This window comes from Streptomyces sp. LARHCF249 (assembly GCF_052871255.1).
On sequence record NZ_JBIXJQ010000001.1, the window covers coordinates 594,883 to 650,550 of the forward strand.

The window sequence follows — 55,668 nt, forward strand, 5'->3', positions numbered from 1 at the left end:
ACGGTACGGGCAGCTCGGCCCAGGCCTGGTCGTCGAAGCCGGGGGCTTGGAACCCGCCGGTGAGGTCGTGGAGTCCGGCGGCGAGCCGGAAGCGCCAGGGCCCGTCGAGGTCGAGGCTCGGGGCGTTGGAGCGGAGGGCCGCCCGGGGTGCGAGCCGGCCGCTGCCGGGGGCCCGGTCGTCGACGTACGCGGTGTGGGGGGTGCTGGTCATGGGCTGGCCGTTCTCCTACGGGGTGTCGTGCCGCACGGGGTCACGCCGAACGCGGCAGCTCGTCCGGGCCGACGCCGTGGGCGAAGGGCCGGCCCTGTGCGTAGCGTTCCACCTCGTCGATCGCCCAGTGCGCCATACGGGTCAGCTCGTTGCCGAGGGAGCCCGCGATGTGCGGGGTGAGGAGCACGTTGGGCAGGGTGTAGAGGGGCGAGCCCGCCGGGGGCTCTTCGGGGTCGGTGACGTCGATGACGGCGTGGATGCGGCCGGTCCGCAGTTCGGCGACGAGGGCGTCGGTGTCGACGAGGGAGCCGCGCGCGGTGTTGACGAGGGTGGCCCCGTCGGCGAGCCGTGCCAGCAGGTCCGCGTCGAACATGTGGCGGGTCTCGGGGAGTTCGGGTGCGTGGATGGAGACCACGTCGCTGCGCTGGACGAGTTCGTCCAGCGGGAGCGGGGACACGCCGAGGGCCGCGGCCTCGGCGGGGTCCACGTACGGGTCGTACAGCAGCACGTCGAGGTCGAAGGGGCGCAGCAGCTCGATGACGCGGCGGCCGATGCGGGAGGCTCCGACGATGCCCACGGTGCGCCGGTAGTTGCCGTGTCCGGTGAACCAGGGCAGGAGTTCGTACGCGGCCTGCTCGCGGCGGTAGCGGCGGGCGCTCTCCAGGACCCGCTTGTTCGCGAACAGGATGGCGGCGAGGGTGAACTCGGCGACGGGCCGGGCGTTGGCGTCGGCGGCGGAGGAGACGGTGATGCCCCGCTCCCAGACGGCCGGGGTGATGTGGTGCTTGACGGATCCGGCGGCGTGGACGACGGCCTTGAGCGCGGGCAGCCGGCGCAGCGCGTCCGCGTCGAGGAGCGGGGAGCCCCAGTGGGTGAACAGGACCTCGGTGCGGGCGAGCAGCTGGGGGTCGGCGGCCCGGTAGTCGGTGACGAGCAGCGCGGTGTCGGTGTCGGCGATGCGGGGCAGCCGCTCGAGCGCGGCCGCTTCGAGGAGGGTGCGGTGGATGGTGGCGCCCATGGCCAGCAGGGTGCGCGGGGGTCCGGCCGCGGCCGGGTGCCCCTGTTCGCGGAGGGGTGCGGTGGTGGTCACGGTCACTTCACCGCGCCCGCGGTCAGGCCCGAGCGCCAGAAGCGCTGGAGGCAGAGGAAGGCCACGGCGAGCGGCAGGACGGAGACCAGGGAGCCGGTGATGAGCAGGGCGTACTGCTCGGGGTACTGGGTCAGGGTGGCGTTCCAGTTGAACAGGCCGAGGCCCACCGGGTAGAGCTCGTGGTCGTTGAGCATGACCAGCGGGAGGAAGAAGCTGTTCCAGCTGCCGGTGAAGGAGAAGAGGAAGACGGTGACGAAGGCGGGCGCGAGCATCGGCAGGGCGACGGAGCCGAAGATGCGCAGTTCGCCGGCGCCGTCCATGCGGGCGGCCTCCAGTGTCTCGCCGGGGACGTAGCCCTCGGAGAAGATCCGGGAGAGGTAGACGCCGAAGGGGCTGACGAGGCCGGGGATCAGGATGGCCCAGTAGCTGTTGACGATGCCCGCCTTGGAGGCGAGCAGGTACATGGGCAGGGAGATGACGGTGGCGGGGACGAGCAGGCCGAGGAGGATGAAGCCGTACAGCTTCTCCTTGCCGCGGAAGTCGTACGTGTCGAAGGCGTAGCCGGCAGCGAGGCTCAGCAGGGTCGAGGCGAGCGACCCGAGGACCGAGTAGACGAAGCTGTTGAGCAGCCAGCGTCCGAAGATGCCGTCGTGGTACGTGAAGAGGTCGCCGAGGTTGGCGAACAGGTTGAAGTCGCCGAGGGTGAAGCCGGGCTTGCCGAAGAGGTCCGCGTTGTTCTTGGTCGCGGCGAACAGCAGCCAGGTGAGCGGCATCAGGGTGTAGAGGGCGGTCAGGGCGAGGAGGCCGTTGACCGCGGCTTTCGAGGCGAGGATCCGGCCGCCGGCGCGCGGGCGGCGGGGCGGGTGCGGGTGGCGGCGGCGCGGGGTGCCGTCGGGCGCGGGGTGCGTGGTCTTGTCCGCGGTGAGGGTGCTCATGCTTCCTTCCACCGGTTTCCGAGCCTGGTGACGGCAAAGGACAGCAGGGCGCCGAGCAGGGCCAGGATGAGCGAGGCCGCGGCGGCGATGCCGTAGTCGTGCTTGGAGAAGGCGGCCTGGTAGATGAACATCGTCGGCGACCACTCGGGTGACAGGCCGGTGGCGTCGTAGCGGAAGGTCTCCGGCTCGGTGAACAGCTGGATGGCGCCGATGCAGGTGAAGAGGGTGGTGAGGACCACCGAGGAGCGGATCATGGGGAGTTTGACGGACAGGGCGGTGCGGATGGCGCCGGAGCCGTCGACGGTCGCGGCCTCCAGCGTTTCGCGGGGGATCGCCTGCAGGGCCGCGTAGAAGATCACCATGTTGTAGCCGATCCACTGCCAGGCGGTGGCGTTGGCCATCGAGAAGAGGATGGCGTCGTCGCCGAAGAAGTCCACTCGGGCGCCGGCCCGGTCGAGGAACTGGTGGATGGGGCTGAGGCCCGGGGTGTAGAGGAACACCCAGATGATCGCGGCGATCAGGCCGGGCACCGCGTGCGGCAGGAACGCGGCGAGCTGGAAGAACCGCTTGGCGCGGGCCAGGGACGAGTCGATGAGCAGGGCGAGGGCCAGGGCTCCGCCGATCATGACGGGGATGTAGACGGCGCAGTACGCCGCGATGTGCAGGAAGCCCTTCTGCAGGGCGGGGGCGGTCAGCGCCCGGACGTAGTTGTCGACACCGCTGAAGAGGGTCCGCGTGCCGCCGAAGCCGAGGCCGGAGGACTGCTCGCGGAAGAGGCTCAGGTAGGCCGCGTACCCGATGGGCACGACCATGACGGCGAGGAAGAGCAGGACGAACGGTCCGATGAGCAGGGCGGCGGCGGTGCGTTGACCGCGCCGGCTGCGGCCTGAGCGCCGCGTGCTGCTGGGGGCGAGTGGTGCTGCCACCGGGGCACCTCCGGGGCCGGGGAAGGACGGGCGGGGGACGGGGGGTGCGAAGAGGGGCCGGGGCCCGGCGGCGCGGTGGGCGCACCGGACCCGGCAGCCCCCTTACCTGGCGAGCTTCAGACCGCGGTCGTTGATCAGTTTCTCGGCCGTGGCCTGCGCCGTGTCGAAGGCGGAGGCGAAGTCGCCGTCCTGGGCCTTGGCCAGGGCGGCGACGAGCTCGACCGAGGTCGCGTTGTGGACCGGGCTCCAGACCCAGCCGGTGGCGATGTTCGGGACCTGCGCGGAGGCGGTGGCGTAGATGTCCTGGCCGCCGTAGAACGTGGTGTCGAAGGAGGCCTTCGCCGTCTCGCGGAGCGTCTCGTCGGCTGGCATGGCGCTGGAGGTGCCCAGGCTCAGCCGGGCCTTGACGGCCTCGGGGCTCGTGGTGGCCCACTTGATGAACTCGGCGGCGGCCTCGGCCTTCTTGCTGTCCTTGATGACGGCGAACGAGGAGCCGCCCACCATGCCGATCTTGCCGTCACCCCAGCCGGGGAGGGCGACGGAGGCCCACTTGCCCTCCTGTTTGGCCTGCTCGGTCTTCAGGCTGCCCGCGCTCCAGGAGGCGCCGAGGCGGGTGTACACCTTGTTCTCGGAGGCCGCCTTGGTCGACTCGGGGCTCCACGCCTTGTGGTTGAAGACCAGGTCGTTCTTGACCAGGTCGCCCCAGTAGGCGGCGACCTTCTTGGTGGCGGCGTCGTTGATGTTCACCTTCCAGGCGTCGCCCTCGGTTCCGTACCACTTGGCACCGGCCTGTTGGGCCAGGCCCGCCCAGGTCGCCGACTCGTCGCCCCAGAAAGAGGTGATGCGCGCCCCGGGGTCGGCCTTCTTGATCTCTTCGGCGGCCGTTCTGAACTCCGCCCAGGTCTTGGGGACGGCGATCTTGTGCTGCTCGAAGAGGTCCTTGCGGTAGTAGAGCATCTGCGGCGCCACGTCGAAGGGCGCGGCCCACTGCTTGCCGCCGAGGGTGACGAGGGCCTGGACCTGCTCGGGCTGCTTCTTGACGGTGGGTCCGAGGAGCTTGGAGGAGTCGGCGAGCAGCCCCTGGGTGACGAGGTCGGGGACGGCCTGGTACTCGATGTTCATGACGTCCGGGCCGTTGCCCGCCTTGACGGCCGCGGCGAGCTTGTCGTAGCCGCCGGCCAGGCCGGCGGGCACCTCGGCGAACTTGACCTTGATGGTGTCGTGGCTCGCGTTGAAGGCCTCGGCCGTCTGCTTCGTGCCCGGCATCCAGGACCAGTACGTGATCTCCACCGGCTGGGCGGCGGTCCCGCCGCCCGCGGCCTTGTCGGAACCGTCGCCGTTGCCATCGCCGCAGGCGGTGGCCAGAAGTCCCAGGGCGGCGAGGGAGGCGGTGGCGGCGGCGATGCGGAACGAACGTGAAGTGCGCGACATGGCACGGCTCCTACGGGGGCCTCGTACGGACGGGGTGGGGTGAACGGGCACCATCGTTTGTCCGAAACCGATCGCCGTCAAGGGTGAACGCACATAACAATCGAATAGACGGGCGTCTTCCGTGCGTTATCGATCGAGATGCTCAATACGTTCACACGGAGGTGCCAGGGGCGGCTTCCAGCCAGTCATTGAGCTGCACCTGACAATTCAAGGTCCCTGTGCCACTCTCCGTGACGCACTCCCGCGAGGCCTCCGGGCCCTCGCATCACCCCCACAAGGACGTGGCAAGGAGGAGCGACATGAGGCACATCCCCACGCTCACAGGACTCGCCGCACTGGCGATCGCGGCAACCGTCGTCGGCACCTCGGCGGCGACCGCGGCGGGGCCCGCGGTCGACCAGAAGGTGGACGGGGTCATCGTGGTCGCCGGCAGCACCTGCACCTGGACCAACGCGAGCACCAGCGCCGTCCCGCCGAGCGCCCTCACCGTCGACCGCACCACGATCAACAAGCCCGGCGGCAACCTCACGTGCAACGGCAGCATCACCGCCACCCTCAACAACAACCCCGCCTTCACCTTCGACGACGCCGGCGCGGTGGCGAAGACGGACGCCATCGACATCACGGGCCAGCAGAGCTTCATCTCCTGCCGGTACAAGGCGACGAATCTCGTGTGGGACCGGAGCGGGACCACCCGCAAGTACACGAACCGGCCGTTCACGGCCACCAAGACCTCGGGCAGCTTCCTCTGTCCGGGCTCGGTCTCCACCGCGGCCGGGGACGCCTCCATGCTGTTCCACTGAGCACCGGCCCGCGCCGGCCCGGCCCCGTCCGCGCACGCGCCGGAGGGGGCCGGGCCCGCAGCCCGCGATGAACTGCCCTCAGCTCCCCTGCCGAGACCGGTCGTTGGCGATTGCACGGGCGCATTCCGAAGATCTAGATTCACGCCCCACGAGCATGTCACGCAGGACGATCATCAAGGGAATGGCCGCCGCGCCGTTCGTCACCGCGGCCGGCGCCGCCCTCGTCCCCGCCACGGCCGAGGCGGCCACCATCACCCCCGGCCAGTTCACCCTCGCCGAGCGGACCTCCAACGCGTCCGGTCCGTTCGCGGACCACCTCGCGGGCCTGGCACAGAGACTGCCCCGCGCGCAGATATCCGACGTACTGGCCGTCGCCAACCGCGAGGCGACCCGCCTCTCCTCGGCCCCCGCGGGCATCGGCGGCTTCTCGCACGGCTTCACCTGGAACACGGGCGACCAGGACGCGGTCGAGTGGATCCCGCAGGGCGTCACCACCAGCGCGGACGCGCTCGGCGCCGGTCTGTGGCCCGCGGGCGGCAAGCGAGTGGTCCTGGTCTCCTGGTACTTCGAGACCGACCCCGACAACAACGGCGTCGAGGACTTCGACCTCGACAAGGGCATCCGCGTCAGCTTCGTCGACCACACCTCGGCCTCCGCCCCCGTCTACCGGCACGTTCTGCTGGTGGAGCCGGTCCGCGGGGCCGGCGGCACCTTCACCTACGAACCGGTCCGCAAGCACGCCGGCGGCATCATGTGGTACGGCAACCGGCTGTACGTCGTGGACACGTACAAGGGCCTGCGGGTCTTCGACATGGACAGCATCTTCGAGGTCAGCACCGGCCTCCCGGACGCCTGCGGGCGGCAGGCCGACGGCAGTTACCACGCCTACGACTACCGTTTCGTCCTTCCGCAGTGCGGCGCCTACGACAACACCGGCACGCTGCTGCGCTTCTCGGCGATCGGCCTCGACCGCGCCTCCAGCCCGGACAGCCTCACCGTGAGCGAGTACGCGACCAGCCTCACCAGCCCCGTGGTGGACTACTCGGGGACCGGCTGGAACGGCAACGGCACGAAGGTGGACCTCCCCAAGGTCGTCCGCTGGCCGCTCGACTACACGACCCGCAAGCTCGCCTCCACCACGGCCACTGAGGCCGTCACGGTCAAGCAGGGCAAGATCCAGGGCGTGGTCTCGCGCCAGAGCAAGCACTACTTGTCGCAGAGCAACGGCCCGTCCTCCAACGGCTACCTGAAGACGGTCGCTTCGGGCACCGACGTTCCCTCCACCGTCGTCCGCCTGGGTGTCGGCAGCGAGGACCTCAGCTTCCACAGCGGCACGACCACCGACTGGGCCTACCGCGAGTCCGTGATCTGGAACCTGAGCGAGTACGCGGGCCGGCGCGATGTCTACGCGGTGTTCGCCGACGGCTCCTGAGACGGCTGCCGCGGGGCCCGGACGGCGGGGAGCGCCCCCTGCGCCGGCGGGCCCTACCGCCGCCGTCCGGTCGGCCCCCTGCCGCCCTTCCCCGTCTCGGGGGCGATCAGCGCCGTCATTCCGGGGTCCAGCTCCGCGCCGTCCACGAGTACGGCCTCGACCGTCCGGGTGGCCGGGTCGATGTCCGCCTCCATTCCCTCCCCCACATAGCGCGGGTAACCGGAGGCGCCCGTCTTGCCGGTCGCCTCGACGACCGCCGATCGCAGGGGGTGGTCCGCCTGGGGCGCGCCGCTCCGGTTCTTGACGTGCTCGGGTACCAACAGGATCTCGAAGCGCTGCGGCTCGGTGCTCATGTCCCGACGCTAGCGCCGGGCACCCCCGAGCGCACGGTCAGCGCCCGGCCCGCGGCAGGGCGCTACGCGGGACGGTAGCCGCGGGCCCGCACCAGGCGCCGGACGAGTCCGGTGAAGGCGCGGGCAGCCGCGCTCTCGTACGCGCTCTGCCGGCGCAGCAGCGTGACCGTGCGGGGCGGGAGGGCGGGCTCGAGCGGGACGGGCCGCAGGTGCGGATGGTCGTGGGTCACGGCGTCGGGCAGGACGGTGGCCAGCGGCGTGCGCCGGACGATCTCGATCAGGGCCTGGACGGAGTTCGCCTCGACGGCGACGTGCGGCCGCACCCCGTGGGCGGCGAGGTAGGCGTCGATGTGACCGCGCGTGGCGAAGTCCCCGCTGAGCAGGGCCAGTCGGCGCTCCGCCAGGTCGCGTACGGGGAGTGCCTCACCGCCGGGCGGGTCGCTCGCGCCGGCGGCCGTGACCAGGCCGAGGGTCTCCGTGAACAGCGGGGCCGCGGCGATGCCCGGCAGGTGCGGCCCGTGGAAGGCGAGGCCGAGGTCGTGCTCGTCGGCGAGCAGACCGGACTCGATGCGGTCCTGGGGCATCTCACGGACCTCGAGGGTGATGCCGGGGTGGGCCGTGTGGAGCTCCGCGGTGAGCGGGCCGACGAGGTACGCGGTGAAGGTGGGGGTCAGCGCGAGGCGCAGGTGTCCGCGCGAGAGGTCGGCCAGGTCCGTGACGGCCCGCTCGGCGGCCGCCAGGTCCCGTAGCGCGCCGCGCGCGTAGTGCGCGTAGGTGGCGCCGGCGTCGGTCAGCCGTACGGCGCGGCCGGTGCGGTCCAACAGCTGCACTCCCACGGTCCGTTCGAGTTGCCTGATCTGCTGGGACAGGGTGGGCTGGGAGATCCGCAGCTCCTCGGCGGCGCGGGTGAAGCTGCCGTGTTCGGCGACGGCGATCAGGTAGCGCAGGTGACGCAGTTCCAGGCCCATGCCAGGAACTGTAGATGGCATCGATAGGTGGGATGGATATTGCGTCTTGGACACAATAGATGCAGGTCATGCATGGTGGAACACGTCAAGCCCCACGGGGCGCATCCCACCTGAGGGAGTGACCATGCACGACCTTTCCGATGGCGTCGCACGCTTCCAGCACGAGGTGTTTCCGGGCAAGGCGCGCCTCTTCGCGGACCTGGCCGAGGCGCACCGGCCGGCCACCTTGTTCATCGGCTGCTCGGACGCCCGCGTGGTGCCGGAGCTCATCACCCAGAGCGAGCCGGGCGAGCTGTTCGTCATCCGCACGGCCGGAAATCTGGTCCCGGCCTACGCGCCCGGCCCGGACGGGGTGACGGCGAGCATCGAGTACGCCGTGGCCGTCCTCGGTGTCACCGGCGTCGTGGTGTGCGGGCACTCCGCCTGCGGGGCGATGACCGCCCTGGCCGAGGGCACCGACCTGAGTGGCGCCGCCTCGGTCGCGGGCTGGCTGCGGCACGCGGACGCCTCGCTCGCCAGGACGGCGGGCACCGGGCCCGGCCGCGTGGCCGCGCTGGTCCGCGAGAACGTACGCGCCCAGCTGGCGAACCTGGCCACCCATCCCTCGGTCGCCCGCGCCACGGCCGCCGGGAGGCTCACCCTGCGGGGCTGGGTCTACGACATCCCCACCGGCGGGATCGCCGAGGTGACCGGCTCCACGGCCGCCGCGGCCGTCTGAGCCCCTCCACCCCCCTGCCCCCCTCCCCTCCACCCGTTTCCGGAAGGACACCCCCATGCCGCACGCCCAGTTCGACCCCACCGCCCGCCAGGCCCTCGCCGTCGCCGCCGTCGAGGCGAAGACCCGCAAGGACCTCTCCTGGCAGCAGCTCGCGGACTCCACCGGTCTGTCGGTCGCGTTCGTCACCGCGGCCCTGCTCGGCCAGCACCCGCTGCCCGAGGCCGCGGCGCGGTCGGTCGCCGGGCTGCTGGACCTGGACGAGGAGGCGGTCCTGCTCCTGCAGACCATCCCGACCCGCGGATCGGTCCCCGGCAGCGTCCCGACCGACCCGACGGTCTACCGGTTCCACGAGATGCTCCAGGTGTACGGAACCACCCTGAAGGCCCTGGTCCACGAGCAGTTCGGGGACGGCATCATCAGCGCGATCAACTTCAGGCTGGACGTCCGCAAGGTCGCCGATCCCGAGGGCGGGGAGCGCGCCGTCATCACCCTGGACGGCAAGTACCTGCCGACGAAGCCCTTCTGACGGGGCTCCTCACGTCAGAGAGCCTCTCGCCGGTCGGGCGAGAGGCTCTGTGACGTGAGGACCGGTGCCCGTCCCGGCGGCCTTGCGGCCGCCGCACGCCTGCGGCAGTGCCGGATCAGCGGATCCGGGTGGAACAAGCCGGGGCCCCTTGGGCACTCGCGCGGGCGTCGGAGGCCCCGGCTCGCATGGGGGACGGCGTCAGCTGCCGGCCGAAAGGTTGCCCGACAGGATCGGGATGTTGCTGAGGATGTGCGAGAGCGGCTCGTCACCCTTGGCCTGGGTGGAGTTCTCGGTGCACTGCTGGTTCATCGGGTTGGACAGGACGTTGATGTCCTGGACGCCGACGTTGACGAAGGCAAGGATCGACTGGGCGTTGACCTTCGCCGGCAGGCCGATGCAGGGCTTGTTCAGGGTGCCCTGGACCAGGCCGAGCTGCGGGCTCAGGTCGCCGTGGGTCTTCTGGTTGCCGTAGATCTGGTGGGCGCCGTTGCCGTTGACGGTGTTGATCCCGTTGTCGTTGCCGATGGCCATGGCCGGGGCCGCGGCAGCGGCGCCCGCGCCGACCGCAGCGGCGGTGACAGCGGCGGCGGTCATAATCTTCTTGATCATTATTGGTCCTTCTCTTGCACGAGTGCACGGTGGTGAGCGCCTTGATCAACGTTCGGCCTCACCGCAGGTTGCGCGAGTTCACCCGATCAGCCCCCTGAAGGGGCCGGAGAGGCAGGTTTGAGCAGGGTGGCCGCACGGTATGTCACGGAATTGACAAGCGCGTTGGAGCGGTACGCGGACCGGCCCGCCATCGGTGTCGGGCCCGCCGTCATGTCGTACGCGGACGTCCTGGCGGACACCTGTCGGCTGGCCGGGGTGCTCGTGGAGGCGGGGGTCGGGCGCGGATCGGGGCTGGCCTGTGTGGCGGGCCACAACCGGCCCGAGGTCCTGCTGGTGCGGCTGGCCGCGCACGTGCTCGGGGCACGGCTGACCCAGGTCATCGCCGGACCGGCGCTGTACGGGCTGGAGTTCATCCTGCGCGACTGCCGGCCCGACCTGGTGCTGCACGACACCCCCGTGCCCGACACGGGCACGCCCCGGCTGGGACTGGAGGAGGTGCTGCGTGCCGCCGCCGGCCGAGACCCGGCGCCGATGGAGGTACGCGCGCGGGAGGAGGACGTGGCCCGGGTGACGTACACGGGCGGCACGACGGGACTGCCCAAGGGGGTGGCCTCCACCTTCGGGGCGATGGCCGCGCGCAACACCGTACGGGCGGCGGACTGGGCGGATCCCGTCTACCTGTCGGTCACCTCGCTGGCGCAGCGCTCCGGGGGGCGGTCCCTGGAGCAGCTGCGGGCCGGGGGGCGGGTGGAGGTCCTCGACCCGTTCACGCCCGGGGAGTTCGCCGCCGCCTGCCGGCGGCTGGGGCGGGTGTCGACGTACCTGACGACCTCGATGGTGTACCGGCTGCTCGACGATCCCGTGACCGCCGCGGGTGTACCCGGGCTGGAGGCGGTGTCGTACGGGGATTCGCCCGTCCTCCCCGCCCGGCTGCGGGAGGCGGTGACCCGATGGGGCGGACGGTGGCAGCAGGGCTACGGCATGAACGAGGCCGCGGTGATCTGCCGCCTCACGCCCGCGGACCACGCCGCGGCGGTGGCCGGCCGGCCGGAACTGCTGGCGTCCGTCGGGCGGCCCGTGGCCGGGGTGGAGGTCGAGGTCCGCGACGAGGACGGCACCTCGGTGCGCGCCGGAAGCACGGGGGAGGTCTGGATGCGGTCGGGGGCGATGATGGCCGGGTACTGGGGCCGGCCCGATCTGACGGCGTCGGCGCTGCGCGACGGCTGGCTGCGGACCGGGGACCTCGGGCACTTCGGCGAGGACGGCTACCTGTACCTCGACGACCGCGTCAAGGACGTGGTGATGGTGGACGGGGACAACGTCTACTGCGTGCCGGTGGAGGCCGCGCTCGCCCGGCATCCCGCCGTGGCCGAGGCGGTGGTGGTAGGCCGGCACAGCGACCTCACCGGCGAGGAGGTGTGCGCCTTCCTGGTACCGGCGCCGGGGTGCGCGCCCGGCGACACGATCGCGGGCGAGGCCTGTGACCTGGTGGAACGGGAGCTGTCCCCGGCGCACCGGCCGACCACGGTCTTCTGGGAGCGCGCGATCCCGCTGACCGCGCGGGGCAAGCCGGACAAGCGCCGGCTGCGGGACCTCGCGGCGGGCGGTTCCTAGGACGCGGCGGCGCAGGTCCGGAACCGGAGGCTGCGCGGGCTGCTCACGGGCCCCGCTCGTCCGCGGCTACGCGGCGGGCACCACCGAGGCGCGTATCGCCGCGGCCCACTCCGCGAGGAGCATGGCGTGCCGGACGCGCTCGGCGTCGGACAGGCGGCCTTCGGCGCGGGCGAAGAGGCCGCGGATGTCGGCGTTGATCTCGGCGAGGGGACGTTCGGGGGCCGGGTTGTCAGGGGTCGGGCTCACATGATCAAGAGTAGGCGGTGCCACTGACAACGGTGACCGCCGTCCGGGATGCGGACGGCGGACGTCCGAGATCAGGACCCGGCGTCCGCCGCCTTCCCCGGCTCCGGGTCCGGGGCCTCGCCCACCGGGTGGACGACGACGGGATAGTTCGGCGCGCCCTCGGGCATCGGACAGGCGTAGGCGCGCGCGGCGATCTCGGCGGCCCGGGCGAAATCGGGGACGTCGACGATCCAGTACCCGGCGATGACCGCGCTGGATTCCCCGTACGGCACGTCGGACACGTGCGGTGTGCCGTCCGCCCCGGCGGTCACCAGGCGGGCCTGGCGGGGTTCGGCGAGGCCCTGGCCGTCGACCCACTCGCCCGACGCGGCCAGCTCGTCGTTGAGTGCTCCCATGTGGTCGAACATCGCCTTGAGGTCGGCTGCCGACCAGGCCGGGCTGTCACCGCTCGCCTTGCCCGCCATGGCTTCGTAGTCGGCCTGCTTGCCCAGGACCATCAGCATGTACTTCATGGGGTGGCACTCCTTCCGCCCGCCGGCAGCGGTCACTCCCATTCCGACACATCGGCGGGGGCGGCGCGACCTGGTCACCGCCGCCCGCCGCCCGCTCCACCGGCGTGGGCGGCGGGCGGCGGGCGGCGGGCGGCGGCGTGACCGAACCGTCGCCGCCCCGATGCCTGACCGGCCTCGTCGGCGCGGCGCGTGCTTGTTAGGTTCCTGCCTCAGCTGACCTGGAGGAGAACCGATTCCCATGCCCGCATCCGCCGAACGCCGCAGGGCCCTCACCGCCGCGGCCGCGGCCGCCGTGCTGCTGGCGAGCCTCACCGGCCTCACCGGGTGCGGGGACGAGGACGGCGGGACCCCGGCGGCCGCGTCCCTCTCCGGGTCCGCCCCCGCTTCGGCGTCGGCGGACGCGTCGGCCACGGCGGGCACCACCTCCGCCTCTCCCTCCGGCTCACCCTCCGTCTCCGTCTCCTCATCGGTCCCGGCGTCCCCGTCCGCACAGCCGGTCCCGGCCCCTGCCACGACGCGGGCCACGCCGCCGCCGGCGGCCCCGACCCGGCTGCGGGCCGCGGTCGACACCCGGGGCGGCGGGCTCGCCCTCGTACGCGGCGGCGCCGCACAGGAGTTCACCGTCACCCTGCGGAACGGGAACTCCGCCGAGTACCGGCATCTGCTGGTCGCCTTCCAGATGGAGGCTCTCGTGGGCGAACCGGGTGACCAGCCGGGCACCGGACCGGGCTTCGTCCTGGAACGCTTCGACGCGGCCTCGGGCACCTGGCGCGCGGCGGCGCTGCGCGTCGCCAACGACCGCATGCCCGAGTCGATGTTCACCGGCGGAGGTGCGCTCGCCCGCGAGGGCGTGCGCGTGGAGCGCTACCGGCTGCGGGCGACCGCCGGCGGGCCGACGGGCAGCAGTCCCCTGATGGTGTCCTTCATCGACACGGACGCCGACCGCGAGGCCGCGGCCCAGGTGCTTCTGGCGCACGCCACCCGCTGACGGGCTCGCCCAGGAAGAGCGCCGCGGTGCGCCAAGCGGCCGTGACCGCCCGGCGGGCCTGCTCCGTCGCCTCGGGGACCCGGTCGGGGAGGTGGAGCGGCGAGCCGATGTGCACGTGCAGGCCGGGCCTGCGCAGGGGTGCGGTCAGGGCTCCGGCGAGCTGCTTGGCCCGGCTGCCCGAGCACAGCCGGCGCGCGCCGGCCTGGCCCACGGGTACGACCGGGGCGCCCGTGGCGGCGGCGAGCCGGGCCAGGCCGCTGCGGAACGGACCCGGTGCGGACTCCCCCGCGTCGCGGCGGCCGGGCAGCCCGCCTTCCCCGTAGAGCAGCACGCTGCGGCCCGCGGCGAGGGCGACGGCCGCGGCGTCGAGGGAGTCGGCTGCGCGGTGTGTGCCGCGGTGGACGGCGATGTGCCCTTCGCGCCGCAGCGCGGCCCCGAGCAGCGGCACCCGCCACAGGCCGCCGGTGGCCAGGATGACCGGCTCGATCCCGTACCGGCGGAGCGCGGCGACCACGACCGCGGGATCGGCGAGGGAGGTGTGGTTGGCGACGAGGATGCTGCCCCCGGCGGGCCGCGCCCCGGGGTCGGCGGTGACCGTCAGCGTTCCGAAGGCGGGTACGACGGCGGCGGCGAATCGGCTGAGCATGGACGGCCCCGTTCGGATGGCGCGGTGGTGGTGGTGTTCGGTTCCATCGTCGGCGGCTCCGCCGGCACGGTCATGAGTAGCCGTACTCACCGGGCGTGGGCGGCGCGACCCCTATGCGAAGTCGAGTTCTTGCGTTTTCCGAGTGTCCGAACCGGAGGCGTACCCCTCGTCAACACGGCGGGGAATATGACCAAACGGTCACAGCTTGGGCCTGCGGGAACGCAGCGGCCACCCCGGACATCTAGCCAACCGGCGCGGCTCCATGGAGGGCCGCGCCGGACGTGTTGGCACGACCGGCGGGAGCCGGGTACGAGGGGCAAGGCGGGGCTGGGATGAAGGCGACAACCGTGGCGGGCGATACCCCCGACAATCCGGAGGCCGAGCAGACGAAGGCCCCGACACCGGGCCCCGGCCCGGCCATACCGGCCCCGACCCCGCCGCCCGCCGAGCCCGAGGCCCAGTCGGAAGCCGAGCCGGAGCCGGAGCCTGAGGCTGAACCGGAGCCTGAGGCCGAGCCCACGGCGAAGGCGGAGGCCGCGCCTCTGGCCGGGGGCAAGGCCGAAGCAGAGGCGGCGCCCCAGGCCGAGGTCGAGGCGGAGGCGGAGGCGGAGCCTGCGTCTCGGGCCGAGGCCGGCGTGGAGGCAGAGGTCGAGGCCGAGCCCGAAGCCGAGGTCGGACCTGAGGCAGGGGCCGAGCCCGAGGTGGCCAAGGGCGAGCCCGAGGCGGCCGGGGGCGAGCCTGAGTTCGCGACGGAGAGCAAGCCCCAGGCCGAGTCCCCAGCACGGGCGTCGGCCGAGCCGGAAGCCGAAGCCGCGGTCGAGCCTGACGTCCGAGCCGAGGCCGGAGCGGACGCGAAGGCCGCCCCTGAAGCCGAAGCCGAAGCCGAAGCCGGGGCCGAAGCCGGGGCCGAGACCGAGGCAAGCCCCGACGCCGGGGCCGAAGTACCGGCCGACGCCCCGGTAGCCGACGGGGCCGCGGTCGAGCCTGACGGCGAAGTCGAGGCTGCGACCAAGGCCGAGACCGAGACCGGGGCACCGGCCGACGCCACCGTGCCCGCCGGCGCCGAGGTCGGAGGTGCGGGGTCGGGGGACGCCGATACCGATGCGGTCGAGGCCGAGGAGCCGGCGGGAGCCGGTGAGCCTCGGCGGGTGCCCTCCTGGGCGCGGGCGGCCGAGAGCGACTCCGAGCGGACGAGCAAGTTCGTCGCGCTCAAGCCCCTGGACACCCCGGCACCGGCAGCCGAGCCCCGGCCCGGCCCGGCCCGATCCCCCGCACCCGCGGTCACCCCACCCCCCGCGGCGGCGGCCCCGGCTCCGCTCGAGCTGCTCGCCGAGCTGACCAACCCCGCTCCCCCGCCGCAGACCCCGCGCCGCAGGACCCTGCGCCGCGTCACGATCTGGACCCCGGTCCTGCTGCTCCTCGCCGGCGGGTTCGCCGGCGTCCAGCTGCTGCGCCCGCTGCCCGCCCCGAAGCTCGTCGCGGCCGAGACCGGCCACACCGTCGACGGGCAGTTCTCCATCCCCTGGCCCGCCAAGGGCCAGGGCGCCGTCCGCATCGCCGGCTCCGGCGACATCGGCACCTTCGGCGAGCAGAAGCCCGTCCCGATCGCCAGCGTCGCCAAGGTGATGACCGCCTACGTCATCCTCAAGAACCACCCGCTGAAGAAGACCGACCCCGGCCCCGCGATCAAGGTCGACGCGAAGGCCGTGGCGGACGGCACCGCCGAGGACGAGTCCCGCATCGCGGGGCTCACCGCCGGGACCGAGTTCAGCCAGCAGGACATGCTCAAGATGCTGATGATCCCCTCGGCCAACAACGTCGCCCGCCTGCTGGCCCGCTGGGACACGGGCAGCGACTCCGAGGCCGCGTTCGTCGAGAAGATGAACGCCGCCGCCAGGGAACTCGGCATGACGAACACGACGTACACCGACCCCAGCGGCCTGGACGCGGGCACCGTCAGCACCGCCGCCGACCAGCTGAAGCTCGCCCAGGCCGTCATGAAGGACGAGGCGTTCCGCGCGATCGTCGCCCTGCCCAGCGCCACGATCAAGGGGCTGCCCGAGCCGCTCCTCAACAACAACGACCTGCTCACCACCGCCCAGGGCCTGAGCATCAGGGGCATCAAGACCGGCTCCAGCACGCCCGCCGGCGGCACCCTGATGTGGGCGGCGTACAAGTCGGTCGGCGACGAGACCCCGCTGATCCTCGGCACGCTGATGGACCAGCGCGTGGACGGCCCGGACCCGGACGCGAGGAACAGCCTGAAGCTGGTGAAGGCGAACAGCAAGAAGATCATCGAGGCGGTACGGGCGGCACTCGCGTCGGCCCCGGTCGTCCGCAAGGGCGACACCGTCGGGTACGTCGACGACGGGCTCGGCGGCCGTACGCCGCTGGTGGCCGCCAAGGACCTCAACGTGATCGGCGTCCCGGGCCAGCAGTTGAGGCTCACCCTCGCGGCCGGCGCCCCGAAGCTGCCGCACACCGCCAAGGCCGGCACCGAGGTCGCCGTACTGACGGCGGGCGAGGGCGAGGGGGCCAAGAGCGTGCCGGTGGCGGTCGGCGGCGAGCTCGCCGAGCCCTCCTTCGGGACCAGGCTCACCCGCCTCGGCTGAGCCGCAGCCGGATACCGGAACGGCCGCGGCCCGGGGGATGCCCCGGGCCGCGGCCGTCCGCCGTGGTTCCGCCGTGCTCAGGCGCCCGGCGGCACCCGGGACGGGCGCCCCGAGCCGCGCGTCAGGGAGTAGCCGAGGATGCCCGCGAGGGCGCCCAGCACCCCGCCGGCCGCGGTCCAGATCCAGCGGTCCGACCACCAGCCGCCGGACCAGCCGTCCTCGGGCTCGCGCAGCGCGCCGGACACGGTGGCGGGCACCAGCGGCGTGGACAGGGCTCCGTCCACGGCGTAGGCGCCGCCGGTCTCCTGCACGGAGGCCTCGACGGCCGCGCGGATCGGCAGACCGAGGTCCTCCTCCGGTACGTCGGCGACGGTCAGCCGTACGTAGTAGCTGCCCGGCAGCGGGTCGTTGGCCCACTGCTCGGCTCCGGCGCGGACCGTGCGCAGGGTGCAGGACAGTTCCACCGAGGCCGCTTCCCGGGCCGCGGCCCGGGTCTGCGTGCCGTAGGTGCACGCCTGGCGGCGGCGCAGGCCGTCGTACACGTCGAGCTGCCAGGTCGAGGCGCCGTGCCGGACCTTGGCCTCGGGCAGGGTGACCGTGGCCCTCACGGTCATGCGCTGCTGCGCGTCGACGGGCAGGACCCAGTAGAGGTAGTCGCCGGTGGACGCGCCCGCCGTGGCCTTCTGGCCGGGGCGGAACGCCGCGGCGGTACGGAAGCCGGTACCCGCCTCGGTCGGGGCGGCCTGGTCCTCGGCGGAGGTCGAGCGGGGGCTGGGGCTCGCCGAGGGGGTGTCGGCCGAGGCCGTCCCCGTCACCGTGAGGGCGGCTGCCGCGGCCAGCAGGGCGGTGGTCAGGGTGCGTACGGTACGCATCAGTTGGTCCTCCAGACGGAGATGCGCCAGCGCGAGATCCATCCCCACACCACGCCGGCGGCCAGCCCGGCGAGGGCCAGGACGGCCAGCAGCCACCAGCCGCGGCCGAGGCCGAAGGCGGCGGCGTCGGACGCATCGCCCGGTCCGTCCACCACGTCGATCGTCAGCTCGACGGGCATGCCGGGGGTGGTCTTGACGGAGGCGGGGGCGGAGAAGGAGTTGCTGACCTGGAGGCAGACGGTCTCCGGCGCCTCGTTCGCGGCGTCGTCCGCCGCGTCGATCTCGGCCTTCGGGTAGCGCAGTCCGGTCGACAGGACGTCGGTGCGGCCGTCACCCGCCTCCGAGCCCCGTACGATCTCGCGGCCGTGCACGGTGGTGGCGCGCAGCAGGAGGCCGTAGTCGTTGTTGACGGCGCGGTCGGCGGCGATGCTCACCGAGGCGCGCAGCTCCTGGCCGGGGCGGACGTCGACCCGGTACCAGCGGTGTTCGCCGAAGGTCTCGCGGTCGCTGTAGAGGCCGGGCACCAGCACGGGCGCGTTCGCGCACTGCTTCGCGCCCTCGGTGGCCACGGGGTTGACGACCGGTTCGGCCGCCCGGTCGATGAGTTGCCTGACCCTGCTGGAGAGTTCGGCGGTGTGCTGCACCGAGGTGTAGGTGCCGCCGGTGGCCTCGGCGATGCAGGTGAGCTGGGCCCGGATCTTGGCGTCCGGGACCAGGCCGAGGGTGTCGATGACCAGGTTGATGCCCTTGGCGGCGATGTCGCGGGCGACTTCGCAGGGGTCGAGCGGGGCGCAGGTGTCCTCGCCGTCGGTGATGAGGACGATCCGCTTGGTGCCGTCGCCGCCGTCGAGGTCCTGGGCCGCGGCGAGCAGGGCGGGGCCGATCGGGGTCCAGCCGGTGGGGGCGAGGGTCGCGACGGCGGTCTTCGCCTCGGTCCGGTTCAGCGGCCCGACCGGGTACAGCTGCTTGGTGTCCTTGCAGCCGAGCGCCTTGTCCTCACCGGGGTAGGTGGCGCCCAAGGTGCGTATGCCGAGCCGCACTTCGTCGGGGACGGCGTCGATGACCTCGTTGAAGGCCTGCTTGGCGGCGGCCATCCGGGACTGGCCGTCGATGTCGTTCGCCCGCATCGAGCCGCTGACGTCGAGGACGAGATCGACCTTCGGGGGTTCCTTCGCCGTCGGCCCGTCGGCGGCGGTGGCGCTCGCCGGGAAGAGCCCGACGGCCAGGGCGGCGAGCAGGCCGCACGCCCGGGCCGCAAGCCGTTTTCTTGTGATCATCGCCGGATCGTATTGAGGATCCTCCGGCATTCCAAAACGGCGCCTCGGCCCGGGTCTTCCGCGGTGCGGCTACTCCTGGGGGGCCGGGGCGAAGGTGGTCGCGAGATGGGCGGCCAGCGCTGCGGGGTCCGGTGGGGCGAGGCGGGCGGCGAGGTAGCCGTCCGGGCGGATCACGAAGGCGGTCGGCCCGTCCACCGCGTAGAGGCGGGCGAATTCGCCGCCGGTGTCGCGGTACGCCGGCAGCCCGCTCGGCTCGGAGTCGGCCGGTGCGCCGGGGTCGAGGATCACGCAGGTCTCCATCCGGCCCGCCGAGGACTCCCGTGCCGTCCGGGCGAGTTCGCCGGTCCCCGGCCCGCTGCCGTGGACGAGCAGGACGTGCCCCCGGTCGCGCAGCAGGTCGTACAGGCGGAGCGGGTAGGCGGCGATCTGCCCGGTGAGGCCGCCGCAGTCCGGTGCCCGGTCGCCCGGCCGGGGTCCCGGGCCCTCGCCGGTCGGGTCCACGACGGGGCTGCCCCGGTAGGAGACGAGCAGTTGCGCCTCGCGCAGCATCACGGTCCGCGGGTCGTCGGGGTCGGCCTGGACTCCTGCGGCGGCGTGCCGCACGGTGCGGCCGACGACTTCCTCGCCGACGGGGCGGCGTTCGGTGTCGTAGCTGTCGAGGAGGCGCGGGTGGGCGCGGCCGTCGACGGCGAGGGCGAGTTTCCAGGCCAGGTTCCAGGCGTCCTGGATGCCGGTGTTCATGCCCTGGGCGCCGGTCGGCGGGTGGATGTGCGCCGCGTCTCCGGCGACGAAGACCCGGCCGTCGGCGTACCGGTCGACGATCCGGTGGCTGATGCGGAACACGGAGGTCCACCGGATGTGGGAGGCGGTGGCCGGTCGCGGCGAGAGCCGGTCCAGGACGGTCTGGACGTCGGGCAGTCCGGGGGCCCGGCCGGTCTGCAGGCCGTGGGCGACGCCGTCGTCGACGGCGTCGGCCTGCTGTGCGGCGGAGAGTTCGGGGGGTACGAACATCGACATCCGGTAGCGGCCGCGGCCGGGCAGCGGGATGCACACCAGCACGTCGTCGACCGCGCCGTCGGCGCCCCTGTGCATCGCGCGGACGCCGTACCCGTGCGGGAGGTCCCAGTCGACCTCCACGTCGGCGAGCATGAACTCCTCGGGGAAGGCGCCGCCCTCGTAGCTGAGTCCGAGTCCCTTGCGCACGATGCTGTGCGCGCCGTCGCAGCCCACCAGGAACCGGGTCCGTACCTCTTCCTCCGCGCCGGAGGGGGTGAGCAGCCGGCTGGTCACCCCGTCGGCGTCCTGTGCGAACGACACCAGCTCGGTGCCGCGCTCGACCGCGGTCCCGAAGCGGGCCAGGAACTCGTCGAGGATGCGCTCGGTCTCGTACTGCGGCAGCGCGGCGAACCCGTACGGCACCTCGGGCGGCAGCCGGAGCTCGAGGCGGGGCTGCTCGGCGCCGTCGATGTACGTCAGCTGCCCGCGCATGGGGACGGCCGCTTCCAGCACGGAGCGGACCAGCCCCATGCGGTCCCAGAGCTCAAGGGTGCGCGGCTGGATGCCCACCGCCTTGGCGAACGGGAGCCGGGCGGGCAGCCGGTCGACGATCCGGCAGGAGATCCCGCGTCTGCGGAGCTCCACGGCGGCGGTCAGCCCGACCGGGCCCGCGCCCGTGACCAGGACGTCTGTGGTGAAGGTCTGCGCCACTGGCGCCTCCCGGCGTGCGGCCCCCGGCGGGCGGCCCCCGTACGGGGCGGTGCCCCTCCATGGTGGCCGCCCGCCGGACGTCCGGCATCTTCACCCGGTCGACGGCTCGGCCGGGTGCTCGATGCCTCTGCGCCTCTGCGCCTGCCTCTACTCGATGACGAGGTCCACGTCGATGTTGCCGCGCGTGGCACGGGAGTACGGGCAGACCTCGTGCGCCTGCTTGACCAGCAGGGTGCCCGTCTCGCCCGCGAGGGACTCGGGGAGCTCGACGCGCAGGACCGCGGCCAGGCCGAAGCCGGCGCCGTCCTTGCCGATGGAGACCTCGGCCGTGACCGACACCTCGCTGGTGTCGACCTTGGCCTGGCGGCCGACCAGGCCGAGGGCGCTGGCGAAGCAGGCGGCGTAGCCGGCGGCGAAGAGCTGCTCTGGGTTGGTGCCCTGTCCGTTGCCGCCGAGCGCCGGGGGCATGGCGAGGGCGAGGTCGAGCTGTCCGTCGGAGCTGACGGTGCGGCCCTCGCGGCCGTTGGCGGTGGCGACAGCGGTGTACAGCGCGTCCATCGGAGTTCCTCTCGCAGAAATGTCCGTTGCGGCGGCCGGTGGTCGACCGCGCTCCACCATTAGAGCACGCAATTCAGTTGTGCACAATTAAATGCCTCGCAAGCCCTCCCCGGGTACACTGGCTCCATGACCGAGAAGCCGACCGCACTCCACCCCGACCAGGACTTCCTGCGCCTGGACGGCCAGATCTGCTTCGCGCTGAACGCGGCGAGCCGCGCCTTCGGCGGTCTCTACCGCGTGGTCCTCAAGGACCTGGGCCTGACCTACCCCCAGTACCTGGTGATGCTGGTGCTGTGGGAGCACGGGGAGCTGCCGGTCAAGGAGATCGGGCAGCACCTGCGCCTGGACTCCGGGACGCTGTCCCCGCTGCTCAAGCGGCTCGAGGCGGCCGGCCTGGTCCGCCGTGAGCGCAGCACCGAGGACGAGCGGTCCGTGCACGCCCGCCTCACCGGGGAAGGGGCCGCGCTGCGCGCCCGCGCGGCGGAGGTCCCGCGCCGGATCGCGGCCGCTACCGGCTTCGAGCTGGCCGAGATCCTCGAGCTCCAGACCCGCCTGAACCGCCTCACGGCCGCCCTCGACGCCGCCGTCCCGCAGGAGGCGTAAGCGGGCGGAGCGCCGGACACTGGGTCCAGGAGGCAGGAGGTACGCCGATGGACCCGGTGGCTGCGCTGGACCGGATCGCCTTCCTGCTGGAACGCGCCCACGAGCCCACCTACCGGGTACGGGCCTTCCGTACGGCCGCGGCCGCGGTCGAGCAGATGGGTGAGCGCGAGACGGCCGAACGCGCGGCGGCCGGTTCCCTGGAAGCGGTCAAGGGCATCGGCCCCAAGACCGCCCGGGTGGTACGGGAGGCGCTCGGCGGGTCCGTCCCGGGCTACCTGCAGAAGCTCGAGGACGAGGTCGCCGCGCTCCCCGGGGGCCCGTCGGCCACGCCCGCCGCCACCGCCCTGCGCGCGGCGCTGCGCGGGGACTGCCACGTGCACTCGGACTGGTCCGACGGAGGCAGCCCGATCGAGGCGATGGGCCGCGCCGCGGCCTCGCTGGGGCACGAGTACGCCGTCCTCACCGACCACTCGCCGCGGCTCACCGTCGCCCGGGGGCTCTCCCCGGAGCGGCTGCGCGAACAGCTGCGGGTGGTGGCGGAGCTCAACGAGAGCTGGGCACCGTTCAGGCTGCTGACCGGCATCGAGTGCGACATCCTCGACGACGGTTCACTGGACCAGGAACCCGACCTGCTCGACCGGCTCGACCTCGTCGTCGCCTCCGTCCACTCGAAGCTGCGGATGGACGCTCCCGCCATGACCCGGCGGATGCTGGCGGCCGTGCGCAACCCCCTGATGGACGTACTGGGCCACTGCACCGGGCGGCTGGTGACCGGCCGGGGCCGGCCCCCGTCCCAGTTCGACGCCGAGGCCGTCTTCGCGGCCTGCGCGGAGTCCGGTACCGCGGTGGAGGTCAACAGCCGGCCCGAGCGGCTGGACCCGCCCCGGCCGCTGCTGCGCCTCGCCGTGGCAGCCGGGACCTTCTTCGCGATCGACACGGACGCGCACGCCCCCGGCCAGCTGGACTGGCAGTTCCTCGGCTGCGAGCGGGCCGCGGAGTGCGGGGTCCCGGCCGAGCGCGTGGTCAACACCTGGACGGCGGACCAGCTCCTGTCCTGGACCCGCACCCGGCGCGCGCCGTAGCCGTCGTCAGATCGCGGCCCGCGAGCTGCGGAAGGTGCGGCGGTAGGTGTCCGGAGGCACGCCGATGGTGCGGTTGAAGTGCCTGCGGAGCGTCGTGGCGGTGCCCATGCCGGTCGCCGCCGCGATGGCCTCCACGCTGTCGCCCGTGGCCTCCAGCAGTTCCTGGGCCCGCCGGATCCGCTGGGTCAGCAGCCATTGCAGCGGGGTGGTGCCGGCCACCGACCTGAAGTGGCGGCCCAGGTGGCGCGCGCTCATGTTCGCCCGGCGGGCCAGGTCCTCCACGGTCAGGGCCTGGTCGAGCCGTTCGATCGCCCAGGGGAAGAGCTCGGCGAGGGGGTGGTCGTCCTGGGCGGGCACCGGGGCGGTGACGAACTGGGCCTGGCCGCCGGCCCGGTGCGGGGGCACCACCAGGCGGCGGGCGAGCGTGTTGGCGACCGCCGAGCCGTGGTCGAGGCGGACCAGGTGCAGGCACAGGTCCATCGCGGCGGCCTTGCCCGCGGAGGTGAGCACGCTGCCGCTGTCCACGTAGAGCACGTCGGGATCCACCTCCACCCGCGGGTAGCGGGCGGCCAGGGCCTCGGTGTGCGCCCAGTGCGTGGTCGCGCGCCGGCCGTCCAGCAGACCTGCGGCGGCCAGCACGAACGCGCCCGTGCACAGGGAGGCCACGCGCGCGCCGGCCTCGTGCGCCGCGCGCACGGCGTCGACCAGCTCGGCGGGCGGGTCCACATCGACATCGGCCCATCCGGGGACGATCACCGTGTCGGCGTACGGAAGTTGGCCGAGCCCGCGGTCGGGCTCCAGCCGGAACCGGCCGACCTGCACGGCGCCCGGCCCGCAAATGGCCAGGCGGTACCAGGGGTTGGCCACGTGGGACAGGTCGGAGCCGAAGACCTCGCAGGCCAGGGACAGTTCGAAGTGCAGCATTCCGTCGGTGACGGCCAGCGCGACAGTACCCATGTCCGAAATTGTACGGGCCATGTCGTTCCGGACACTCGCCTGGTCGGCGGCCGACCGACAGGATGTGCACAGCTGATCATCCGAGCTGGTCGTTCGAGTACGGGGAGAACCGATGGAAACGGGTCACACGGTCGCGGTGTTCGGCGCCTACGGACACACCGGGCGCTTCGTGGTGGCGGAGTTGCGCAGCCGCGGGTTCGTCCCGGTTCTGTCCGGGCGCGACGCGGACAAGCTGGAGGCGTTCGCGGCGTCCCATCCCGGGCTCGACGCCCGGCAGGCCACGGTGGACGACCCGGCCTCGCTCGACCGCGCGCTGGCCGGCGCGGCCGCCGTGATCAACTGTGCCGGGCCCTTCGCCACGACCGCGGCGCCGCTGATCGAGGCGGCCCTGCGCGCCGGTATCCCGTACGTGGACGTGGCGGCCGAGATCGAGGCCAATCTCGACACCCTCGCGCACTTCGCGGACCGCGCCCGCGCGGCGGGCACCGTGGTGATCCCCGCGATGGCCTTCTTCGGCGGTCTGGGCGACCTGCTGGTCACCGCGGCGATGGGCGACTGGACGGCTGCCGACGAGGCTCATGTCGCGTACGGGCTGAACAGCTGGCACCCCACGGCCGGAACCCGCGACGCGGGCACGGTCTCCCGCCAGCGCAGGGACGGCCGGCGCGTGCGCTACAGCCAGGGGCGGCTGGAGTACCGCGACGACGCCGCGGCGACCCTGAAGTGGCCCTTCCCCGAACCGATGGGGACCCGGGCGGTGATCGGGGAGTTCAGCATGGCCGACATCGTCACCGTCCCCAGCCACCTGGACATCCCCGAGGTGGTCACGTACATGACGGTCGAGGCGGCCGGCGACCTGGCGGCTGCGGACACGCCCGCGCCCACCGCGGTCGACGAGCACGGACGGTCCGACCAGACCTTCCTCGTCGAGGTGGTCGTGCGCTCCGGCGGCGCGGAGCGGCGCGCCGTGGCGAGCGGCCGGGACATCTACGCCGTCAGCGCGCCCCTCGCGGTGGAGGCGGTCCACCGCGCCCTGACCGGACGGACCAGGACGGTCGGTGTCGCCTCCGCCGGCGCGGCCTTCGACGCGCCCGACTTCCTCCGCGCCCTGTCCGCGCACCTTTCGCTCGACCTGCGCCAGTAGGCGCCGCTCCGAGGACGGCGCGCGCGAGGTCAACGCGGGGCAGCCGCCTCCCCGCCGAGCTCGACGACCAGCAGCAGGACGTCGGCTCCGGCCACGGCCAGTACGGCCAGGAAGGGGACTCTGCCGACCGGACGCAGGCCCGCGAGGAGCAGCGCCGCCGCCGTGCCCGCCAGCAGGGCCCAGCCGTACGCCGTCACCCGTCCGGGCGGCCCCGCCACCAGGGCGGCGGCCGAGCCGAGGACGAGGACCGCGGCCAGCGCGGCCGAGCGGCGGGCGCCCAGCCGCTGGGGCAGGCCCACCACCCCGGTGGCCAGGTCGTCGGCGATGTCCGGCAGCACGTTGGCGAAGTGCGCGCCCGCGCCCAGCAGGGCCGCGGCCGCCGTGAGCCAGGGCGGCGGCCACGGCGTGCCGGGCAGGCCGAGGGTGACGAAGGCGGGCAGCAGTCCGAAGGCCAGCGCGTACGGGAGCCAGGACGCGGCCGTGCGCTTCAGCCGCAGGTTGTACCCCCAGGCGGCCGCCACCCCGACGAGGTGCACGGCCCCGGCGAGCAGCCCGCAGGCCAGCGAGAGGAGGACGCAGACCAGCAGGGCCAGGCCCGCCGCGCGGGTCACGGCGGCGGGTGGCACCGTACCCGCCACCAGGGGTTTGTCCCGCCGCCCCACGGCCAGGTCGCGCCGCAGGTCGGCCCGGTCGTTGCACCAGCCGACCGAGAGCTGCCCGGCGGCGACCGCGCCCACCGCGGCGGCCCCTCCCGCGAGGCCGTGCCCCGCGGCGGTCGCGAGCGCCGCGGCGAAGAGGGTGACGGCCGCCGCCGGCAGCGGGTGGCAGGCCGCCAGCAGCCCGGCGGCCGCAGCACCGCGGCTCCGGCGTACGGCGGGGACGGTCGTCGCCGGGACGGCGGATCCGGCTCGTGTGGTTCGCGCGGGCACGGCCATACGCTAAGCGGTCTCTGGGAGGTGGGGCACGTCTCCACGCCGCCCGGCACGGCACCTCGCCGCACTGCCGCATCACCCGAGTACGTCCAGTACGCCGATGACGCGGCAGCACGCCGAGGCACCGCACCGGACGACGCGGAAACGCACCCCACCTCCCAGAGACCGCTTGGGCCGCGCCGCGCCCGGTTCGCCTCATTCATAACGATGTGTCAGTTGTTTCCTATGGTGAACGAATGACGCGTGTCCTGGCAGTGAGCAGCGTGTTCCCGCCCCATCGCCATCCGCAGGCCGAGATCACGGCCGCGCTCGCCCGCTTCCTCCCGCCGGGCTCCGACACCGCCCTGCTGCGCCGGGTGCACGCCTCGGTACGCGTGCGCACCCGGCACCTCGCCCTCCCCCTGGACCGGTACGGGCCCTCGAACGACTTCGGCACGACGAACGCCCTGTTCCTGGAGGCGGCCCTCGAGCTCGGCGGCCGGGCCCTCGCACTCGCCCTCGCCGACGCAGGTCTGGCGGCGCAGGAGATCGACCTCGTCATGTCGACCACGGTGACCGGGCTCGCGACTCCCTCGCTGGAGGCCCGCCTCGCCGCGCGCGCCGGGCTGCGTCCCGACGTGCGGCGGGTGCCGCTCTTCGGCCTCGGCTGCGCGGCGGGCGCCGCCGGTGTCGGCCACCTCCACGACCACCTGACGGGCCGGCCCGGCCACGCGGCCCTGCTGCTGTCCACCGAGCTCTGTTCGCTCACCCTGCAGTCCACGGACACCTCGATGGCGAACCTGGTGGCCGGGGCCCTGTTCGGCGACGGGGCGGGCGCGCTCGTCGCGGTGGGCCGCGACCACCCCCTGCACGCCGCCGGCCCCGGACCCTCGGTGGTGGCCGCGCGCAGCCGCCTCTACCCCGGCACCGAGCACCTGCTCGGCTGGGACATCGGCCACTGGGGCCTGCGCATGGTCCTCGGCCGCGAACTCCCGGACCTGGTCAGGCTGCACGTGGCCGAGGAGGTGGAGACCTTCCTCGCCACGCACGACCTCAAGCCCTCGAACGTCGACGCCTGGATCTGCCACCCCGGCGGTCCGAAGATCCTCGACGCGCTGGGCGAGGCGCTGGCGCTGCCCGAATCGGCCTTCGCTGCGAGCCACCGCTCGCTGGCCGCCGTCGGCAACCTCTCCTCGGCCTCCGTCCTGCACATCCTGGGCGGCATCCAGAGCGCGGGGCCGCCGCCGCCCGGATCGGTCGGGCTGATGCTCGCCTTCGGGCCGGGCTTCGCCTCCGAACTCGTCCTGCTCCGCTGGTGACCCCTGCGCCTCCCACTCCCCGACTCCCCTGCTCCCCCCACTCCCCCTGGCTGGTGACTCCATGGCCCTCACTCCGTCCATGACCTGGTACCTGCTGCTCATCGGCCTGGTCGCGGCCGAGCGGCTCGCCGAACTGGCCACGGCCCGCCGCCACGCGGCGTGGAGCCTGGCCCGCGGCGGCCGCGAGTACGGCCGCGGCCACTACCCCGCGATGGTCGCCCTGCACACCGCGCTGCTGGTGGGCTGCGCGGTGGAACCCTGGGCCGCCGGGCGGCCGTTCCTGCCCGCGCTCGGCTGGACGGCCCTCGCCCTGGCCCTCGCGGCGCAAGCCCTGCGCTGGTGGTGCATCGCGACCCTCGGACCACGCTGGAACACGCGGGTGCTGGTCGTACCCGGGCTGCCGCTCGTGGCGGCCGGGCCGTACCGGTGGATGCGCCATCCCAACTACACGGCGGTGGTCGTGGAGGGCGTCGCGCTGCCGCTGGTGCACACCGCCTGGCTGACCGCCCTCGGTTTCACGGCGCTCAACCTGCTGCTCCTGCGCGTGCGGATCGGCTGCGAGGACGCGGCGCTGACGGACGGCGGACGGCTGCGCGCCCCCTCCTCCGTACCGACGGCCGGCTCCCCCTCGTGATCGACCTGCTGATCGCGGGCGGCGGCCCGGCCGGTCTGGCGACGGCCATCCACGGCGCACTGGCGGGCCTCGAGGTCGTGGTCCTCGAACCGCGGCCCACCCCCGTCGACAAGGCCTGCGGCGAGGGCCTGATGCCCGGGGCGGTCGCCCGGCTGCGGGAGCTGGGCGTCGGCGTGGCCGGGCAGCCGTTCCACGGCATCCGCTACGTGGACGGCGTGAGCGGGCGGCACGCGGACGGGCTGTTCCACTCCGGTCCCGGTCTCGGCGTCCGGCGGACCGTGCTCCAGGCCGCGCTGGCGGAACGGGCCGCGCAGCTGGGCGTACGGGTGGTCCGGCAACGCGTCGACGGGGTCAGCCAGGCCGGCGACACCGTCAACGCGGCCGGGCTGACGGCCCGTTACCTCGTCGCCGCAGACGGCCTGCACTCCCCCGTCCGGCGCGCTCTGGGCCTGTCCGCGCCGCCCACGCCGGGCCGGCCCGCGCGCTACGGCCTGCGCCGCCACTACACGGTCGAACCGTGGAGCGATCTGGTCGAGGTGCACTGGTCGGCGCGCTGCGAGGCGTACGTCACCCCGCTCGCGCCCGACCGCATCGGCGTGGCCGTACTGACCACGGAGCAGGCCCCGTTCGACGTACAGCTCGCCCGGTTCCCGCTGCTGGCGGCGCGGCTGCCCGCCGCCCCCGGGGCGCCGGTGCGCGGCGCCGGGCCGCTGCGCCAAGGGGCCCGCGTACGGGTGGCGGGGCGCGTGCTGTTCGTCGGGGACGCCGCCGGGTACGTGGACGCGCTGACCGGCGAGGGCCTGAGCCTGGCCCTGACGGCGGCGGGCGAACTGGTGCGCTGCGTACGGGCGGGGCGGCCGCAGGCGTACGAACAGGCCTGGCGGGAGCTGTCGCGCAGCTACCGCGCGCTCACCGAGTCGCTGCTCTGGGCGCGGCACCGGCCGCCCCTCGCCCGGCGGATCGTCCCGCTGGCGGCCCGGCTCCCGCGCGTGTTCACCCGGGCCGTGAACCTGCTGGCGTAACCCTGCCCGTGCAATCCTGCCCGCCCGCCCCCTCGTTGGACGGGCCTCCTGACGTGAAGCGGCACCCCGTGCCGGGTGCGCACGGGGTGCCGCTCGTCTCACCGCCGGATCAGGCCGCGCTCTCCCGCCGGTTCCTCAGCGCCAGTCCCGCGAGGACGGCGCCGGCCGCCGCGCTGAGCATCACGGCGCTGCCCGCCCAGGCGAGGGACCCGCCGACCGCCCCGGCCAGGGGGTCGAAGGCCGCCGCGCCACCGAACACGTGCAGGGCCACGACACCGACGGCCGTGGCCGCCGCGGCCCGCCACACCATCGTGGTGTCCCGCAGCGCAAGCACCGCCCCGAAGCCGACGCAGAGCAGGGTGACGAGGAGCGGCAGGAAGTCCACGGGGGCCGCCGTCGGCAGGGCCGCCAGGTCCATGGGCAGGTGCAGCGCACCGGTGACCAGCAGGGCGGCCGCCACCGGCCAGCGCAGGACGTGCCGCAGGACCGGCGGGCCGGAGGGGGCCGGTTCGGGGGCGGGTGCGGCGGTCCGGCGCTGCTTCTCGTAGGGAGTGCCGTACAGCTCACGGTGCGGGGACTCGAACGGCTCCTTCACGTACGGCTCCTCTGCCGGCTCGGGCGGCCCCGGCGGTTCGGCCCGCTCGCCGGCGCCCTTGGGCGCCTCGGACTGCGCCGGCGGCGTGGACGGCGTGCGCTCGGCGGTCTCGGCGGTCTCGGGGGACCTGCCGGGCTGTTCGGACCCGGTGGGCTCGTCGGCGCCGAGGATGGCCACCAGCAGGGCCACGTCCTCGATCGGCCGTCCGACGGCGGCCGCGCGCAGCGTGATGTCCGCCGCGTCCACCTCGTGCGGGGGCTCGCCCAACAGGGCGACCATCTCCCGCACTTCGTGGACGGGACGGGTCACGGCGGCCGTGCGCAGCGCCTCGTGTCCGGGGTTGGGCAGCTGGCCGGTGTCCTTCAGGAGGCTCACCAGGGCGGTGACCTCCGCCAGCGGGCGGCAGGTGGCCGCCGTGTCCAGGAGGGTGCGTACGGGCTGGCTGCCCGGAGCATCCGGAGGGGTGGTGTCGGGGATCTCGTGGCGGTCTTCTCGGTCCGTCGCCGCGAGGGTGATGGGGTCATTCATGGAAAGCTCCGTTCGCCGACACGCGGGTCTACACTTCGCGCGCCGGTCATCGTGCGTCATGGGAAGCGCACGCTTTGTTACATTGAGTGCCAGATCCGCCCACTGCGCCATTCGGGGCGGGCAAACGGGGCGCCGGGCGCGCAGCCGCGGCCCTGGGGAAAGGCGTGAGCGTGCCCGATGTGCGGAGGTTCTGGCGCCGGTGCGTACGGCCGCTGACGCTGACGCTGCCGGCCGTACTGCTGCTGGCGGCCGCGGCGCCGGGCCCGGAGCGGTCCGTCGTGGACCGGCCCGTCGTGGACCGGCCCGTCGTGGACACCGACCGGGGGCGGGTCCGCGGCCTGGACCACGGCGCCTACCGCTCCTTCGAAGGCGTCCCGTACGCCGCTCCCCCGACCGGCCCGCTGCGCTGGCGGCTGCCGCAGCCCGCGCCCCGGTGGGAGGGGGTGCGCGACGCGGCTGCCCCCGGCTCGCGCTGCGTGCAGCTGCCGGCGCTCGGGCCCGGCGTGCCGAGCGGTTCCGAGGACTGCCTGTACGCGAACGTCACCGTGCCCGCGGGCGGCGCCGACCGGGGCGCGCCGCGGCGGCCCGTCATGGTCTGGTTCCACGGCGGGGGCTTCGTCAACGGCGCGGGGGACCTGTACCGGCCCGAGCGGCTCGCGGTCCGGGGCGACGTGGTGGTCGTGACCGTCAACTACCGGCTGGGCGTCTTCGGCCTGTTCGGCCATCCGGAACTCGGCGGGGCGCCCGGCTTCGCACTCGCCGACCAGCAGGCGGCGCTGCGCTGGGTGCGGGCGAACGCCGGGCGGTTCGGCGGTGATCCGGGCAACGTCACGGTGTTCGGCGAGTCCGCGGGCGCCCTCAGCGTCTGCGCGCACCTCACCTCGCCGGCCTCGGAAGGCCTCTTCCACCGGGCGATCGTGCAGAGCGGATCGTGCTCGACCACGAGTCCGCCGTGGTCGCTGCTGCCCACGCTCGGTACGTACGAGCCCTTCGTGCCCGAGCGGGGCACGGTCTCGGACGGCGTTCTGGCGGCGGCCCGGCTCGGCTGCGAGGGCCCCGCCGGAGTCCTGGACTGCCTGCGCCGGCTGGACGTCGGCGAGCTCGCGACCCCGGAACTCATGCAGGCCTTCTCCAAGGTCTCCTACGGCGGCGCCCTGTTGCCCGTGGAGCCCCGACGGGCGCTGGAGAGCGGGCGGTTCCACCGGGTGCCGGTGATGCAGGGCACCACGCGGGACGAGATGCGGCTGTTCCTCGGAACGACCCTGGCGACGTACCCGCTCCCCGACGAGGCCGCCTACCGGGCCCGGCTGGAACGGTCGTTCGGGGCTTCGACGGCCCGCGCGGTCGAGGCGGACTATCCGGTCGCCGCCTACCCGACGCCGGCGGTGGCCTGGGCGACCCTGCTGTCCGACGCCGCGTTCACCTGCCCGACGCTGCGGGACAGCCGTGCGCTGGCCCGGCACGTGCCGACGTACGGCTACCGGTTCTCCGACCGCCAGGCGCCCAACTTCACCGGGGTGCCGGAGGTGCCGGGGCTGCCGTTCGGGGCCTCGCACGGCTTCGAGCTCCCCTATCTCTTCGAGCTGGCGCCGCTGCCGGTCCCGCAGCGCGGGCTGGCGGACCGGATGGCCGACTACTGGACCGGCTTCGCCCGCACCGGGGTCCCCCGCGCCCCGGAAGCCCCGCCGTGGCCCCGCTACCGCACCCCGGCCTCGGTGCTGTCCCTGGCACCCGGGCCGGACGGGATCAGCACGGTCGATGCCCGGACGGAACACCACTGCGCCCTGTGGGACGCACGGTGGCCCGGGGTCACCAGTTCTCGGTGACGACCAGATCGCCGTCGGCGGTGCGGATCTGCACCGTGCCCTTGTCCCCGTAGACCTCGTGCCGCCACCTGGTGAACATCCCGGCCAGTCGGCGGGCGTCCTCGGCGCGGCCCTTGCCCACGGAGCCGGTCACGAAGCTGATCTTCGCCTCTCCGACCTCGCGCACCTTGCGTACGCGCACTTCCCTGATCGTGTCGGCGGGCATGAAGTGGTCGGCGCTGGTGCGGCGCTTGGCGTAGTAGGCACTGAAGTCCCGGGTCATGTCGAACCAGTCGGCCGGCCCGCAAGGACCGCCGCCGTTGCCCATCTCCCCATCGGTCGGCGGACCCGCGTACCCGCCGGTCTCCTGATCGGTCGGCGGACCCGCATACCCGCCGGTCTCCTGATCGGTCGGCGGACCCGCATAGGCGCCCGTCTCCTGATCAGTGGGCGGACCCGCGTAGCCGCCGGTCTCCTGGTCCGTCGGGGGCCCGGCGTAGCCTCCGGTCTGCTCCTCCGTCGGCACGTCGAGTGCGCACTTCTGAGGCGTGAGGCTGGGGACAGGAGCCGGTCCCGCGGCCTGCCCCGCCCCCGTACTCCCGCATGCCGCGAGCACGGCACACAGCAGCACCGCCACCACCACGCGGCCGGTCGTCTTCGTTGTCATGGTCATCCCCCTCGCACTGCAAGAGGGGAAGACACCGGCCGTGGTTCCACCCCGGAGGCGCCCAGGACCAGCAGTGCGCGGATCAGGCGGGTGGGGTGGGGGTCCAGGATGCGGAGACCAGGGAGCGTTCCGCCGCTGCCAGGTGGGTGGCCGCGGACAGCCAGGCGTGGGCGTAGTCCTCGGAGGAGGGGTCGGCGAGGCGGCCGAAGGCGTCGCGGGGGCGGCGGTCGGCCTCGGCCGCGAGGGCCCCGGCCAGCTCCGCCGCCCCGGTGAGACCGGCCCGGCGCAGCGGAGCGTACGCGGCGAGGGGTTCGGCGCCGCGCGCCGCCTCGGCCACGGCGCGGCGGCCGCCCGCGACCCCGGTCTCCAGGAGGCGGCGTACGCGCCACAACGGGGAGTCGGCCAGCGGATCGGGCCCGGCGGGAGCCGGCTCGGGAGCGGGGTCGGCGGTGGCCCGCGGCGGGAAGTGGACGCCCTGGAGGCGGTCGTAGCCCAGGTCCGCCCGGCCCAGCCACTCCTCCGGTAGCCGCAGGGTGTACTCGGCGCCGGGAACCGGGCCGACGGCGAGGGGGCGCAGGGTGGCGGCCCGGTCCAGGTCGGGGCGGCCCAGGACGCGCAGCAGCAGACCGGGGTACGAGCCGAGGCGGCGCAGGTTCGCCGTGTGCGCCAGCTCGGGGTGGGGGTGGGCGGGCAGCAGCCGCAGCAGGGGCGCGCCCGGCCGCGTCTCGCGGACCAGGAGGTGTTCCCCGGCCGCGCCGACGACGGCGACCTCGCAGCCGAGCAGGGCGGGTTCGGCGCCTTCCGGGTCCGCGGGCCGGTCGGCGACCGCCTCGGCCGCGGGCCGGGCGAAGAGCGCCGCGGCGGGCTCCTCGGTCCAGGGGATGCCGCGCAGCGGGGTCGCCTTGACCCCGCGTCCGGCGCCGAGCCGGCCTTCCGGGGAGACGGTCGCGCCGACGACGCGCAGGCCGCCGCGGGCCAGCCCGGCGTGGTCGAGCACGGCGCCGCCGAGGGCGACGGAGGCCGACCCCGCGCCGCGCGCCCGGGCGAGTCCGCCTGGCCGCACGTCGGAGAGCGAGTACGCGGCGCCGTCCGGGGCCGACAGGTGGGTGACCACTCCCCCGTAGCCGGTGGCGGAGAGCACGGGCTCCCGGCACAGGCCGTACACCTGGAGGCTGCCGCCGGGCGCGTAGGCGCGGCGGGCGGTGCCGGTCAGGGCGGGGTCGGCGCGGCCGGCGGCCAGCAGGGCGGCGGTGCGCAGGAGTTCGCGGAAGGCTCCGGTGAGCGCGCCGAGCCACTGCCCGGCCTGCTGCCCGCGGGCTGCGCGCAGGCCTCGTACGACGCGCAGCGCGGCCGCCTCGGCCCGCGGCAGCCCGGCGAGGCGGGCGGTGTGCGCGGCGCGCAGCAACTCGGCCTGGACGACGGCTCCTGCGGCGGTGACCCCGGCGGCGAGGGCATCGGCGGCCGCCCGCCAGAGCGCTGCCGCGGCCCGCAGCTGGGCTTCGGTGAGCGTCGGGTCGGGCTCGGCCGGCCCGGACGACACGGACAGCCCGGCGGGCGCGGCGGGCGCGGCTGGCGCGGCTGGCGCGGCTGGCGCGGCTGGCGCGGCTGGCGCGGCTGGCGCGGCTGGGTGAACGGCCCCGTCGGGCGCGGGCGTTGCCGACTGCGCGGGTACGGGCGCGGGCGGCGGCCCGGCCGGGTCCACGCCCGGGTCCGCGAGGGGGGCCGCGCCCAGCGCCGCGGCGCGGTGGAGGCAGCGGGGGGCCAGCAGGCAGGTGCAGACCGCCTGGCCGGCCTCGGTGACCGCTCCTGCCGGGCCGGGGCGCAGGGTGACGACGGCGTCCTCCCCGAAAGCGAGGACGACGGCGCCGTCCGCCCCGCTCGAGGCGAGCGCGCCGCAGCTCTCGATGGCGGCGTCCAGCTTCTTGCGCAGCCGCGCGCTGAGCTGCTCGACGGCTTCGGCGAGCACCTCGGGTGCGACGGGCGGCAGTGAGGTGGTCAACGGGCTTCTCCACGGAGTCGGTCGCCCACCCAGCGGGCGAGGGCGAGCGGGCTGAGGGCGGCCACCGGCATGCCGGCGGCGACGAGTTGCCGGGCCACCGGGACCGAGTACCGGGGCGTGCCCGTGTCGTCGAGCGCGGCGCAGCCCAGCAGATGGGCGCCGGAGGCGGCCAGCGCGCGGACCTCGCCGAGCAGCCCGCCGATCGGGGCGCCCTCCTCGAAGTCGCTGACCACGACGACGAGGGTGCGGCTCGGGACGGTCATCAGCGTGCGGGCGTGCGCGAGCCCGGCCGCGATGTGCGTACCGCCGCCGACCCGGACCTCCAGCAGCAGCGAGAGCGGGTCCTCGACCCGGTCGGTGAGGTCCACGACCTGGGTGGAGAAGGCGAGGAAGTGCGTGGACAGGGTCGGTACCCCGCCCAGCACGGCCGCGGTCAGCGCCGACCAGATGACGGAGGCCTCCATCGAGCCGGACACGTCGACGACCAGGATCAGCCGCCAGTCGCTCTCCCGGCGGGCCCGGGTGCTGAACACGGGCCGTTCGGGGACCACGACCACGCCGCCGTCGGGCCGCCGCCGGGTGTGCGCGAGGTTGGCGCGCAGGGTGCGGGCCAGGTCGAGGGTGCCGCCGGGGCGGCGGGTGGGGCGCGGGGTGGCGAGGCCCGAGAGGGCCGGGCGCAGCCGGGTTGCCAGCTCCCTGGCCAGTTCGTCGACCAGCCGCCTGACCAGGGGTCGCAGCCGGGCGAGCTGGGCCTCGGGCATCCCGCCGGCGAGGGACAGGACGGAGCTCAGCAGTTCCACGGAGGGCCGCACGGACGCCGGGTCGAGCTGGGCGAGTACGTCGGTGCGGCCCGCTTCGACCGCTCCGCCCAGCACCTCTTCCCGTACCTCGGGTCCGAACAGCGCCTCCAGCTCCTGCGACCACTCGCGGGCGGTGGGGAAGGAGGCGTCCTGGCCACCGCCCCGGCCGCCCTGACCGCCGTCGAGGTCGGTGGAGCCTTCGCCGCGGCCGGCCCCGTACAGCTCGTCGAGCGCGTGGGCGTAGCGGCGGGCGCCTGAGGGGAGCCGGTCGCGCTCGCGGCCGAGCAGCAGCCGCCAGCGGTCGGCGGGGGCGAGCCCCAGGCCGGACGGGGCCGGCGGGCGGTCGGCCGCCCCGGCGGTACCCGGCGTCGCGGAGGCGCCCGGGGCCTGTCCCCGGGCCGGTACGGCCGCCCCGGGCAGCGGGAGTTCCTTGAGCGCGGCCAGTCCGGCGGCGTCGGCGGCGGCCCAGAGGGCGAGCAGCGCGGGCGGCGCGTCCAGCGACACGTCGATCCGGTCGCCGAGCCGCTCGCCCACGGTGTCCAGCAGCCGGTCGCGGGCGGCGGGCGACAGGGTGTCGAAGCCACCCCGCAGGGCGGGGAGCCGGTCGAGGAAGTCCTGGTCGGTGAGGTGCTCGACGCGGTCGAGGAGCGGGGTGAGCGCGGCCGGGGAGGACTGCAGGAGCGGTCCGGCGGCGGTCAGGACTCCGCCGAGCCGGCGGGTCAGGGCCCGGCGGCCTTCGGGGGTGGTGGCGCCGTCGATCCAGCCCGCGGCACGGTCGCCGAGCCGGGCGGCCGGATCGAGGTCGAGGAGGACCCGTACGGCCAGGCCCGCGCCCTGGATCAGCGGGGAGGCCGAGGCGGCCAGGGCGGCGAGGGCCTCGTCGGTGCGCAGCCCGAGGTGGTGGGCGGCGGCGCGGTCGGCGAGGGCCACCAGGGCTGCGGCGTCGGCGGCGTCCTCGCTTCCGGCGAGGCCGGGCAGCGAGCGGACGGCCGCTTCGAGCAGGTCGCCGGTGAGCGCGGCGGCGGCGGCGCGGGATTCGGCACCGGTCCCGGGGAGATGGCCGCGGTGGAGGGCCTCCAGGAGGTCGAGGGCGTCGAGGAGTTCGGGCAGCGTCGCGGTTTGCGGCAGGAGGGTGGCCGCCTCGTGGAGGCGTACGTCGACCAGCGCGGGCAGGTCGCAGCGCGCGGCGGCGGCCAGCCCGGCGAGGATCTGGGCCGGGGTCGGTCCGCCGTCGGCGGCGGCGCGGCGGGCGGTGTCGCGGAGGGTGCCCGCGGCGGCCTGGGCGGCGGTGACGCCGCGCACTCCGGCGAGGTCGAGGCGGGCCGGGACCGAAGGCGTCCACGCCAGCCGCCACTTGGTGCCGAGCGCGGTGCCGTCGCCGGTGGTGGCGACGGTGAGGGGATCGCCGTAGGAGGCCCCGCAGACCAGGAGCCGCTGGAGGAGGACCTCGCGGCGGCCGTCGAGCGCGGAGCGCAGCGGGTCGAGGCGGACCTCGCGGGAGGCGGGGTCGTCGGGGCCGGGCAGCCGCAGCTCCGTCAGCTCGGCCTCGACGGAGGGGCCGAGGCCGGAGCGGGGGGCGTGCGGGGTGATCCGGCCGCGCGCGGTGCCGACGAGTACCGCCTCGAGTGCGCGGGCCAGCGCCCGGCCGCGGCCGAGTGGTTCGCCCTGCCCGAGGACGGTGGTGACGGCCTCGAGGAGTTCGCCCCGGCCGGGGGCGGGCAGCCCGCGCAGGACGGCCAGGTCGCAGGCGAGCCGCAGGGTCTCGGCGGCCTCGCCGGTCCCGGCGGTGTGCCCGGCGCGGCGCAGTTCCCGGCACAGGCCGGTGAGCGCCACGGAGGCCGCCTCCCGCACCAGACCGGGGTCCCCGCCGGCTTCCAGAACGGCCTGCTGCCAGAGCGGATCCCGGATCCCGGCGGGGTAGCCGGAGCGGGAGTCGAGCAGGTCGAAGGAGTAGGGCACGAGCGAGGTGACGGCCTGCGCGGCGTCCTGTCCGGGCCTCGGGCGGGCCGCGCCGGCGTCGACGGGAGCAGGCGGAAGGCCGCCGGGGCCCGCGCCGGGAGCAGGCCGTGCGCCTGGCTCCGTGCGGGTCTGGTCACTGTCCTGCGCCCCTGCCGCCGGGACGGCACCGGAGCCTGGCGCACGGCGTGCTTCCGCGTCGGCGGCGCCGGGAGCGCCCCCTGCGCCGAAGTCCGTGCCGGCCAGGGCATTTCCCGCAGTCCACGCCGCGGGGGCCGGGTCCGTGCCGGAGTCCGGGGCCGTGTTGGCCGCCGCGGCGGCGGGGGCCGCGCCCAGGAGTGCCGGGGCGTGGAAGGCGCCGATCACGGCGGCCACGCGGTGGCCCGCGGCGAGGGCGTTCGCGATCACCTCCCGCATGCGGGACTCGCGCGCCAGGTCCGTCGCCGGGACGGTGGCGGCGTCCGCGCGCAGCGCCCATCCGACGCCGAGCGCGGCCCGGCGTACGGCTTCGGGGGAGCAGCCGGGTGCGAGCACCTCGACGGCCCGGTCCCACATGTCCTCCCCGTCCCGCCCGGTCCCGGCGGCGGCGAGCGCGCCGGCGAAGGTACGCCCGCCCGCCCGGTCCGGGCCGGAACCAGGAGCCGGAGTCGCGTCGGCGCCCGGAGTCGCGGTGGCGGTCGGTGTGGTCCAGGCGGGGGCGGACAGGGGGAGGTCGCAGCAGAGGACGGTCGCGCCGCGCGCGGCGGCCCAGCGGATCGCGGCCAGTTCCGGGGAGAAGTCGGCGAAGGGGTAGAAGGCCAGGCGGCCGTCCCGGCCCGTGCCCGCCAGGGCGACGGGGGCGACGGTCTCCGGGTCTGCCAGGTGCTCCAGCCACGGCTGGAAGTCCGCCGGGAGCTCGACGCAGACCACGTCCGCGCCGGAGGCGTCCAGCAGGGCGGGGACCAGCGCCGCGAGCGCGGGGCTGTGGTGGCGTACGCCCAGCAGGTACGGCTCGCGGGACGCGGCGAGCGCCTCGACGGCCGCACGCGGATCGGCCGGCGCCCCGACGGCCGCACGCGGGTCGGCCGGTGCCTCGGTCGCGGTCAACGCAGGCTCCCGCGCAGGTCCCAGAGGCGGCGCCACATCGCCGAGCCGTCCTCGGCCCGGCGGCGGACCGGGCCGTCCCAGTAGCCGAGGAGGCGTCCGTGGTCGGCGGGGTCGTCCTTGCGGACCACGCCCAGCAGGTGCCCCGGCAGCAGGTCCAGCACGTCTCCGCCCGGCAGGTACGCGGCCGCGACCCCCAGCGACGCCGCCACCTGCACGGCCTCGGCGGTGGACATGACCGTACCGGGGCGCTCCACGTCCCAGCCCTCGGCGGAACGCCCCGAGCGCAGGTCGCGGAAGACGGTGACGAGCGCGTCGAGCACGGCGTCGTCGACCCCGAAGGCGGCGCCGGCCCGCTGGACGGCGGCGACCGCCTGGCGGCGGATGAGGGTGGCCTCGGCGTCCGCGTCGGCGATGGGGGCGACGGTCTCGAAGTTGAAGCGCCGCTTGAGGGCGGCGGACATCTCGGAGACCCCTCGGTCGCGCAGGTTCGCGGTGGCGATGACGGTGAAGCCGGGGGCCGCGCTGACCACCGCGTCCTCGGTGGCGGTCAGTTCGGGCACGGTGACCCGCCGGTCGGACAGGATCGACACCAGCGCGTCCTGGACCTCCGGCAGGCAGCGGGTGATCTCCTCGACGCGCACGACCCGCCCGGTCCGCATGGCGGAGAGCACCGGCGAGTCGACCAGGGCTCCCACGCTCGGCCCCTGGGCGAGCAGCAGCGCGTAGTTCCATCCGTACCGGAAGGCGTCCTCGGTGGTACCGGCCGTGCCCTGGACGGTGAGCGAGCTGGTGCCGCAGACGGCGGCGGCCAGCAGTTCGCTGAGCATGGACTTGGCCGTGCCGGGCTCACCGGTGAGCAGCAGGCCGCGCTCTCCGGCGAGGGTGACCACGCAGCGCTCCACGAGGGCCCGTTCGCCGACGAACTTGGGGGCGATGACCCGCTCGGGGCCGCCCTGGGGCAGGGCCAGTCCGGCTCCGTCGCTGCCGCAGACGAAGGTGACGACGGCGCGCGGGGTCAGCGCCCAGCCGGGCGGGCGGGGGCCGGGGTCGTGGGCGGCGAGGAAGGCGAGTTCGGCGGCGTACCGCTCCTCGGCGGGCTGTACCTGCCGGGCGGGCGCCGGCGCTGCGGCGGCCTGGTCGGTGAGGGTCATCGGAGTTCTCCTGGATGGTGCGGGACGAGGGGTCGGGCGCAGGGGCAGGGGGGCGCGGCGCGGCCTCCGCCATCGGGCGAACGCGAAAGGCGAGGGGCGCGCCGCGCCGGGTTCAGCGCGGTGTCAGGCCCGGCGGGCGCGGCCGCGCGTGCGCTTCACCTTGAGTTCCTCGAAGCGCGGATGGTCGCCCTCGCGGACCCGCTGCCAGGCCCGGCGGTAGAGGTCCGCGGCCGGTTCGGCGGGCACCAGGGGCCCCCATAGGGCGTGGCCGTACATCGGGAGCTTCCACTGCTCGACGGGCAGCACCGGGAAGGCCATCTCCACCCACCCGCCCGGCAGGAACAGCGAGCGCCCCGCCCGGCTCCGGCCGGCCGACACCACCGGGCCGGTGGCGGCCAGTTCGCCGCGGGCGGCCTTGAGCCTGGCGGGCTTCCAGCCGGTCCAGCGCGCGGTGTTGCGGTCGGTGGGGTCGGGCATGGCGAGCAGCATGAGGTATAGGGCGGCCGCGTCGGCGCCGAGCCCGTGCTCGTCGGCGGCTTCCGCCACCAGCTCGGGGACCGACCGGCCGGGGTCCTGCGGCCACCAGGTGCCGTCCTGGTCGGCGGCGCCCGCCGCCGGGGCGCCCGGGTCGGCGAGCAAGGCGGCGAAGCGCGGGTCGTGGGCGGCCCGCAGGGCGGTCTCGACCGCGTTGGGCTGCCGGTCGTCACCGCGCAGGACGGCCAGGTACGGGTCGGAGCCGGTGGAGTCCAGCAGCGCCGGGCGCAGCGCGGACCGGGGCCGGTTGTCCTGGGTGGCCATGACCACCGCGCCGTACCGCTCGAAGCCCTCACCGGTCTCGGTCGGTGTGCCGGCCGCCTTCCGGAAGTCGGTGAGATCGACGTAGTGCCCGCTGTCGAGCAGGAGTCCGGGGGCGGCGAGCCGCTGCCGTACGGCCGTCAGCGCGGGCGGCAGGGCCGCTCGTAGGGGGTCACCCGCGGGCAGCTGGTGGGCGAGCCAGGCCATCGTGCCCATGGCGGCGGTCAGGACGGCCGAGGTGAACGGGCGGACGGCCGGCTCGCGGGGCTCCACGTGGTCGCCCCGCACCGTCCACGCCACGTCGGCGGACAGCTCCGGGGAGAGGGCCGGGTCGAGGATCGCGGACAGGGCGTGGGGCACGGCCCACCCGGTGCGCATGACCCGGGAGGCCTCGGTGAGCAGCCGGTCGGGCACCGGCGTGCGACGGCCGACGCGCCGGTTCCACACCTGGGCGGCGGCGGCCGCGTCGGGGCCCTCGGTCCACAGGAGTGCCGGGTCGGCGGGCAGCAGCGCGGCGACGACGGCCCGCCGGACCACGAGGTCGAGGCTCTTGAGCTCCTCGCGGGCGTGCGACGCGTCGGCGGCCTTGATGTCGAGGAGGGTGCGCAGGTCGGCGGGCAGGAGGCTGCTCGATCCGCCCTCCACGGCGGGCATGCCTGCGATGACCAGCCGGGCCAGTGCGCCGGAGACTCCGGTGAGGCGGGCGAACTCCTCGGCGGCTTCGAAGAAGAAGGGGGCGGGGCCCCGGTCGGCGGCCTCGGTGAGGACGCGGGCCAGCCAGTCCGGGCCGCGCTCGGGGTCGCCCAGCGGGGCGTCGCGGCGCAGGGTGTAGGGCCCCGGGACGGTGAAGCGGCCGGCGGGGTCGTGCAGGAGGGCGCCGAACTCGTGGCCGTCGGGGACGGATTCGCTGTGCTCGGTCGTGGCGAGGACGGCTCCGCCGCCGAGCGGGAGCACGGCGCGCCGGTTCACGTTCCGGTCGGCTCCGTCGGGGGTGCGCAGGTGGTGCTGGTCGAGGTGGACCACGACGCGGCGCCAGCGGGGCGCGGATCCTTCGGCGGAGGCCAGGCCCAGCGCGTCGATCTCGCCGAGCAGGCTGACGAGGGCGGCGCGCTCCTCGTCGCTGGTCGCGGCGGTGACCGCCCGGTAGGCGACGGCGGCCGGCTGGTCGAGCAGCGGGGTCCAGGGCAGCGCGGAGTAGGGCAGGGCGGGCACGTCGAAGTGCAGGCGTCCCGGTACCGCGTCCGCCGCGCTGTCGGCGCGGGCTGCGGCGAGTTCGCGCAGGAAGCGGTGGGCCACGTCGCTGTCGGCACCCCAGTGGTAGTAGCCGGCGCCGGCGAGTCCGCTCAGCGCCTGGGCGATCAGCTGGTCGGTGGGGCCCTCGGGGCGGGTCTCGGCTGCTTCCGCGTCGGGCCGGAGCCGGGTGGCGATCTGGTCGAGGGCCTTCTGCTGGACGAGGGTGAAGCGCAGGACCTCGATGATGCCGCCGATCAGCTCGGGGGCGGTGACCTGGGGCAGGGCCGCGCCCACCAGGCCGGGCAGGTCGTCGGCCTTCGCCGCCGCGGCGGCCGCCTTCAGCAGGGCGGCGACGGTTTCCCGGTCGGCGGTGCGCAGCGCGGCCGAGCCCTGGGGGTCGCGGGGGCGCAGCGCGTACCAGTGGGAGAGCGGGGGGAGCTTCACGCTGCCGGTGGCGAAGGGGGCCCGGCGCTCGTCGTCGCGCGACGCGGCGGTGATCACCCCGTCGGGGTCGCTGATGCTCAGCTCGTGATACCGGTTCGACAGGGCGCGCGGGCGGTCGTCGCCGGGGAAGGTGAGCGCCGCGAGCGGCATGGTGCCGCCTTCGGGGACGGTGACGGTGCGCCCGCCGGTGTCGGTTCCCCGCCAGCCGTGGCCGGGGACGCGGGCGGTGCGCCAGCCGAGCAGGCCGTCGACGGGTGCGCCGAGCACCGAGCCCGGCACGGTGGGCGCGGGTCGCAGCCAGCAGGAGTACCCGACGGAGTTGCCGTGTACGGGGTGACCGGCGTGCGTGTCGGTGAGGAAGCCGGGCAGGGAGAGCCGGCCGAGGTCGCCGGTGGCGGGGTGGTACTCGCGCCAGCCCTGCTCGTTGCTCGAGTCGCGCTGCTGCCGCACCCAGTACGAGGTGCCGTCGGACAGCATCGCCCGCTCGTCCGGCAGCTTCGTGTCGCCGCGGTGCAGGATGCCGCCGCCGGTGGCGCGGCCGCCGTCCGGGAGCGGCAGGCTGATGTGTTCGGAGCGCAGCTGCCAGTGCGGGCGGTCGGAGTCCAGGGTGAGGACGGTGCCGGGCGAGCTGTGCCAGTAGCCGTGCGTCTCGTTGGTGCTCCAGGAGTTCCAGAAGACCAGCAGGTCGCCGTCGACGTAGTGGAATCCGTAGCGGTACTGGTTGCCGGTGGGGACCCGCAGGTCGTGCGCGAGGACGGTGGAGTCGGCGTCGATGACCCGGACCTGGGTGGCGTTGGCGACGATCAGGTACGGCCAGGCCTCGGCGACGGTCAGGCCGCGCCGGTCCTGGACGGGTGCCAGTTCGGCCACGGCGCTCTCCCAGGAGGGCCAGGCCAGCTCCTCGAAGAGGCCGCCGCGCAGGGTACGGGCGAGGGTCTCGGCGAGGTCGGCGGCGGCCGCGTCGGCCACCTCCTCGGGGGCGAGTGCGAGGGCTTCGGCCGGCAGCCAGGTCAGGCGCGCGATGGCGTCCGGGACTCCGGGCAGGCCGGCGGCGGTGGAGGCGAGGGCGACGCCGCGCATCCACTCGGTGAGCACCGGGCGGCCGCCGGGCGAGGCGGCGACGCGGCGGATGATGTCGTTGCCGGCTTCGCCGAGGCTGTTCAGCGCACGGTGGAAGGCGGGGTGGAACCGCGGGTCGGCGGCGAGGGCGAGCAGGTCGCGGCGCTGGTCGGCGCGGGCCCAGTCCTCCAGGTTGAGCCGGCCGTTCCGGTACCTGCTGTGCTCGTCGTCGGGGTCGGCGACCGGGATGTCCAGGGTGAGCAGCAGGTCGAGGAAGTCGGCGTCCTGGACCCCGACCCGCAGGCCCGCTTCGCGGCCGGGGCGGGCGAGTTCGGCGCGCAGCTGCCGCGCGCAGCGCTCGACGAGGTCGAGGAGCACGGGAGGCGTGGGGCGCTGGCCCCAGCCGGTGTGGCGGGCCGCGTGGAAGCGCTCCAGCCAGCCGGCGGTGCCGTCGGCGCAGCGCTGGTCGGCGGGCAGGTCCTCGGATTCGAGCCCGGCGGTGGCGCCGGATTCCTGCAGGATGTCCAGCCACAGGCCGCTGAGTCCGACGCTGTCGCCGCCGCCGGGCGGGGTCAGCCCGAGGAGCGTGCCGCGTACGGAGGGGACGCGGCGGGCGAGCGCGACGAGGGCGCCGCGGTGGGCCTTCCACCAGCCGATCGGGGCGCGCAGCGTGGCGGGCAGCGGCAGCAGTTCGGCGAGGTAGTCCTGCTCGGGTGCGGTTCCGGTCAGGCCCGCGGCGCGGGCGAGGCGGCGCAGTTCGGTGGCGGCCTGGGCGGAGGGCGGCAGCCCGCCGGCGGTGCGGCGGACGCACAGGCGGCGGAAGCGCCGGTACGCCTCGGCGGGGCTGACCCGGACGGCGAGCTCCTTGCCGTAGCCGGTGAGGACCTTCACCGGGAGGGCGCCGGCCAGGGCGAATTCGAGGAAGACGGCGTCGAGCCGGTCCTCGTCGACGCTCAGGCCGTGCTGGGCCTCGGCGGTGCGGGCGCGGCCGAACAGCTGGGCGGCGTAGGTGGTGTTCTCGACGGCCAGGAAGGTACGGGCGGCGTGCTCGAGGAAGACCGGCAGGAAGTGCGGGACGGACGCGGCGAGCCGGCCGGCGAGTTCGTGGCAGGCGTCGAGGGCGGCCTTGGGCTTGGTCTTGGCCTGGCGGGTGATGCGGTCGAGCTCGGGTACGACGGCGAGGGCGTGGTGCCCGTCCTCGGGGTGGTGGACGAGGATCCATTCGGGGAAGCCGAGCGACTGGCGGTGGCCCAGGCCGACGACGGGCGGGTCGGTCCGCTCGGGTACCAGGCCCAGGAACCCGGCGGCGAGGTCCTCGGCCGCGCCCAGCTCGGCGGCGGCGAGCCGGACGACGACGCGGTCGTCGCCGAGGGCGGGATGCCGGTAGGAGCGAGCCGTCAGGTCGACGGCGGTGGGGCCCGCGTCCGGGGTGCCGTGCGGCAGCACCGCACCGGCCCTGAGCAGCAGTTCGGCCTCGCTCACGGACACGCCGTCCTTCCCAGTGGTGTTGATGCTGGTGCTGCTGTTGCTGTTGCTGTCCGTGGTGCTCACGCGCCCCCGCCCTCCTCGATCTTGCGCCCGGCGTACAGTGCCGCGGCCATCCGCATCCCCTCGGACCAGGCCACCGGTCCGACCTCGGCCGGGCGCACGGCCCGGCCCTCGCCGTCGTGCCAGGTCAGTGCGCCGGTGGTGGTTTCCGCGTCGTAGTAGGGCTCGCCGATCCACACCGCCGCCTCCGCGGCCCGGCCGGTGTCGCGGACCCTGCAGGTGGCGTAGCCGCCGGAGACCCGGTAGCCGAGGCCGGTCGCCCGCGCGGCGAGGCTGAACCGGGTGGGGAAGACCCCGCCCGCGTAGTCCTTCACCTCGGTGGCGGTGGCGGCGAGCCCCTCGGGCTTCTGCCAGGTGGCGCGGTGGATCTGCTCGACCTGCTGCACGATGCCCAGTTCGGCCGCGAAGTCCCGTACGTCGTCCAGATCGGGCAGGAGTACGGGGTGCGGCAGGGTCACCGTGCGCGGGGAGAGCCGTACGGTCTCGCCGTCGAGGTTGACCACCTTCAGCTCACCGGACGCGGTGGCGTCCCGAAGGAAGCCCACCTCGTCCGGGTCGTCGCCGACGACGGCCAGGTCGCGCAGGGCGCTCTGCCAGGCCTCGTCCGGCCAGACCCGGGCGAGCAGCGCGGTCGGCACGGGCAGCGAGGACACCATCCAGGTGTCGACCTGCGCGACGCACGCCGCCGCGTGCCGGTCGAGCCATTCGGCGAGCCGGCGCAGCCGGTCGACCTCCGGATGGTCCTTCAGCGCCTTGGGCAGGGTCTTCAACTGCCGCCCCGCGGACCGGCCCGTGGCGGACCGCGCCGCCACCCGCCCTTCCACGAGGGAGATCTCGTACCCCTCGCCCGCTGCCACCCATGCCATCAGCCCGTGTCCCTCCGCCTGTCCCGGCCCTGTCCGCGCAGCCCGGACAGGGGGGTGGGACCCCCCTTGAGCTGCGGTATGCGGGGAGACTAGCGAGAGCCACTGACAACGCCCGCCGGAGGGTGGCTGGTCGGTTCTTTGTCCGGTTCTGGGTAGTGTTCAGGGGACGTTGGCGCGGAGTCGGTTCGGGGTGGGGTCCATGGTTCGTCAGATACGTGTGCCGGGTGCGGTGCTGGCGGCGTCGCTGCTGCTGACCCTGGCCGGCTGCTCCGATCCGGCCGCGCCGGACGCGGGCAAGGGCGCGGGTACGGGCGCCGCACCCGCGCCTTCGGCCGCCCGCGCCGTGCCGCCCGGCCCGGACGGCAAGCCCGCCGGCGGGGACGTGCTGCCCGGCATGGTCAGCGCGGCCGTGGCCCGCACGCAGTTGGCCGCGCTGAAGGTGGCGCCGGTCGGCACGATGGCCGGGTACAGCCGGGACAAGTTCGCGCACTGGGCGCAGCAGGGCAACAAGTGCGACACCCGTGAGGTCGTCCTCGGGCGGGACGGCACCGACGTGAAGCGGGACGCCGAATGCCGGGCCGTGTCCGGCTCGTGGAAGAGCCTCTACGACGGGGTGGCCGTCACGGACGCGGCGAAGATGGACATCGACCACATGGTGCCCCTCGCCGAGGGCTGGCGCTCCGGCGCGGCCGGCTGGGACGCCGCCAAGCGCAAGGCATTCGCCAACGACCTGGCCAACCCCCAGCTGCTCGCCGTGACAGCCGCCTCGAACCGGTCGAAGGGCGATCAGAGCCCCGACCTGTGGCAGCCGCCGGACACGTCCGGCTGGTGCCAGTACGGGCGGGCCTGGACCACCGTCAAATCCGCTTACGGACTGACCGTCACCGAACCGGAGAAGAAGATGCTCACGAACATGCTGGACACCTGCACGTCATGACGGACGCACAGCAGTGGCAGGACGAGGTGCTCGCCGGGCCGGGCGGCGCGATGACCGACGAGGTCGGCGTCATCACCGGCCCGGTCACGCTGCGCACCACGGTGGTGGCCGGGGGGCTGGCCCGGTTCGACATCCAGTACAAGGACGCCGACGAGTGGTACACGCTCACCGGCAGCCCCCTGCCCCACCACGGCGAACCGGCCGCCCTGCACGCGGCGGCCCTCGCCGCGGTCGGCGCGGGGCACGCGGCCCAGGCTCCGGGCTCCGCGCCGGCCTGATCCGAACGAGCGGCCTCAAGCCCCGGGCTCACGCCTCAGGCCTCAGGCCCCGGGCCTCAGGCCTCGTACTCGGTGAGGTCGATGGCGTGGATCCGCAGGAGGTGGCCGTACTCGGGGTGCGTGGTGTCGCGCTCCGCGACCATGCCCAGCTTGCGGATCACGTTCTCGGACTCTTCGTTGCCGACCCGGTTCACGGCGACCACCTTGTCCAGTCCCCGGTCCTGGAGGGCGAACTCCAAGGTGGCGTGGGCCGCCTCGGAGGCGTAGCCCTGGCCCCAGTACTGGCGGCCGAGCCGCCAGCTGATCTCGACGGCCGGGAGCACCTCGGGCAGGTACTCGGGCACGGAGAGGCCGACGACGCCGATGAGCTCGCCGGATCCGAGGAGCTCGACGGCGAAGAGGCCGAAGCCCTCCTCGTCCCACTCCTCCTCCCAGCGCTCGATGTCCTCGGCGGTCTCCTCCAGGTCGCGGACCGAGCCGTCGCCGATCCAGCGCATCACCTCCGGGTCCCCGTTGATCTCGGAGAGGGGGACGAGGTCGTCGTCGGTCCAGCGGCGCAGGATGAGGCGGGGGGTCATGATCTCGGTCATGCGGCCCATCCTGCCGAACACTGCTGGCCAGCGGTAATCGGGTCCCGGCCATTGCGTCCGTGTTGCGGGTTCGTGGCCATCGGGGCGGGTAGCTTCCGGCGGCTCACCGCGGGCCCTACGGTCCGTGGGAACCGCGACCACCAAGGAGTGTCCCCGCATGCCCCTCGACCTGTCGGACGAGAGCCAGTACGACCGGACCCGCCTGCGCCAGTGGGCGCGCGGCCGGGCCCGCTCCGCCGGAGTGGACCGCCGCGACCTGCTCAGGCTGTTCGCCGCGGGGGCGGCGGCCGGGGCGGTGGGCCTGGGATCGGCGGGCACGGCGGCCGCCGCCGGCCCGGAGGCGGTGCCCGGTACCGTCAAGCCGCTGCCGCCCGAGCTGTTCACGATCCGGGGCACCAACGCGGAGACGAATTTCGCCGCCCTGCGCGGCACCGGGCCGCTCACCCCCGTCGACCGGTTCTTCGTACGGAACCACACCTCCACCCCGCGGATCGAGGCGGACGGCTGGAAGCTCACGGTGTGGGGCGACGGCCTGGCCGGCGGGCCGGCGGAGTTCTCGTACGACCGGCTGCGCGGGCTGCCGGCGGTCCACCGGACGCTGTTCATCGAGTGCGCCGGCAACGGCCGGAGCTTCTACGCCACGCAGCAGGGGCAGCCGGTCGCCGGCACCGCCTGGACCCTGGGCGCGATCGGCGTCGCGCGCTGGCGCGGCGCGCGGCTCTCCGACGTGCTGCGGCTGGCGGGAGTGACGCCCGGCGCCGTCGACGTCCTGCCCCGCGGACTGGACGACGAGGTGGTCGCGGGCGGGGTGAACCTGGGGCGGGTGCGGCGCCCGCTGCCGGTCTCGAAGGCGCTGGACGACGTGCTGCTCGCGTACGAGATGAACGGGCAGCCGCTGCCGCCCGACCACGGCGGCCCGGTCCGCCTCGTCGTACCGGACTGGATCGGGATCTCCTCGATCAAGTGGGTCGGGGACATCGAGGTCAGCGGCGCGCCGCTGTACTCGCCGTGGAACACCGACACGTACCGGCTGTTCGGGCCCGGGTACGCGGCCGAGGGGGCCCCGCTGGACCGGCAGACCCTCAAGAGCGCCTTCGAGCTCGAGCTGGGGGCGACCGTTCCCGTGCACCGGACGCGGCTGCTGACCGGGCGTTCCTGGTCGGGCGCCGCCCCCGTGGAGCGGGTGGAGGTCAGCACCGACGGCGGAGTCCGCTGGCAGCGGGCCCGGCTGCACGACGCGCCGCGCCGGGGCAGCTGGGTGCGCTGGTCGCTGCCGTGGACCCCGCGGGCCGCGGGCGCCACCGCGCTGCTGGCCCGGGCGACCGACGCCACCGGGCGTACTCAGCCCGCGACGAGCCCCCACAACACGCAGGGCTATCTGTTCGACGCGGTGGTGCGCCACCCGGTGACGGTGGTCTGAGTCGCGCTTCCGCGAGTTCCGGGGGTCAGGGGGTGTGGAAGCGGGCCTCCGGCGTCTCGGCGGACGGCCCGTCCAGGAGGGGCTGGGGCCTGCCCTTGAGGTGCTGGTCGAAGAAGGCGCCGACGTAGCGCCGGGTCAGCTCGACCGAGCGGGCGCCGGGCAGCGGGGCCTCGGGGTCGGGCAGGCCCAGCTGGTCGGCGATCGCCGGGAAGTCGCTGAAGGTGAAGTGGCCGGAGTCCGCGAAGGTGATCCAGCGCTTCCATCCGCCGAGCTTGGGCCAGTCGCGGTCCCAGCTCGGATTGCCCCCGGGGCCGCCGTCCTGCGCGCCGAGCAGCAGGAAGGGGCGCCCGCCGAGGCCGGTCTCGGGGGCCGGCGTCGCGAGGCCGCCGTCCATGTTGACTCCGGCACGGACCCTCGGGTCGGTCGCCATCGCGGCGAGCGCCGAGGCGCCGCCGATGGAGTGGCCCGCCATGGCGATGCGGCTCCGGTCGATGAGGCCGGCGTGGCGCCAGGCGGGGCGGGGTCCGCTCAGCCGGTCCAGGAGGAAGGACACGTCGCGGGCGCGGTTGTCACTGACGGCCTGCATGGGGGTACCCGCTTCGGCCTTGTCGCAGGCCAGGCACTCCAGCACGCGCCCGCCGGGGAAGGCGGTGCCCACGCTCTCGTACGCGTGGTCGACCGAGGCGACGACGTACCCGCGGGAGGCGAGGTCCTCGGCGAGCGCGGTGAGGGTGGAGCGGTGGACGGTGAAGCCCGGGGAGAGAACGATCAGCGGGTACCGCCCGGCGACGGGCCTGGCGTGGGACCGGGAGTACGCGGCCGTGCCGGCCAGGGTCTCGACCGGGATCACCTGCTCCAGCCCCCGGTCGACGAGCAGCAGCCGGGCCTCCTCGCTCGTGAGGTACCGGACGGGACCGCCGGTGCCGCGCTGCGCCGGATAGCGCATGGTGACCATCAGCTCGCGCGGCCCGGACTGTGCCCACGGGTCCGTGCGGCTGCGGTCCACGAGGTGGAGGGTCTCCTGCCCGACGGGGAAACGGCCGGTGGGGCGCGGGAGTTCCACCGCTGTGCGGCGGCTCTCGGCGACGGGCGCGGCCCCGGCGGCCGCGGACGGGGCGCCGGCGGCCGCCGACGTGCCGGCGGCGGCGAGCGGAAGCGGCAGGAGGAGGGCGAGTAAGGCTGCGGCGGTGGCCGTTCGGCGTCGGTTCATGCCCCGAAGCTACTGAGGCCGGCCTGTCGAAACGTCAGCTCACAGGAGGAGGCGCCCTCCCACCCTGGTCGGGCTCCGGATCACCCCGCCGTCGTACTTCCGTCGGGGACGCTGATGGCGCGGAGCTTCTCCCGCAGGTACGCGTGGGAGTCGACCGGGTCGTGGACCACGCGCCCGAGGGGCGCGGGCAGGGACTCCACGCGGGTGTGCGGGTCGCACTCGTAGAAGTAGACGAGCGAGATCAGTTCCTCGGCTGGTGCGTCGGCGGGCGGCGGCAGTACGCGGTGGCGGCCCGCGCGCCAGCGGTCACCGGTCCAACGGGCCATCAGGTCGCCGATGTTCACGGTGAGCGCGGCCGGGTCGTACGGGGCGTCCTGCCAGCCGTCGGCGTCGGTGTGGATCTGGAGCCCGCCGGCGCCCTGCTGGCGGTCCAGGACGGTGACCGTACCGAAGTCGGTGTGGGCCCCGATGCGGAACTGGCCGGGCAGCGGAGGTCCGACGACCTCGGCGCCCGGGTACCAGTTGACGTTGAACCCCCAGGTCGGGTGGGAGGTGTGGCGGGTGAAGTGGTCCTCGTCGAGGCCGAGGGCGGTGGCCAGCAGCCGCAGCAGTTCGTCGGAGAGGGCCCTCATCAGGCCCAGGTACTCGGTGACCAGCGGGCGCAGCGAGGGCACCTCCGCGGGCCACGCGTTGGGGCGGAACCACTCGGCGTCCACGGCGGGGACCCCGGTGGGGTCCTCCGCGGCCCAGGACCACGACTCCTTCAGGTCGGGCGGCGAGGCCTTCCCCTCCGCGTAGCTGTTGGCCTCGGCGCCGGGGCCGAGCCAGCCGCGGTCGCCGACCGTGACCGCGTACGGCGCCTTGGCGGGGGCCGGCAGCAGGAAGAACTCGCGCGCGGCCGCCCGGATCCGGGCGGGCAGCCCGGGGTCCACGCCGTGTCCGGTCACCAGCAGGAACCCGGCGGCCCGCAGGGCCTCGTCGACGCGGGCCGCCGTACGCGCCCGGACGCCGGGCCCGCCCGACCGCCACGGCTCGAGATCGATCACGGGGACCTGGGAGCTCGCCATGGGAGACCTGCCTTCCGAGCCTGCGGGGTGGCGTCCGGACCAGAGGCTTTCGAGGTTATCGCCGCCCGACGCTCACTGGTAGTGACGGCGTGCTGACGGGCATCGTCCCGCCCATCGAGAGGTTCGTCCCGGAAGGGACCAGAATGGGACGGTGGAACGGCGGGGCCGGCCGGGGGCTCACGAAGGGCGGAGCGAGCAGTGGAGATGTCGACGAAAGAGGTCTTCGGAGCCCCGTGCTGGGTGAGCCTGATGGCCCGCGACCTCGGCACGGCGCAGCGCTTCTACGGTGCGGTCGCGGGCTGGACCTTCCGGCGGGCCCGTCTCGGCGAGGAGTTCTCGGTCGCCGAACTGGACCGGGTGCCGGTGGCGGGCATCGGAGCGCTCGCCTCCGACCTGGGCGTCGCGGTGGCCTGGACCCCGTACTTCGCCGTCGACGACGCCGACGCCGCGGTGGACCGCATCCGGGAGCGCAGCGGCACCATCGCGGTCGGGCCGGTCTCCTTCGCCACCGGTGGCCGCGCGGCGCTCGTCGCCGACCCCGACGGGGCCGTCTTCGGCATCTGGCAGGGTGCCGTCTCCGCCCACTGGCGGGTGGGCAGGGGACAGGCTCCGGCCTGGTTGGAGCTGCGGACCAGGAACGCCTTCGACGCGGCCATCTTCTACGGAGGGGTGCTGGAGTGGGCCACCGGCCGCCCCGGCTGCTGCGAGGTGTCGTACGAGGAGGACCAGGTGGTCCTGAGGCAGAGCGGGGAGCCCGTCGCGCGTCTCAACAGCGGTCCGGTCGAGCTGGCTTCGTACTCCTCGCACACCCGGCCGCGCTGGCACGTCCATTTCCGTGTACCCCGGCTCCGGCCGGCCGTCGAGGCCGCCGTGGCGCTGGGCGGGCGTACCGTCTCGGACATCACGTCGAACGCCACCGAGCGGTGGGTGGCGCTGCGCGATCCGGACGGGGCCCTCTTCACCCTGACGACCGCTCTGGCGGCGGACATCGCCTAGCGCTGGGGCCCTAGAGTTCGGGGACGAAGGGCAGGTAGTCCTCGCCGAGGGCGGACGGTATCACCGTGTAGCTGGCTTCCGGCAGTTCGTTCCACACACCGGGCAGGTCGCCCAGGGGCTCGGATACCACCAGCCGCGTGGCGTCGGACACCTCTCCGAGGAAGGGCAGCTCGGGGTGGAGGTGCCGGACGGTCTCGGCCGCGCTGCTGTAGAACAGCGACCTGGACTTGCCCTGGCTCGAGTAGCGGAACGCCCACAGGCGCTCGCCGTCGCTCACCGCGACCGTCATCTGGAGCGGGTCGTTCACGCCGTGCTCCTTGCCGAGCCGCTCCACCAGTCCGACCATCCGGGCGACGGCGCCCGGCACGTCCTGGTCGAGGCCGTAGGTGATCGCCAGGTAGAACATCACCTCGGAGTCCGTGGATCCCTCGATGCACGGGAAGAGGGCCGGGTCCACGGCCATGCAGAGGTCCCGCTGCAGTCGGCGGAAGTCCGTGATCGCCCCGTTGTGCATCCACAGCCACCGCCCGTGCCGGAAGGGGTGGCAGTTGGTCTGCTGGATCGCCGACCCGGTGGAGGCGCGAACGTGCGCGAAGAACAGGGGCGAGCGGACGTGGCCGGCCAGCTCCCGCAGGTTGCGGTTGTTCCAGGCCGGTGCGATGTCCTTGAAGACGGCGGGCGTGCCGTCACCGCTGCCGTCGGCGCTGTACCAGCCGATGCCGAACCCGTCACCGTTGGTCGACTCGACGCCCATCCGCGCGTTGAGGCTCTGGTTGATGAGCGAGTGCTCCGGGCGGTAGAGCACCGCGTCGAGCAGCAGCGGTGAACCCGAGTAGGCGAGCCAGCGACACATGAACACCATCCCCTTCTCGGCCTGGTCCGAGCCTAAGCCCCTCGGCGGGGTGCGGCGCGCCCGGACGTCCGGACGGGTCACGCTCGGTGACGGTTCGAGATGCGGGCGCGCGGCGCGGCTGCTTCGCTGGATCCGCCCGCTCTCCCCCACTGATCCAAGGAGCGATCATGAGCGTTTCAGGCGAGTCCCGCGGCCGGTCCCAGCAGATGCGTGCCAAGGCCAAGGAACTGATGGATGCGGCCGACCGCTCGCAGGACCCGGACGAGAAGCAGCGGCTGCGCGACAAGGCCCGCCGCCTCCAGGAGCAGAGTGACCAGGAGGGCCGGATGGACGACCGGGGCATGGACCCCATGTAGTCCGGTTCCGCCGTTCTCCGCAGCTCGGCCGGGACGTGCTGGGTGACGCAGTGGACTCCGCCGCCACCCCAGGCGAGGACGCGCGCCGGGGCGGCGACCACCTCGCGGCCGGGGAAGAGGGCGGCGAACTGCGCGAGGGCGGGGGCGTCGGCGGGTTCGCCCGCGGTGGGTACGACGACGCTGCCGCTGGTCGGGTAGTAGTTCGTGTAGCTGAAGGTCTCCACGGCGCGCCCGCCGTGGCGGAACTGCGGCTGGTGGTGCATCTCCACCACGTGGAAGGGGCGCCCGCAGGCGTCGGTCGCGGCATCGAGGACCGCCTTGTTGGCGGCCATCCGGGCGTGGTTGGGGTGGCCGGGGTCGGGCTGGGTGTGGAGCAGCAGCCGGGCCGGGCCCAGGTAGGCGGCGACGAGGTCCACGTGACCGTTGGTGATGTCGTCGTGGTGGAGTCCGTACGGGAGCCAGACGACTTTGTCCGCTCCGTACGAGGCGAGCAGCGCGGCCTCGATCTGCGCCCGGGTCATGCCGGGGTTCCGGTTGGGGTGGAGCAGGCATTCCTCGGTGGTGACGAGGGTGCCCTGCCCGTCGGTGAGGACGGAGCCGCCTTCGAGGACCATGCCGACGGGGGTGCGGGGCAGGCCCAGCTCCGCGCACACGCCGACGGGCAGCAGATCGTCCTTGTCGTAGGGGAACTTCCCGCCCCATCCGTTGAAGGCGAAGTCCAGGCCCGCCCGATGGGTCCGCTCCTGGTTCACCGCGAAGACCGGTCCGGTGTCCCGGGTCCAGCAGTCGTTGACCGGGTACTCGATCACGGTCACCGAGCTCCCGCACAGGTCGCGCGCCTGCTGCGCAGTTCCCGGCTCGGCGACCATGAGCACCGGTTCGAAGCGGGCGACGGCTCTGGCGATGCCGGCGATCTCGGCCTGGACGTCGGGGAGCTGCCCGCCCCATCCGACGGTCCTGTCCCACGGCCAGGCCATCACACAGCCGGCGTGCGGCTCCCATTCGGCCGGTGCGTGGAGGGGGTCTCCGGCCGCCGAGCGGTTGGCCGCGGGAAGGGTCCGGGCGGCGGAGGCCTGGCTGCCGAGCAGGGGGAGGGCGGCGGCCGAGAGGGCGGCGGCGCCGAAGCCGCGCCGCGTCATGCGTGGCAGGTGCATGTCACTACTCCTTCTGTGGGGAGGGGGTGCCGAAGAGAAGGGGCGGGCCGTGGCGGGCCCCGGGATCAGGACCGCAGCGCGTTCTGCGGCTTCTTGACCATCAGGTAGACCAGCCCCGCCGTGATCACCGCGCCGGTGCCCAGCAGGCCCGCCCACACCTGGTACCAGGGGGCGCCGGGCGGAGCCAGGATGGCGCGCGGCCAGCACACGTTGACGACCTCGAAGGCGGTCCACAGCACGGCCAGCAGGTTCAGGAAGGTGCCCTTGCGCCCCAGCCGGATGTGCCCGGAAGGGACCCAGCTGCCGCGCAGCCGGGCGATGAGCGCGGCCAGGGTGACCAGGAAGAACGGCAGGAAGGTGGCCGCGGTGCCGAAGGCGATCAGGCTGCCGATCGCCGTGGCGTTCAGTCCGAGCAGCAGGCCGGTGCAGCTGACGAGGGTCGAGGCGACGAGGCCGCCGATCGGGGCCTGCCGGCGGTTGACCCGGCGCACCTGGCGGGAGAAGGGGAACACCCCGTCGCGGGCCAGGGAGTACACGCCGCGCGCGGCACCGCCCTGGGAGGCCATGGCGCAGGCGAGGAACCCGACCAGGACCACGGCCACGAAGGGCTTGTCGGACCACGAACCGAACGCGCCGGCGACCGCGGTGGTCACCGGGTCAAGGTCCTCCCCCGCGACGACGGACTGCGGCGCGGGGTGGGCGAGGGCGACCGCCATCGCGTTGAGGATGACCACGAGCCCGACGCTGACCAGGGCCCACCACATGGCGCGCGGGACCTGCCGGCCGGCGTCCTTGGTCTCCTCCGCGGTCGAGACGCAGGCGTCGAAGCCGATGAAGCCCCAGCCCGCGACGGCCAGGACGGCGAGGAAGGCCAGCGCGGTCGACCCGCCGGACAGCTCTTCGGCGCCCAGGGTCTCGGTGAACAGCGCGAACCCGTGTTCGCGGAAGAACAGCAGCAGCGCGAAGCCGACCAGTACGGAGGCGATGGCCTCGGCGGCGATGCCCAGCGAGACGAACCAGCTCAGGATCCTGATCCCGTACGCGTTGACCAGCATGCACGCGAGCAGGATCCCGGCCGCCACCGCGACCATTGACCCCGGTGTGGGGGTGGCGCCGACGAGGGCGAACACCCACGGGGCGGCCAGGTAGGCGACGGTGGTGTTGCCGAACATCACGGCGAACTGCCACACCCAGCCGCTCATCCAGCCGAAGGAGGGGCCGAGCAGCCGCCGGCCCCACTGGTACGGGCCGCCGGCCAGCGGCCACTGCGAGGCCAGCTCCGAGTAGACGTTCACCACCAGGCACTGGCCCAGCAGCACGATCGGCAGCGCCCAGACCCAGGCGGGCCCGGCGATCATCGTGCCGACCATCGAGACGGCGTACAGGGCGACGACGGGCGAGACGACGGCGAAGCCCATCGCGATGTTCCCGAGGATGCCGAGGCTGCGACTGAGCTCCTGGGTGTAGCCCAGGTCGGTCAGGCGGGCGGCGTCGGCGTCGGCCGTTTCAGGGCGTGCGGAGGCAAGGTCTGTCATGCGCACCTCTCAGAGGGGGATGAGCGCCGGAGCG

Annotated in this window: 48 protein-coding genes (1 of these 48 only partly in view); 18 read left to right on the forward strand and 30 right to left on the reverse strand. The window is 74.5% G+C overall.

What is annotated here, in order from left to right:
• The 5 genes from ACIPUC_RS02945 to ACIPUC_RS02965 all read right to left on the reverse strand — a co-directional run.
• Positions 1 to 211, reverse strand: partial view of a glycoside hydrolase family 2 TIM barrel-domain containing protein gene (locus ACIPUC_RS02945; RefSeq protein WP_446586407.1) — the 5' end (the start) only. It extends 2,672 nt beyond the left edge of the window; only the first 211 of its 2,883 coding nucleotides appear in the window; it begins with the start codon at positions 209 to 211; its stop codon lies off the left edge, out of view.
• A 40-nt stretch (positions 212 to 251) separates the two neighbouring features.
• Positions 252 to 1,229: a hydroxyacid dehydrogenase gene (locus ACIPUC_RS02950; protein ID WP_446586769.1), complete on the reverse strand. Its 978-nt coding sequence runs from the start codon at positions 1,227 to 1,229 to the stop codon at positions 252 to 254.
• A 74-nt stretch (positions 1,230 to 1,303) separates the two neighbouring features.
• Positions 1,304 to 2,236: a carbohydrate ABC transporter permease gene (locus ACIPUC_RS02955; RefSeq protein ID WP_446586408.1), complete on the reverse strand. Its 933-nt coding sequence runs from the start codon at positions 2,234 to 2,236 to the stop codon at positions 1,304 to 1,306.
• Positions 2,233 to 3,048: a carbohydrate ABC transporter permease gene (locus ACIPUC_RS02960; RefSeq protein WP_446586770.1), complete on the reverse strand. Its 816-nt coding sequence runs from the start codon at positions 3,046 to 3,048 to the stop codon at positions 2,233 to 2,235. The genes ACIPUC_RS02955 and ACIPUC_RS02960 overlap by 4 nt, the downstream gene beginning before the upstream one ends.
• 216 nt (positions 3,049 to 3,264) lie before the next feature.
• A complete protein-coding gene (locus ACIPUC_RS02965; RefSeq protein WP_446586409.1) occupies positions 3,265 to 4,593 on the reverse strand; it encodes an ABC transporter substrate-binding protein in 1,329 nt (442 codons plus the stop codon).
• A gap of 299 nt (positions 4,594 to 4,892) precedes the next feature.
• Here ACIPUC_RS02965 and ACIPUC_RS02970 point away from each other — a divergent pair, with 299 nt between their 5' ends.
• A complete protein-coding gene (locus ACIPUC_RS02970; RefSeq protein WP_446586410.1) occupies positions 4,893 to 5,396 on the forward strand; it encodes a hypothetical protein in 504 nt (167 codons plus the stop codon).
• A 154-nt stretch (positions 5,397 to 5,550) separates the two neighbouring features.
• Positions 5,551 to 6,828 (forward strand): hypothetical protein, encoded by a 1,278-nt coding sequence (locus ACIPUC_RS02975; protein ID WP_446586411.1) that lies wholly within the window; start codon positions 5,551 to 5,553, stop codon positions 6,826 to 6,828.
• Positions 6,829 to 6,881: 53 nt separating this feature from the next.
• Here ACIPUC_RS02975 and ACIPUC_RS02980 read toward each other — a convergent pair whose 3' ends face one another.
• Positions 6,882 to 7,181 (reverse strand): hypothetical protein, encoded by a 300-nt coding sequence (locus tag ACIPUC_RS02980; protein WP_446586412.1) that lies wholly within the window; start codon positions 7,179 to 7,181, stop codon positions 6,882 to 6,884.
• A 62-nt stretch (positions 7,182 to 7,243) separates the two neighbouring features.
• Positions 7,244 to 8,149, reverse strand: a complete 906-nt coding sequence (cynR, locus tag ACIPUC_RS02985) for a transcriptional regulator CynR (protein ID WP_446586413.1) — start codon at positions 8,147 to 8,149, stop codon at positions 7,244 to 7,246.
• 124 nt (positions 8,150 to 8,273) lie between these two features.
• Between cynR and ACIPUC_RS02990 the strand changes: the two genes are divergently transcribed.
• Both ACIPUC_RS02990 and cynS read left to right on the forward strand, forming a co-directional pair.
• Positions 8,274 to 8,867 (forward strand): carbonic anhydrase, encoded by a 594-nt coding sequence (locus tag ACIPUC_RS02990; RefSeq protein ID WP_446586414.1) that lies wholly within the window; start codon positions 8,274 to 8,276, stop codon positions 8,865 to 8,867.
• 55 nt (positions 8,868 to 8,922) lie between these two features.
• Positions 8,923 to 9,393 (forward strand): cyanase, encoded by a 471-nt coding sequence (cynS, locus tag ACIPUC_RS02995; protein WP_446586415.1) that lies wholly within the window; start codon positions 8,923 to 8,925, stop codon positions 9,391 to 9,393.
• Between the two features lie 198 nt (positions 9,394 to 9,591).
• Here the strand turns inward: cynS and ACIPUC_RS03000 are convergent, their stop codons facing one another.
• Complete coding sequence (locus ACIPUC_RS03000) at positions 9,592 to 10,002, reverse strand: rodlin (RefSeq protein WP_446586416.1); 411 nt, start codon at positions 10,000 to 10,002, stop codon at positions 9,592 to 9,594.
• Positions 10,003 to 10,152: 150 nt separating this feature from the next.
• Between ACIPUC_RS03000 and ACIPUC_RS03005 the strand changes: the two genes are divergently transcribed.
• The gene (locus ACIPUC_RS03005) at positions 10,153 to 11,616 is read left to right on the forward strand and encodes an AMP-binding protein (RefSeq protein WP_446586417.1); all 1,464 of its coding nucleotides are present in this window, start codon (positions 10,153 to 10,155) and stop codon (positions 11,614 to 11,616) included.
• Between the two features lie 66 nt (positions 11,617 to 11,682).
• On the opposite strand, the gene ACIPUC_RS03010 is transcribed toward ACIPUC_RS03005, so the two are convergent.
• Together ACIPUC_RS03010 and ACIPUC_RS03015 are read right to left on the reverse strand one after the other, a co-directional pair.
• Positions 11,683 to 11,862 carry a hypothetical protein gene (locus ACIPUC_RS03010; protein WP_446586418.1) on the reverse strand — a complete coding sequence of 60 codons (180 nt, stop codon included), beginning with the start codon at positions 11,860 to 11,862 and terminating at the stop codon, positions 11,683 to 11,685.
• A 71-nt stretch (positions 11,863 to 11,933) separates the two neighbouring features.
• Positions 11,934 to 12,374, reverse strand: coding sequence for a YciI family protein (locus tag ACIPUC_RS03015; RefSeq protein ID WP_446586419.1), 441 nt, complete (start codon positions 12,372 to 12,374; stop codon positions 11,934 to 11,936).
• A 238-nt stretch (positions 12,375 to 12,612) separates the two neighbouring features.
• Between ACIPUC_RS03015 and ACIPUC_RS03020 the strand changes: the two genes are divergently transcribed.
• Positions 12,613 to 13,362, forward strand: a complete 750-nt coding sequence (locus tag ACIPUC_RS03020) for a hypothetical protein (RefSeq protein WP_446586420.1) — start codon at positions 12,613 to 12,615, stop codon at positions 13,360 to 13,362.
• On the opposite strand, the gene ACIPUC_RS03025 is transcribed toward ACIPUC_RS03020, so the two are convergent.
• Positions 13,298 to 14,008: a lysophospholipid acyltransferase family protein gene (locus ACIPUC_RS03025; protein ID WP_446586421.1), complete on the reverse strand. Its 711-nt coding sequence runs from the start codon at positions 14,006 to 14,008 to the stop codon at positions 13,298 to 13,300. The two genes, ACIPUC_RS03020 and ACIPUC_RS03025, sit on opposite strands and share 65 nt — an antisense overlap.
• A gap of 332 nt (positions 14,009 to 14,340) precedes the next feature.
• Here ACIPUC_RS03025 and ACIPUC_RS03030 point away from each other — a divergent pair, with 332 nt between their 5' ends.
• The gene (locus ACIPUC_RS03030; RefSeq protein ID WP_446586422.1) at positions 14,341 to 16,620 is read left to right on the forward strand and encodes a serine hydrolase; all 2,280 of its coding nucleotides are present in this window, start codon (positions 14,341 to 14,343) and stop codon (positions 16,618 to 16,620) included.
• Between the two features lie 77 nt (positions 16,621 to 16,697).
• On the opposite strand, the gene ACIPUC_RS03035 is transcribed toward ACIPUC_RS03030, so the two are convergent.
• From ACIPUC_RS03035 to ACIPUC_RS03050, 4 genes are all read right to left on the reverse strand, one after another.
• Complete coding sequence (locus ACIPUC_RS03035) at positions 16,698 to 17,492, reverse strand: hypothetical protein (RefSeq protein WP_446586423.1); 795 nt, start codon at positions 17,490 to 17,492, stop codon at positions 16,698 to 16,700.
• Complete coding sequence (locus tag ACIPUC_RS03040) at positions 17,492 to 18,769, reverse strand: VWA domain-containing protein (RefSeq protein WP_446586424.1); 1,278 nt, start codon at positions 18,767 to 18,769, stop codon at positions 17,492 to 17,494. The genes ACIPUC_RS03035 and ACIPUC_RS03040 overlap by 1 nt, the downstream gene beginning before the upstream one ends.
• Positions 18,770 to 18,838: 69 nt before the next feature.
• Positions 18,839 to 20,476, reverse strand: coding sequence for an FAD-dependent monooxygenase (locus ACIPUC_RS03045; protein WP_446586425.1), 1,638 nt, complete (start codon positions 20,474 to 20,476; stop codon positions 18,839 to 18,841).
• A 147-nt stretch (positions 20,477 to 20,623) separates the two neighbouring features.
• Positions 20,624 to 21,034 carry an organic hydroperoxide resistance protein gene (locus ACIPUC_RS03050; RefSeq protein ID WP_215140516.1) on the reverse strand — a complete coding sequence of 137 codons (411 nt, stop codon included), beginning with the start codon at positions 21,032 to 21,034 and terminating at the stop codon, positions 20,624 to 20,626.
• Between the two features lie 126 nt (positions 21,035 to 21,160).
• Here ACIPUC_RS03050 and ACIPUC_RS03055 point away from each other — a divergent pair, with 126 nt between their 5' ends.
• Positions 21,161 to 21,637 (forward strand): MarR family winged helix-turn-helix transcriptional regulator, encoded by a 477-nt coding sequence (locus ACIPUC_RS03055; protein ID WP_446586426.1) that lies wholly within the window; start codon positions 21,161 to 21,163, stop codon positions 21,635 to 21,637.
• A 47-nt stretch (positions 21,638 to 21,684) separates the two neighbouring features.
• Entirely contained in the window at positions 21,685 to 22,719 is a 1,035-nt protein-coding gene (locus ACIPUC_RS03060; protein ID WP_446586427.1) for a PHP domain-containing protein, read from the forward strand.
• Between the two features lie 6 nt (positions 22,720 to 22,725).
• On the opposite strand, the gene ACIPUC_RS03065 is transcribed toward ACIPUC_RS03060, so the two are convergent.
• Positions 22,726 to 23,676, reverse strand: coding sequence for a helix-turn-helix domain-containing protein (locus ACIPUC_RS03065; protein ID WP_446586428.1), 951 nt, complete (start codon positions 23,674 to 23,676; stop codon positions 22,726 to 22,728).
• Between the two features lie 112 nt (positions 23,677 to 23,788).
• Here ACIPUC_RS03065 and ACIPUC_RS03070 point away from each other — a divergent pair, with 112 nt between their 5' ends.
• Positions 23,789 to 24,820: a saccharopine dehydrogenase family protein gene (locus tag ACIPUC_RS03070; protein WP_446586429.1), complete on the forward strand. Its 1,032-nt coding sequence runs from the start codon at positions 23,789 to 23,791 to the stop codon at positions 24,818 to 24,820.
• Between the two features lie 29 nt (positions 24,821 to 24,849).
• On the opposite strand, the gene ACIPUC_RS03075 is transcribed toward ACIPUC_RS03070, so the two are convergent.
• Positions 24,850 to 25,755: a UbiA family prenyltransferase gene (locus ACIPUC_RS03075; protein WP_446586430.1), complete on the reverse strand. Its 906-nt coding sequence runs from the start codon at positions 25,753 to 25,755 to the stop codon at positions 24,850 to 24,852.
• Positions 25,756 to 25,988: 233 nt separating this feature from the next.
• Here ACIPUC_RS03075 and ACIPUC_RS03080 point away from each other — a divergent pair, with 233 nt between their 5' ends.
• The 3 genes from ACIPUC_RS03080 to ACIPUC_RS03090 all read left to right on the forward strand — a co-directional run bounded on the left by ACIPUC_RS03080 (position 25,989) and on the right by ACIPUC_RS03090 (position 28,706).
• A complete protein-coding gene (locus ACIPUC_RS03080; RefSeq protein ID WP_446586431.1) occupies positions 25,989 to 27,050 on the forward strand; it encodes a type III polyketide synthase in 1,062 nt (353 codons plus the stop codon).
• Between the two features lie 79 nt (positions 27,051 to 27,129).
• The gene (locus tag ACIPUC_RS03085) at positions 27,130 to 27,684 is read left to right on the forward strand and encodes an isoprenylcysteine carboxyl methyltransferase family protein (protein ID WP_446586771.1); all 555 of its coding nucleotides are present in this window, start codon (positions 27,130 to 27,132) and stop codon (positions 27,682 to 27,684) included.
• Positions 27,681 to 28,706, forward strand: a complete 1,026-nt coding sequence (locus ACIPUC_RS03090) for an NAD(P)/FAD-dependent oxidoreductase (protein ID WP_446586432.1) — start codon at positions 27,681 to 27,683, stop codon at positions 28,704 to 28,706. Before ACIPUC_RS03085 ends, ACIPUC_RS03090 begins: the two co-directional genes overlap by 4 nt.
• A gap of 109 nt (positions 28,707 to 28,815) precedes the next feature.
• On the opposite strand, the gene ACIPUC_RS03095 is transcribed toward ACIPUC_RS03090, so the two are convergent.
• A complete protein-coding gene (locus ACIPUC_RS03095; RefSeq protein ID WP_446586433.1) occupies positions 28,816 to 29,829 on the reverse strand; it encodes a hypothetical protein in 1,014 nt (337 codons plus the stop codon).
• A gap of 164 nt (positions 29,830 to 29,993) precedes the next feature.
• Here ACIPUC_RS03095 and ACIPUC_RS03100 point away from each other — a divergent pair, with 164 nt between their 5' ends.
• A complete protein-coding gene (locus ACIPUC_RS03100) occupies positions 29,994 to 31,655 on the forward strand; it encodes a carboxylesterase/lipase family protein (RefSeq protein ID WP_446586434.1) in 1,662 nt (553 codons plus the stop codon).
• Here ACIPUC_RS03100 and ACIPUC_RS03105 read toward each other — a convergent pair.
• From ACIPUC_RS03105 to ACIPUC_RS03130, 6 genes are all read right to left on the reverse strand, one after another.
• A complete protein-coding gene (locus ACIPUC_RS03105) occupies positions 31,639 to 32,301 on the reverse strand; it encodes a hypothetical protein (protein ID WP_446586435.1) in 663 nt (220 codons plus the stop codon). The two genes, ACIPUC_RS03100 and ACIPUC_RS03105, sit on opposite strands and share 17 nt — an antisense overlap.
• An 82-nt stretch (positions 32,302 to 32,383) precedes the next feature.
• Positions 32,384 to 34,300 (reverse strand): hypothetical protein, encoded by a 1,917-nt coding sequence (locus tag ACIPUC_RS03110; protein WP_446586436.1) that lies wholly within the window; start codon positions 34,298 to 34,300, stop codon positions 32,384 to 32,386.
• Positions 34,297 to 38,142 (reverse strand): vWA domain-containing protein, encoded by a 3,846-nt coding sequence (locus ACIPUC_RS03115; protein ID WP_446586437.1) that lies wholly within the window; start codon positions 38,140 to 38,142, stop codon positions 34,297 to 34,299. The genes ACIPUC_RS03110 and ACIPUC_RS03115 overlap by 4 nt, the downstream gene beginning before the upstream one ends.
• A complete protein-coding gene (locus ACIPUC_RS03120; RefSeq protein ID WP_446586438.1) occupies positions 38,139 to 39,293 on the reverse strand; it encodes an ATP-binding protein in 1,155 nt (384 codons plus the stop codon). The genes ACIPUC_RS03115 and ACIPUC_RS03120 overlap by 4 nt, the downstream gene beginning before the upstream one ends.
• A 123-nt stretch (positions 39,294 to 39,416) precedes the next feature.
• Positions 39,417 to 44,375, reverse strand: a complete 4,959-nt coding sequence (locus ACIPUC_RS03125; protein WP_446586439.1) for a DNA-binding protein — start codon at positions 44,373 to 44,375, stop codon at positions 39,417 to 39,419.
• Entirely contained in the window at positions 44,372 to 45,238 is an 867-nt protein-coding gene (locus tag ACIPUC_RS03130) for a DUF4132 domain-containing protein (RefSeq protein WP_446586440.1), read from the reverse strand. The genes ACIPUC_RS03125 and ACIPUC_RS03130 overlap by 4 nt, the downstream gene beginning before the upstream one ends.
• A 199-nt stretch (positions 45,239 to 45,437) precedes the next feature.
• On the opposite strand from ACIPUC_RS03130, the gene ACIPUC_RS03135 reads away from it, so the two are divergent.
• Both ACIPUC_RS03135 and ACIPUC_RS03140 read left to right on the forward strand, forming a co-directional pair.
• Positions 45,438 to 46,175: an HNH endonuclease family protein gene (locus ACIPUC_RS03135; protein WP_446586441.1), complete on the forward strand. Its 738-nt coding sequence runs from the start codon at positions 45,438 to 45,440 to the stop codon at positions 46,173 to 46,175.
• Positions 46,172 to 46,453 (forward strand): hypothetical protein, encoded by a 282-nt coding sequence (locus ACIPUC_RS03140; protein ID WP_446586442.1) that lies wholly within the window; start codon positions 46,172 to 46,174, stop codon positions 46,451 to 46,453. Before ACIPUC_RS03135 ends, ACIPUC_RS03140 begins: the two co-directional genes overlap by 4 nt.
• A 56-nt stretch (positions 46,454 to 46,509) precedes the next feature.
• Here ACIPUC_RS03140 and ACIPUC_RS03145 read toward each other — a convergent pair whose 3' ends face one another.
• Positions 46,510 to 47,043, reverse strand: coding sequence for a GNAT family N-acetyltransferase (locus ACIPUC_RS03145; protein WP_446586443.1), 534 nt, complete (start codon positions 47,041 to 47,043; stop codon positions 46,510 to 46,512).
• A 157-nt stretch (positions 47,044 to 47,200) separates the two neighbouring features.
• Here ACIPUC_RS03145 and ACIPUC_RS03150 point away from each other — a divergent pair, with 157 nt between their 5' ends.
• The gene (locus ACIPUC_RS03150; RefSeq protein WP_446586444.1) at positions 47,201 to 48,463 is read left to right on the forward strand and encodes a sulfite oxidase; all 1,263 of its coding nucleotides are present in this window, start codon (positions 47,201 to 47,203) and stop codon (positions 48,461 to 48,463) included.
• 25 nt (positions 48,464 to 48,488) lie between these two features.
• On the opposite strand, the gene ACIPUC_RS03155 is transcribed toward ACIPUC_RS03150, so the two are convergent.
• Positions 48,489 to 49,673, reverse strand: a complete 1,185-nt coding sequence (locus ACIPUC_RS03155) for an alpha/beta hydrolase family protein (RefSeq protein WP_446586445.1) — start codon at positions 49,671 to 49,673, stop codon at positions 48,489 to 48,491.
• A gap of 80 nt (positions 49,674 to 49,753) precedes the next feature.
• Complete coding sequence (locus ACIPUC_RS03160; protein ID WP_446586446.1) at positions 49,754 to 50,740, reverse strand: isopenicillin N synthase family dioxygenase; 987 nt, start codon at positions 50,738 to 50,740, stop codon at positions 49,754 to 49,756.
• A gap of 204 nt (positions 50,741 to 50,944) precedes the next feature.
• On the opposite strand from ACIPUC_RS03160, the gene ACIPUC_RS03165 reads away from it, so the two are divergent.
• Complete coding sequence (locus ACIPUC_RS03165) at positions 50,945 to 51,736, forward strand: VOC family protein (RefSeq protein WP_446586447.1); 792 nt, start codon at positions 50,945 to 50,947, stop codon at positions 51,734 to 51,736.
• Positions 51,737 to 51,746: 10 nt separating this feature from the next.
• On the opposite strand, the gene ACIPUC_RS03170 is transcribed toward ACIPUC_RS03165, so the two are convergent.
• From ACIPUC_RS03170 to ACIPUC_RS03180, 3 genes are all read right to left on the reverse strand, one after another.
• Entirely contained in the window at positions 51,747 to 52,541 is a 795-nt protein-coding gene (locus tag ACIPUC_RS03170) for a class II glutamine amidotransferase (protein WP_446586772.1), read from the reverse strand.
• Positions 52,465 to 54,099, reverse strand: a complete 1,635-nt coding sequence (locus ACIPUC_RS03175; RefSeq protein ID WP_446586448.1) for an agmatine deiminase family protein — start codon at positions 54,097 to 54,099, stop codon at positions 52,465 to 52,467. The genes ACIPUC_RS03170 and ACIPUC_RS03175 overlap by 77 nt, the downstream gene beginning before the upstream one ends.
• A gap of 65 nt (positions 54,100 to 54,164) precedes the next feature.
• On the reverse strand, positions 54,165 to 55,634 hold the full coding sequence (locus tag ACIPUC_RS03180) for an APC family permease (protein ID WP_446586449.1): 1,470 nt from the start codon (positions 55,632 to 55,634) through the stop codon (positions 54,165 to 54,167).
• Positions 55,635 to 55,668: the final 34 nt, after the last annotated feature.

Bases quoted from the DNA above. Each gene is read 5' to 3' on its own strand.
- ACIPUC_RS03085 (WP_446586771.1), top strand. From the start codon at position 27,130: ATGACCTGGTACCTGCTGCTCATCGGCCTGGTCGCGGCCGAGCGGCTC.
- ACIPUC_RS02965 (WP_446586409.1), bottom strand. From the start codon at position 4,593: ATGTCGCGCACTTCACGTTCGTTCCGCATCGCCGCCGCCACCGCCTCC.
- ACIPUC_RS03030 (WP_446586422.1), top strand. From the start codon at position 14,341: ATGAAGGCGACAACCGTGGCGGGCGATACCCCCGACAATCCGGAGGCC.
- ACIPUC_RS03140 (WP_446586442.1), top strand. From the start codon at position 46,172: ATGACGGACGCACAGCAGTGGCAGGACGAGGTGCTCGCCGGGCCGGGC.
- ACIPUC_RS03095 (WP_446586433.1), bottom strand. From the start codon at position 29,829: ATGAATGACCCCATCACCCTCGCGGCGACGGACCGAGAAGACCGCCAC.
- ACIPUC_RS03105 (WP_446586435.1), bottom strand. From the start codon at position 32,301: ATGACAACGAAGACGACCGGCCGCGTGGTGGTGGCGGTGCTGCTGTGT.
- ACIPUC_RS02975 (WP_446586411.1), top strand. From the start codon at position 5,551: ATGTCACGCAGGACGATCATCAAGGGAATGGCCGCCGCGCCGTTCGTC.
- ACIPUC_RS03025 (WP_446586421.1), bottom strand. From the start codon at position 14,008: ATGCTCAGCCGATTCGCCGCCGCCGTCGTACCCGCCTTCGGAACGCTG.
- ACIPUC_RS02950 (WP_446586769.1), bottom strand. From the start codon at position 1,229: ATGGGCGCCACCATCCACCGCACCCTCCTCGAAGCGGCCGCGCTCGAG.
- ACIPUC_RS03180 (WP_446586449.1), bottom strand. From the start codon at position 55,634: ATGACAGACCTTGCCTCCGCACGCCCTGAAACGGCCGACGCCGACGCC.
- ACIPUC_RS03020 (WP_446586420.1), top strand. From the start codon at position 12,613: ATGCCCGCATCCGCCGAACGCCGCAGGGCCCTCACCGCCGCGGCCGCG.
- ACIPUC_RS03165 (WP_446586447.1), top strand. From the start codon at position 50,945: ATGTCGACGAAAGAGGTCTTCGGAGCCCCGTGCTGGGTGAGCCTGATG.
- ACIPUC_RS03070 (WP_446586429.1), top strand. From the start codon at position 23,789: ATGGAAACGGGTCACACGGTCGCGGTGTTCGGCGCCTACGGACACACC.
- ACIPUC_RS03175 (WP_446586448.1), bottom strand. From the start codon at position 54,099: ATGCACCTGCCACGCATGACGCGGCGCGGCTTCGGCGCCGCCGCCCTC.
- ACIPUC_RS03040 (WP_446586424.1), bottom strand. From the start codon at position 18,769: ATGATCACAAGAAAACGGCTTGCGGCCCGGGCGTGCGGCCTGCTCGCC.
- ACIPUC_RS03055 (WP_446586426.1), top strand. From the start codon at position 21,161: ATGACCGAGAAGCCGACCGCACTCCACCCCGACCAGGACTTCCTGCGC.
- ACIPUC_RS02980 (WP_446586412.1), bottom strand. From the start codon at position 7,181: ATGAGCACCGAGCCGCAGCGCTTCGAGATCCTGTTGGTACCCGAGCAC.
- ACIPUC_RS03150 (WP_446586444.1), top strand. From the start codon at position 47,201: ATGCCCCTCGACCTGTCGGACGAGAGCCAGTACGACCGGACCCGCCTG.
- ACIPUC_RS02960 (WP_446586770.1), bottom strand. From the start codon at position 3,048: ATGGTCGTGCCCATCGGGTACGCGGCCTACCTGAGCCTCTTCCGCGAG.
- ACIPUC_RS03155 (WP_446586445.1), bottom strand. From the start codon at position 49,673: ATGAACCGACGCCGAACGGCCACCGCCGCAGCCTTACTCGCCCTCCTC.
- ACIPUC_RS03000 (WP_446586416.1), bottom strand. From the start codon at position 10,002: ATGATCAAGAAGATTATGACCGCCGCCGCTGTCACCGCCGCTGCGGTC.
- ACIPUC_RS03120 (WP_446586438.1), bottom strand. From the start codon at position 39,293: ATGACCCTCACCGACCAGGCCGCCGCAGCGCCGGCGCCCGCCCGGCAG.
- ACIPUC_RS03130 (WP_446586440.1), bottom strand. From the start codon at position 45,238: ATGGCATGGGTGGCAGCGGGCGAGGGGTACGAGATCTCCCTCGTGGAA.
- ACIPUC_RS03145 (WP_446586443.1), bottom strand. From the start codon at position 47,043: ATGACCGAGATCATGACCCCCCGCCTCATCCTGCGCCGCTGGACCGAC.
- cynR (WP_446586413.1), bottom strand. From the start codon at position 8,149: ATGGGCCTGGAACTGCGTCACCTGCGCTACCTGATCGCCGTCGCCGAA.
- ACIPUC_RS03160 (WP_446586446.1), bottom strand. From the start codon at position 50,740: ATGGCGAGCTCCCAGGTCCCCGTGATCGATCTCGAGCCGTGGCGGTCG.
- ACIPUC_RS03015 (WP_446586419.1), bottom strand. From the start codon at position 12,374: ATGAAGTACATGCTGATGGTCCTGGGCAAGCAGGCCGACTACGAAGCC.
- cynS (WP_446586415.1), top strand. From the start codon at position 8,923: ATGCCGCACGCCCAGTTCGACCCCACCGCCCGCCAGGCCCTCGCCGTC.
- ACIPUC_RS03135 (WP_446586441.1), top strand. From the start codon at position 45,438: ATGGTTCGTCAGATACGTGTGCCGGGTGCGGTGCTGGCGGCGTCGCTG.
- ACIPUC_RS02990 (WP_446586414.1), top strand. From the start codon at position 8,274: ATGCACGACCTTTCCGATGGCGTCGCACGCTTCCAGCACGAGGTGTTT.
- ACIPUC_RS03050 (WP_215140516.1), bottom strand. From the start codon at position 21,034: ATGGACGCGCTGTACACCGCTGTCGCCACCGCCAACGGCCGCGAGGGC.
- ACIPUC_RS02955 (WP_446586408.1), bottom strand. From the start codon at position 2,236: ATGAGCACCCTCACCGCGGACAAGACCACGCACCCCGCGCCCGACGGC.
- ACIPUC_RS03035 (WP_446586423.1), bottom strand. From the start codon at position 17,492: ATGCGTACCGTACGCACCCTGACCACCGCCCTGCTGGCCGCGGCAGCC.
- ACIPUC_RS03080 (WP_446586431.1), top strand. From the start codon at position 25,989: ATGACGCGTGTCCTGGCAGTGAGCAGCGTGTTCCCGCCCCATCGCCAT.
- ACIPUC_RS02970 (WP_446586410.1), top strand. From the start codon at position 4,893: ATGAGGCACATCCCCACGCTCACAGGACTCGCCGCACTGGCGATCGCG.
- ACIPUC_RS03060 (WP_446586427.1), top strand. From the start codon at position 21,685: ATGGACCCGGTGGCTGCGCTGGACCGGATCGCCTTCCTGCTGGAACGC.
- ACIPUC_RS03075 (WP_446586430.1), bottom strand. From the start codon at position 25,755: ATGGCCGTGCCCGCGCGAACCACACGAGCCGGATCCGCCGTCCCGGCG.
- ACIPUC_RS03065 (WP_446586428.1), bottom strand. From the start codon at position 23,676: ATGGGTACTGTCGCGCTGGCCGTCACCGACGGAATGCTGCACTTCGAA.